Annotated in this window: 56 protein-coding genes, 1 tRNA gene and 3 pseudogenes (2 of these 60 running past the window's edge); 27 read left to right on the top strand and 33 right to left on the bottom strand. The window is 54.7% G+C overall.

Annotated elements, in window-relative coordinates; genetic code table 11:
- From P8H27_RS02230 to P8H27_RS02185, 10 genes are all read right to left on the bottom strand, one after another.
- Positions 1-699 carry the 5' portion of a flagellar basal body P-ring protein FlgI gene (locus tag P8H27_RS02230; protein WP_289634989.1) on the bottom strand. Its footprint begins 399 nt before the window's first position, so only the first 699 of its 1,098 coding nucleotides appear in the window; the start codon lies at positions 697-699; its stop codon lies off the left edge, out of view.
- 77 nt (positions 700-776) lie between these two features.
- Positions 777-1,472 carry a flagellar basal body L-ring protein FlgH gene (gene flgH / locus P8H27_RS02225; RefSeq protein ID WP_289634988.1) on the bottom strand — a complete coding sequence of 232 codons (696 nt, stop codon included), beginning with the start codon at positions 1,470-1,472 and terminating at the stop codon, positions 777-779.
- Positions 1,473-1,532: 60 nt separating this feature from the next.
- Entirely contained in the window at positions 1,533-2,318 is a 786-nt protein-coding gene (gene flgG, locus P8H27_RS02220; protein ID WP_289634987.1) for a flagellar basal-body rod protein FlgG, read from the bottom strand.
- Positions 2,319-2,364: 46 nt separating this feature from the next.
- Complete coding sequence (locus P8H27_RS02215) at positions 2,365-3,105, bottom strand: flagellar basal body rod protein FlgF (RefSeq protein WP_289634986.1); 741 nt, start codon at positions 3,103-3,105, stop codon at positions 2,365-2,367.
- 217 nt (positions 3,106-3,322) lie between these two features.
- Positions 3,323-4,684 carry a flagellar hook protein FlgE gene (gene flgE, locus P8H27_RS02210; RefSeq protein ID WP_289634985.1) on the bottom strand — a complete coding sequence of 454 codons (1,362 nt, stop codon included), beginning with the start codon at positions 4,682-4,684 and terminating at the stop codon, positions 3,323-3,325.
- Between the two features lie 43 nt (positions 4,685-4,727).
- A complete protein-coding gene (gene flgD, locus P8H27_RS02205) occupies positions 4,728-5,393 on the bottom strand; it encodes a flagellar hook assembly protein FlgD (protein WP_289634984.1) in 666 nt (221 codons plus the stop codon).
- Between the two features lie 21 nt (positions 5,394-5,414).
- Complete coding sequence (gene flgC / locus P8H27_RS02200; protein ID WP_289634983.1) at positions 5,415-5,858, bottom strand: flagellar basal body rod protein FlgC; 444 nt, start codon at positions 5,856-5,858, stop codon at positions 5,415-5,417.
- A 14-nt stretch (positions 5,859-5,872) separates the two neighbouring features.
- The gene (flgB, locus tag P8H27_RS02195; RefSeq protein ID WP_289634982.1) at positions 5,873-6,280 is read right to left on the bottom strand and encodes a flagellar basal body rod protein FlgB; all 408 of its coding nucleotides are present in this window, start codon (positions 6,278-6,280) and stop codon (positions 5,873-5,875) included.
- A gap of 396 nt (positions 6,281-6,676) precedes the next feature.
- On the bottom strand, positions 6,677-7,504 hold the full coding sequence (cheR, locus tag P8H27_RS02190) for a protein-glutamate O-methyltransferase CheR (protein ID WP_289634981.1): 828 nt from the start codon (positions 7,502-7,504) through the stop codon (positions 6,677-6,679).
- Positions 7,505-7,697: 193 nt separating this feature from the next.
- Positions 7,698-8,639, bottom strand: a complete 942-nt coding sequence (locus tag P8H27_RS02185) for a chemotaxis protein CheV (protein ID WP_289634980.1) — start codon at positions 8,637-8,639, stop codon at positions 7,698-7,700.
- A 76-nt stretch (positions 8,640-8,715) separates the two neighbouring features.
- Between P8H27_RS02185 and flgA the strand changes: the two genes are divergently transcribed.
- The 4 genes from flgA (at position 8,716) to P8H27_RS02165 (ending at position 11,382) form a co-directional block, all read left to right on the top strand.
- The gene (gene flgA, locus P8H27_RS02180; protein ID WP_374761319.1) at positions 8,716-9,498 is read left to right on the top strand and encodes a flagellar basal body P-ring formation chaperone FlgA; all 783 of its coding nucleotides are present in this window, start codon (positions 8,716-8,718) and stop codon (positions 9,496-9,498) included.
- A 175-nt stretch (positions 9,499-9,673) separates the two neighbouring features.
- Positions 9,674-10,015, top strand: a complete 342-nt coding sequence (flgM, locus tag P8H27_RS02175) for a flagellar biosynthesis anti-sigma factor FlgM (RefSeq protein WP_289634979.1) — start codon at positions 9,674-9,676, stop codon at positions 10,013-10,015.
- A 68-nt stretch (positions 10,016-10,083) separates the two neighbouring features.
- The gene (locus tag P8H27_RS02170; RefSeq protein ID WP_289634978.1) at positions 10,084-10,551 is read left to right on the top strand and encodes a flagella synthesis protein FlgN; all 468 of its coding nucleotides are present in this window, start codon (positions 10,084-10,086) and stop codon (positions 10,549-10,551) included.
- Positions 10,552-10,587: 36 nt separating this feature from the next.
- Positions 10,588-11,382 (top strand): flagellar brake protein, encoded by a 795-nt coding sequence (locus P8H27_RS02165; protein ID WP_289634977.1) that lies wholly within the window; start codon positions 10,588-10,590, stop codon positions 11,380-11,382.
- Positions 11,383-11,581: 199 nt separating this feature from the next.
- Here the strand turns inward: P8H27_RS02165 and P8H27_RS02160 are convergent, their stop codons facing one another.
- From P8H27_RS02160 to P8H27_RS02145, 4 genes are all read right to left on the bottom strand, one after another.
- Positions 11,582-12,199, bottom strand: a complete 618-nt coding sequence (locus tag P8H27_RS02160) for a TIGR04282 family arsenosugar biosynthesis glycosyltransferase (protein WP_289634976.1) — start codon at positions 12,197-12,199, stop codon at positions 11,582-11,584.
- Positions 12,196-12,888: a TIGR04283 family arsenosugar biosynthesis glycosyltransferase gene (locus P8H27_RS02155; RefSeq protein WP_289634975.1), complete on the bottom strand. Its 693-nt coding sequence runs from the start codon at positions 12,886-12,888 to the stop codon at positions 12,196-12,198. The genes P8H27_RS02160 and P8H27_RS02155 overlap by 4 nt, the downstream gene beginning before the upstream one ends.
- On the bottom strand, positions 12,885-14,228 hold the full coding sequence (locus P8H27_RS02150) for an MFS transporter (RefSeq protein WP_289634974.1): 1,344 nt from the start codon (positions 14,226-14,228) through the stop codon (positions 12,885-12,887). The genes P8H27_RS02155 and P8H27_RS02150 overlap by 4 nt, the downstream gene beginning before the upstream one ends.
- A gap of 64 nt (positions 14,229-14,292) precedes the next feature.
- Positions 14,293-15,534 carry a glutamine synthetase family protein gene (locus P8H27_RS02145; RefSeq protein WP_289635207.1) on the bottom strand — a complete coding sequence of 414 codons (1,242 nt, stop codon included), beginning with the start codon at positions 15,532-15,534 and terminating at the stop codon, positions 14,293-14,295.
- Between the two features lie 441 nt (positions 15,535-15,975).
- Between P8H27_RS02145 and P8H27_RS02140 the strand changes: the two genes are divergently transcribed.
- Complete coding sequence (locus P8H27_RS02140) at positions 15,976-16,362, top strand: phage infection protein (RefSeq protein WP_289634973.1); 387 nt, start codon at positions 15,976-15,978, stop codon at positions 16,360-16,362.
- Positions 16,363-16,442: 80 nt separating this feature from the next.
- On the opposite strand, the gene P8H27_RS02135 is transcribed toward P8H27_RS02140, so the two are convergent.
- Positions 16,443-17,090 carry a YceH family protein gene (locus P8H27_RS02135; protein ID WP_289634972.1) on the bottom strand — a complete coding sequence of 216 codons (648 nt, stop codon included), beginning with the start codon at positions 17,088-17,090 and terminating at the stop codon, positions 16,443-16,445.
- A 310-nt stretch (positions 17,091-17,400) separates the two neighbouring features.
- Between P8H27_RS02135 and sstT the strand changes: the two genes are divergently transcribed.
- From sstT to P8H27_RS20585, 3 genes are all read left to right on the top strand, one after another.
- Positions 17,401-18,645 (top strand): serine/threonine transporter SstT, encoded by a 1,245-nt coding sequence (sstT, locus tag P8H27_RS02130; RefSeq protein WP_289634971.1) that lies wholly within the window; start codon positions 17,401-17,403, stop codon positions 18,643-18,645.
- A 412-nt stretch (positions 18,646-19,057) separates the two neighbouring features.
- A complete protein-coding gene (locus P8H27_RS02125; RefSeq protein WP_289634970.1) occupies positions 19,058-20,479 on the top strand; it encodes a hypothetical protein in 1,422 nt (473 codons plus the stop codon).
- 81 nt (positions 20,480-20,560) lie between these two features.
- Entirely contained in the window at positions 20,561-20,743 is a 183-nt protein-coding gene (locus P8H27_RS20585) for a helix-turn-helix transcriptional regulator (RefSeq protein ID WP_374761316.1), read from the top strand.
- A gap of 45 nt (positions 20,744-20,788) precedes the next feature.
- Here P8H27_RS20585 and P8H27_RS02120 read toward each other — a convergent pair whose 3' ends face one another.
- On the bottom strand, positions 20,789-21,217 hold the full coding sequence (locus P8H27_RS02120; RefSeq protein ID WP_289634969.1) for a hypothetical protein: 429 nt from the start codon (positions 21,215-21,217) through the stop codon (positions 20,789-20,791).
- The gene (locus tag P8H27_RS02115; protein WP_289634968.1) at positions 21,201-21,698 is read right to left on the bottom strand and encodes a hypothetical protein; all 498 of its coding nucleotides are present in this window, start codon (positions 21,696-21,698) and stop codon (positions 21,201-21,203) included. Before P8H27_RS02115 ends, P8H27_RS02120 begins: the two co-directional genes overlap by 17 nt.
- 389 nt (positions 21,699-22,087) lie before the next feature.
- Here P8H27_RS02115 and P8H27_RS02110 point away from each other — a divergent pair, with 389 nt between their 5' ends.
- The 5 genes and pseudogenes from P8H27_RS02110 (at position 22,088) to P8H27_RS02090 (ending at position 28,062) form a co-directional block, all read left to right on the top strand.
- The gene (locus tag P8H27_RS02110) at positions 22,088-22,831 is read left to right on the top strand and encodes a metallophosphoesterase (RefSeq protein WP_289634967.1); all 744 of its coding nucleotides are present in this window, start codon (positions 22,088-22,090) and stop codon (positions 22,829-22,831) included.
- An 823-nt stretch (positions 22,832-23,654) separates the two neighbouring features.
- Positions 23,655-24,017, top strand: coding sequence for a hypothetical protein (locus P8H27_RS02105; RefSeq protein WP_289634966.1), 363 nt, complete (start codon positions 23,655-23,657; stop codon positions 24,015-24,017).
- Between the two features lie 33 nt (positions 24,018-24,050).
- Positions 24,051-25,496 (top strand): relaxase/mobilization nuclease domain-containing protein, encoded by a 1,446-nt coding sequence (locus P8H27_RS02100; RefSeq protein ID WP_289634965.1) that lies wholly within the window; start codon positions 24,051-24,053, stop codon positions 25,494-25,496.
- Between the two features lie 524 nt (positions 25,497-26,020).
- A pseudogene (locus P8H27_RS02095) lies at positions 26,021-27,204 on the top strand (transposase); the annotation flags it as partial.
- Positions 27,205-27,765: 561 nt separating this feature from the next.
- Positions 27,766-28,062: a hypothetical protein gene (locus P8H27_RS02090; protein WP_289634964.1), complete on the top strand. Its 297-nt coding sequence runs from the start codon at positions 27,766-27,768 to the stop codon at positions 28,060-28,062.
- Between the two features lie 894 nt (positions 28,063-28,956).
- Here P8H27_RS02090 and P8H27_RS02085 read toward each other — a convergent pair.
- Complete coding sequence (locus P8H27_RS02085; protein WP_289634963.1) at positions 28,957-30,081, bottom strand: hypothetical protein; 1,125 nt, start codon at positions 30,079-30,081, stop codon at positions 28,957-28,959.
- A gap of 160 nt (positions 30,082-30,241) precedes the next feature.
- On the opposite strand from P8H27_RS02085, the pseudogene P8H27_RS02080 reads away from it, so the two are divergent.
- The 4 genes and pseudogenes from P8H27_RS02080 to P8H27_RS02065 all read left to right on the top strand — a co-directional run.
- Positions 30,242-30,784 (top strand): annotated as a pseudogene (locus P8H27_RS02080) (IS5 family transposase); the annotation flags it as partial.
- 79 nt (positions 30,785-30,863) lie between these two features.
- Positions 30,864-31,103, top strand: coding sequence for a hypothetical protein (locus P8H27_RS02075; RefSeq protein WP_374761315.1), 240 nt, complete (start codon positions 30,864-30,866; stop codon positions 31,101-31,103).
- A gap of 2 nt (positions 31,104-31,105) precedes the next feature.
- The gene (locus P8H27_RS02070; protein WP_289634962.1) at positions 31,106-31,717 is read left to right on the top strand and encodes a hypothetical protein; all 612 of its coding nucleotides are present in this window, start codon (positions 31,106-31,108) and stop codon (positions 31,715-31,717) included.
- A gap of 548 nt (positions 31,718-32,265) precedes the next feature.
- Positions 32,266-32,616 carry a hypothetical protein gene (locus tag P8H27_RS02065; RefSeq protein WP_289634961.1) on the top strand — a complete coding sequence of 117 codons (351 nt, stop codon included), beginning with the start codon at positions 32,266-32,268 and terminating at the stop codon, positions 32,614-32,616.
- Between the two features lie 510 nt (positions 32,617-33,126).
- Here the strand turns inward: P8H27_RS02065 and P8H27_RS02060 are convergent.
- Positions 33,127-33,723: a hypothetical protein gene (locus P8H27_RS02060; protein WP_289634960.1), complete on the bottom strand. Its 597-nt coding sequence runs from the start codon at positions 33,721-33,723 to the stop codon at positions 33,127-33,129.
- 625 nt (positions 33,724-34,348) lie between these two features.
- Complete coding sequence (locus tag P8H27_RS02050; protein WP_289634959.1) at positions 34,349-37,360, bottom strand: KAP family NTPase; 3,012 nt, start codon at positions 37,358-37,360, stop codon at positions 34,349-34,351.
- Positions 37,361-37,847: 487 nt separating this feature from the next.
- On the opposite strand from P8H27_RS02050, the gene P8H27_RS02045 reads away from it, so the two are divergent.
- Together P8H27_RS02045 and P8H27_RS20580 are read left to right on the top strand one after the other, a co-directional pair.
- Positions 37,848-38,057, top strand: a complete 210-nt coding sequence (locus tag P8H27_RS02045; RefSeq protein ID WP_289634958.1) for a hypothetical protein — start codon at positions 37,848-37,850, stop codon at positions 38,055-38,057.
- A gap of 116 nt (positions 38,058-38,173) precedes the next feature.
- On the top strand, positions 38,174-38,680 hold the full coding sequence (locus tag P8H27_RS20580) for a Fic family protein (RefSeq protein ID WP_374761318.1): 507 nt from the start codon (positions 38,174-38,176) through the stop codon (positions 38,678-38,680).
- An 88-nt stretch (positions 38,681-38,768) separates the two neighbouring features.
- Here the strand turns inward: P8H27_RS20580 and P8H27_RS02040 are convergent, their stop codons facing one another.
- The 3 genes from P8H27_RS02040 to P8H27_RS02030 form a co-directional block, all read right to left on the bottom strand.
- Complete coding sequence (locus P8H27_RS02040) at positions 38,769-39,413, bottom strand: reverse transcriptase domain-containing protein (protein WP_289634957.1); 645 nt, start codon at positions 39,411-39,413, stop codon at positions 38,769-38,771.
- A gap of 185 nt (positions 39,414-39,598) precedes the next feature.
- Positions 39,599-40,213 (bottom strand): antitoxin Xre/MbcA/ParS toxin-binding domain-containing protein, encoded by a 615-nt coding sequence (locus P8H27_RS02035; protein ID WP_289634956.1) that lies wholly within the window; start codon positions 40,211-40,213, stop codon positions 39,599-39,601.
- A 284-nt stretch (positions 40,214-40,497) separates the two neighbouring features.
- Positions 40,498-40,998: a hypothetical protein gene (locus P8H27_RS02030; RefSeq protein ID WP_289634955.1), complete on the bottom strand. Its 501-nt coding sequence runs from the start codon at positions 40,996-40,998 to the stop codon at positions 40,498-40,500.
- A 1,107-nt stretch (positions 40,999-42,105) separates the two neighbouring features.
- On the opposite strand from P8H27_RS02030, the pseudogene P8H27_RS02025 reads away from it, so the two are divergent.
- A pseudogene (locus P8H27_RS02025) lies at positions 42,106-42,522 on the top strand (transposase); the annotation flags it as partial.
- A gap of 229 nt (positions 42,523-42,751) precedes the next feature.
- Here P8H27_RS02025 and P8H27_RS02020 read toward each other — a convergent pair.
- Both P8H27_RS02020 and P8H27_RS02015 read right to left on the bottom strand, forming a co-directional pair.
- Complete coding sequence (locus P8H27_RS02020) at positions 42,752-43,078, bottom strand: hypothetical protein (protein ID WP_289634954.1); 327 nt, start codon at positions 43,076-43,078, stop codon at positions 42,752-42,754.
- A gap of 282 nt (positions 43,079-43,360) precedes the next feature.
- On the bottom strand, positions 43,361-44,338 hold the full coding sequence (locus P8H27_RS02015; RefSeq protein WP_289634953.1) for an AAA family ATPase: 978 nt from the start codon (positions 44,336-44,338) through the stop codon (positions 43,361-43,363).
- Positions 44,339-44,555: 217 nt separating this feature from the next.
- On the opposite strand from P8H27_RS02015, the gene P8H27_RS02010 reads away from it, so the two are divergent.
- The 5 genes from P8H27_RS02010 (at position 44,556) to P8H27_RS01990 (ending at position 47,884) form a co-directional block, all read left to right on the top strand.
- Positions 44,556-44,999, top strand: a complete 444-nt coding sequence (locus P8H27_RS02010) for a hypothetical protein (RefSeq protein ID WP_289634952.1) — start codon at positions 44,556-44,558, stop codon at positions 44,997-44,999.
- Between the two features lie 678 nt (positions 45,000-45,677).
- Positions 45,678-46,667 (top strand): hypothetical protein, encoded by a 990-nt coding sequence (locus P8H27_RS02005; protein ID WP_289634951.1) that lies wholly within the window; start codon positions 45,678-45,680, stop codon positions 46,665-46,667.
- 14 nt (positions 46,668-46,681) lie between these two features.
- Positions 46,682-47,038, top strand: coding sequence for a histone-like nucleoid-structuring protein, MvaT/MvaU family (locus tag P8H27_RS02000; RefSeq protein WP_289634950.1), 357 nt, complete (start codon positions 46,682-46,684; stop codon positions 47,036-47,038).
- Positions 47,039-47,101: 63 nt separating this feature from the next.
- Positions 47,102-47,446 (top strand): hypothetical protein, encoded by a 345-nt coding sequence (locus tag P8H27_RS01995; RefSeq protein ID WP_289634949.1) that lies wholly within the window; start codon positions 47,102-47,104, stop codon positions 47,444-47,446.
- 12 nt (positions 47,447-47,458) lie between these two features.
- The gene (locus tag P8H27_RS01990) at positions 47,459-47,884 is read left to right on the top strand and encodes a very short patch repair endonuclease (protein WP_289634948.1); all 426 of its coding nucleotides are present in this window, start codon (positions 47,459-47,461) and stop codon (positions 47,882-47,884) included.
- Positions 47,885-47,894: 10 nt separating this feature from the next.
- Here the strand turns inward: P8H27_RS01990 and P8H27_RS01985 are convergent, their stop codons facing one another.
- The 4 genes from P8H27_RS01985 to P8H27_RS01970 all read right to left on the bottom strand — a co-directional run bounded on the left by P8H27_RS01985 (position 47,895) and on the right by P8H27_RS01970 (position 51,545).
- Positions 47,895-48,536: an Eco29kI family restriction endonuclease gene (locus P8H27_RS01985; protein WP_289634947.1), complete on the bottom strand. Its 642-nt coding sequence runs from the start codon at positions 48,534-48,536 to the stop codon at positions 47,895-47,897.
- Entirely contained in the window at positions 48,533-49,747 is a 1,215-nt protein-coding gene (locus P8H27_RS01980; RefSeq protein WP_289634946.1) for a DNA cytosine methyltransferase, read from the bottom strand. The genes P8H27_RS01985 and P8H27_RS01980 overlap by 4 nt, the downstream gene beginning before the upstream one ends.
- Positions 49,748-49,848: 101 nt before the next feature.
- Positions 49,849-51,117, bottom strand: a complete 1,269-nt coding sequence (locus tag P8H27_RS01975) for a Y-family DNA polymerase (protein WP_289634945.1) — start codon at positions 51,115-51,117, stop codon at positions 49,849-49,851.
- Entirely contained in the window at positions 51,114-51,545 is a 432-nt protein-coding gene (locus P8H27_RS01970) for a hypothetical protein (RefSeq protein WP_289634944.1), read from the bottom strand. The genes P8H27_RS01975 and P8H27_RS01970 overlap by 4 nt, the downstream gene beginning before the upstream one ends.
- Before the next feature lie 69 nt (positions 51,546-51,614).
- Between P8H27_RS01970 and P8H27_RS01965 the strand changes: the two genes are divergently transcribed.
- Positions 51,615-52,037 carry a hypothetical protein gene (locus P8H27_RS01965; RefSeq protein ID WP_289634943.1) on the top strand — a complete coding sequence of 141 codons (423 nt, stop codon included), beginning with the start codon at positions 51,615-51,617 and terminating at the stop codon, positions 52,035-52,037.
- Between the two features lie 37 nt (positions 52,038-52,074).
- Here P8H27_RS01965 and P8H27_RS01960 read toward each other — a convergent pair.
- Positions 52,075-52,149: transfer RNA gene (locus tag P8H27_RS01960), tRNA-Arg, on the bottom strand.
- 271 nt (positions 52,150-52,420) lie between these two features.
- On the opposite strand from P8H27_RS01960, the gene P8H27_RS01955 reads away from it, so the two are divergent.
- The gene (locus tag P8H27_RS01955) at positions 52,421-52,882 is read left to right on the top strand and encodes a GNAT family N-acetyltransferase (RefSeq protein WP_289634942.1); all 462 of its coding nucleotides are present in this window, start codon (positions 52,421-52,423) and stop codon (positions 52,880-52,882) included.
- 40 nt (positions 52,883-52,922) lie between these two features.
- Here the strand turns inward: P8H27_RS01955 and P8H27_RS01950 are convergent, their stop codons facing one another.
- The 3 genes from P8H27_RS01950 to P8H27_RS01940 all read right to left on the bottom strand — a co-directional run.
- Positions 52,923-54,317, bottom strand: a complete 1,395-nt coding sequence (locus P8H27_RS01950; RefSeq protein ID WP_289634941.1) for a sodium-dependent transporter — start codon at positions 54,315-54,317, stop codon at positions 52,923-52,925.
- A gap of 117 nt (positions 54,318-54,434) precedes the next feature.
- Entirely contained in the window at positions 54,435-55,493 is a 1,059-nt protein-coding gene (locus P8H27_RS01945) for a Glu/Leu/Phe/Val dehydrogenase dimerization domain-containing protein (protein ID WP_289634940.1), read from the bottom strand.
- A 99-nt stretch (positions 55,494-55,592) separates the two neighbouring features.
- A protein-coding gene (locus P8H27_RS01940) for an indolepyruvate ferredoxin oxidoreductase family protein (RefSeq protein ID WP_289634939.1) crosses the window boundary here: on the bottom strand, positions 55,593-55,909 show its 3' end. Its footprint extends 3,151 nt past the window's final position; the window shows 317 of its 3,468 coding nt (coding positions 3,152-3,468); its start codon lies off the right edge, out of view — the gene reads right to left on this strand; it ends in the stop codon at positions 55,593-55,595.

Here is a 55,909-nt window from a genome sequence, read left to right as displayed (position 1 = left end):
CCGTTGATTCGAATCGAGCGGCGCACTGACCCGGATCGAACCGCCATCGAGCGCCTGGGCGACACCCGGACCGAGCAAGTCGTTGATCTGGTCGACGATGTTTTTCGCCGTGGTGAAGTCCGGACGATTGAGGTTGAGGGTCAGGCTGTTGCCCTGGTTGAAACCGCTGGGTACCGAGCGCTCGACCGTGGCACCGCCGGGAATGCGCCCCGCCGAGGGCACGTTGACGGTAATCCGCGAACCGTCGCCGCCTTCGGCATCGAACCCGCCGACCACCAGATTGCCCTGGGCGATGGCATAGACATTGCCGTCGATGCCCTTGAGCGGCGCCATCAACAGGCTGCCGCCGCGCAGGCTCTTGGCGTTGCCGATGGAAGAGATGGTGATGTCGATGGTCTGCCCCGGCCTGGCGAAGGCGGGCAAGTCGGCATGGATGGACACCGCGGCGACGTTCTTCAGCTGCACATTGCCGCCTGCCGGCACCTTGATGCCGAACTGCGCCATCATGTTGTTGAAGGTCTGCACGGTGAACGGCGTCTGGGTGGTCTGGTCGCCGCTGCCATTGAGACCGACCACCAGGCCGTAGCCAATCAACTGGTTGCTGCGCACGCCCTGGATGCTGGCCAGATCCTTGAGCCGTTCGGCCTGGGCCGGCAGGCACAGCAGAGCGCATAGCAATAAGAGGTAGGAGCGGGCCATGCCCGCGATCCTGCTACCGACCCTGTGAATGCTTTCGCGGGCATGGCCCGCTCCTACGATCATCATCTGCGTCACCCTTAGAACGGCCACAGCGGGCTGATGAAGAAACGATCGAGCCAACCCGGCTGGCTGGCATCGGCGAAGGCGCCGGTGCCCGAGTAGGTGATGCGCGCGTCGGCGATGCGGGTCGAGGCCACGGTGTTGTCCGTGGCGATATCGTCGGCGCGCACCAGGCCGGCAATACGCACCAGCTCGTCGCCGGTATTGAGGGTCATCCACTTCTCGCCGCGCACCGCCAGAATGCCGTTAGGCAGCACCTCGGCCACGGTTACCGTGATCGAGCCATTGAGGCTGTTGCCCTGGGCCGCCTTGCTATCGCCCTTGGTATCGCGGCTGGCGCTGTACTCGGCGCCCAGCGACAGCTGATTGTCGGAAAACGGATTGGCCGCCGACACCGCGCCACCGAACAGCGAGGTCAGGCCGATGTCGGCTTTGCTGTCCTTCTGGATCTGCGAACCGGCATTCTTGCTGGCCTGGGTGCGCTCGTTGAGGGTGATGGTGATGATGTCGCCGACGCGGTAAGCCTTGCGATCATCGAACAGGCTGTTCTCGAAGCCGGCCTGATAAATCGAGCCGTTGTTCTGCTCCGCCGGCAACGGCGTACGTGGCAGTACCGGCGCGTAATAGGGGTCGTTGGGCTTCGCCGGCGGCGCGACGCAGCCGCCCAGCAGCACAAGGCCCAGCATCGAGAGCACTATTACCAGCCGATTCATACCCACTACCTCACGGCGTTTATATCAGGCCAGGGCCGGGCTAACGCCCAGCATCAGGCGTTAAAGATTCTGCGAAACGAAAGCCAACATCTGGTCGGCGGTGGAGATGACTTTCGAGTTCATCTCGTAGGCGCGTTGGGTGGTGATCATGTTCACCAGCTCCTCGACCACGCTGACGTTGGAGTTTTCCAGGGTGTTCTGCAGGGTGGTGCCCAGGCCGTTGAGGCCCGGCGTGCCGACCTGCGGCGCACCGCTGGAGGCGGTCTCCAGGAACAGGTTGTTGCCGACCGCCTCCAGACCCGCCGGGTTGATGAAGTCGGCGATCTGCAGGTTGCCGACGATCTGCGGCTGCGCGTTGCCGGCGGTGGTCACCGACACTGTGCCGTCATCGCCGACGGTGAAGGTACGCACTTCGTTGGGCAGGACGATGGCCGGCTCCAGGGCAAAGCCATTGGAGGTGACGACCTGGCCATCGGAATTCAGATGGAAGCTGCCATCGCGGGTGTAGGACACGGTGCCGTCGGGCATCAGCACCTGGAAGAAACCGCGACCGTTGACCGCCATGTCCAGCGGCTGCTCGGTGGTTTGCAGGCTGCCGGTGGTGAAGATCTTCTGCGTGCCGACCACCCGCACCCCGGTGCCGAGCTGCAAGCCGGACGGCAGCTGGCTGTCCTGACTGGACTGGCCACCCGGCTGACGGCGGATCTGATACAGCAGATCCTCGAACTCGGCGCGGTCGCGCTTGAAGCCGGTGGTCGAGACGTTGGCCAGGTTGTTGGAAATGGTGGTCAGGTTCATGTCCTGGGCGGACAGACCGGTCTTGCTGACCCACAGTGCCGGAAGCATATCGATTCTCCTCGGGCGCCGTTTTCACGGCGCCGCGTGCTGATAGTTAGCTAATCTGCAAAACCCGCGCCACAGCAGCCGCATTGTCTTCGGCGGTGCGCATCATCTTGACTTGCAGCTCGAACTGACGGGACAGGGAGAGGATGGCGGTCATCTCCTCCACCGCATTGACGTTGCTCGATTCGAGAAAACCGGAAGTCACCTGCACCGCGGCATCCGCCTGCACCGGATCCGCGCCCTTGAAGCGAATCAGGCCATCGCTGCCCTTCTCCATCTGCTTGGGATCCGGGTTGACCAGCTTCAGTCGGTCGACCTCGGCGAGCACGCTAGGCCCCTCGCCGAGGGCGCGAATGCTGATGGTGCCGTCCTGGCCGATCTCGACTTTCTGCTCCGGCGGCACGGCGATCGGCCCGCCATTGCCCATCACCGGCAAGCCGTTGCCGGTACGCAACATGCCCTGGGCGTCAATATTCAGGCTGGCGGTGCGCACATAGGCTTCGCTGCCATCCGCCGCCTGCACGGCCAGCCAGCCCTGGCCGCCAATCGCCACGTCCAGGTCGCGGCCGGTCTCCTGCAAGGCGCCCGGAGTGAAGTCGGTGCCGGGGCGCTCGCTCATGGCGTAGACCCGGGCCGGAAGCGTGTCACCGAAAACCGGCATCGAACGCGCCTGCTCGAAATCGCGGCGAAAGCCACTGGTCGAGATGTTCGCCAAGTTGTTGGCGTGGGCGCTCTGGGCCAGAGTGTTGTTATGGGCGCCGGTCATGGCGACGTACAGCATCTTGTCCATGGTTATTCTCCGAGGTGGGCATGCCGCCCGCTGCTCTTTGCAAGCTATCAAGCAAGCACCGCGCCAACCCCGGCAAACAATTCGCAAGGCAATGAAATATAAGTATTTTTAAAAACAAACAGGCTCCCATAGGGAGCCTGTGCAAGAGTAGATCGGCGGAAATTTGCCGCTACCGGCAAGCGCCGACGCAGTAATCAACCAGACCTGCGAGCCACTATCAGCGCAGATTGATAATCGTCTGCGTGATGGTGCTTTCGGTTTCGATGGCCTTGGCGCTGGCCTGATAGTTGCGCTGGGCGACGATCATGTTGACCAGCTGCTCGGACACCTCGACGTTGGAGTCTTCCAGAGCGCCCGACTGCAAGGCGCCGAGGACGCCGCTGCGCGGCGTGCCGATCACCGGCTCACCGGACTGGAAGGATTGCGCCCAGGCGGACTTGCCCACCGGCGTCAGGCCCTGAGGATCGGCAAAACTGGCCAAGATTATCTGCCCCTGCACATTCGACTGACCATTGGTGTAGCGGGCAAAAATCACCCCGGTGTCATCGATCTCCAGCCCCGCCAACTGACCGGTGGTGTAGCCGTCCTGGCTGACGCTGTTGACCGCGAAGGAGCTGGCGTACTGGGTGGAATTACGCAGATCGAGCTGAATGCCGGCGACATTGGCAGTGGCGCCGTTAGCCGACCAAACCGGTGGCACCGACTTGTCTGCCGTCGCCGGCACCCAGCCGTTCAGGGCGAAGCGTCCGCTGGCCGGATCGACGGTGAAATCCTCCACGCTGGGGCCGGCACCGTCATAGTCGCCGGGGATCAGACTGGCGGGATCCAGCTGACCGCTGGGGGTGAAGCTCATCGCCATCGAGTAGGGCACGGTGGAGGCCGGGTCTGCCGGATTGCGCCCGTCGATCAGCACGTTCATCTGCCAGTTACCCCCTGTAGGCGACCCGGGGATTTGTAGCTGCTTGACGAAGTACTGGGTCAGCACATGGGCGTTGCCCTGGGTGTCATACACATTGGTCGAAGTGGAGGAGTTGTAGGTGGTCGGGTCGCTCGGGTCGAACGGCGCGGTAGTCGGCACCGTATTGGTCGAATTCAAGTTGAACGTCTGTTTCAGCTCGCTGGTGGCCCGCGGCGCCTGGCTGGCCGACTGGATACGCAGGTCATCGATCACCCCGTTCTGCAGGTTGCCATTGCCATCGACCGCATAGCCCTGCAGGCGATAGCCGAAGTTGTTCACCATATAGCCTTCGCGGTCGGTACCGAAATAGCCGGCCCGGGTATAGCTGACCTCGCCGTTGTTGCTGGTCTGGAAGAAGCCGTTGCCATTGATGGCCAGATCCAGGGCGTTCTGCGTGTAGTTGATGTTGCCCTGATTGAACGACTGCGACACGTTGGCGAGCTGCACGCCGGCACCCTGGCTGTTCTTGCCGGTACCCTGCACCGAGGCCGCATACAGATCGGCGAACTCGGCACGCGACTGCTTGAAGCCGACCGTGCCGGCGTTGGCGATGTTGTTACCGGTGATATTGAGGTCACTGGTCGCAGCACGCAGGCCACTCAGACCGATATTGAACGACATGCAAGTCTCCTTGGCCGGTCGCGCCGGCGCTTAAATCCGCTGATTACTGACCGATGACCTGTACCTGGGAGAGCGGCACGCTGCCGAGCCCCGCCAGGTTGAGCGTCAGTTCGCTGCCGCCCAGGGTGACGCTGTCGACGTTGGCCGGGAGCAGGGTGTAGAGCCCCTTGGTCTCGCCGTCATAGCTGGCCTGCGCCTCGAACTTGTAGGTGCCGGGCGGCAACAGATTGCCGCTGGCGTTCTTGCCGTCCCAGATAAAGCTGACATTGCCGGCGGCCTGCTCGCCCAGGTTGACCCGACTGACCGCCGTGCCCGCCTTGTCGTAGACATTGACGTAGACGTTGCTGCTGCTGGTTGGCAATACCAGGCTGGCCTTGAAGCTCTCGCTGGTATCGACCACCGCCTTGTCGGTCGGCACTATGACCTTGCGCCCGACCAGGGAAGAGGCCTGCAGCGCCTGGGACGACTGGTAGCCGGACAACAGGGAACTCATGCTGGCGTTGAGCTTTTCGATCCCCTCGACCTGGCTGAACTGGGCCAACTGGGCGATAAACTCGCCGTTGCCCTGGGGCTCCAGCGGGTTCTGATTATTCAACTGAGTCACCAGCAGGTTGAGAAACTCGTTCTTGCCGAGTTCCTTGCTCTGCTTGGGTTCCTGCTTGATCTGGTATTGATCCAGTGCAGAACTGACGCCACTAACGCTGCTCATCCTTCACTCCTCGCGGGTGGCTTACTGGCCCAGGGTCAGTACGCGCTGCATCATTTGCTTGGCGGTATTCATCAACTCGACGTTGGTCTGAAAGGCCCGACTGGCAGAAATCATGTCGGCCATTTCCTCGACCACATTGACGTTGGGGTAATACACATAACCGCCCTCATCGGCTGCCGGATGGTTCGGCTCGTAGCGCGGCACCAGACTGCTCTGATCCTCGACGATACCCAGCACCTGCACGCCGCCGCCGGCCTGATCCTGCTCGGCGAACAGCGAACCACTGCCATCGCCCAAGGACTGCTGGAACACCGTGGCAAACACCGGATGGCGCGCGCGGTAGGTCTGATCGACGCTCGACGACACCGTCTCGGCGTTAGCGATGTTGCTGGAAATGGTGTTCAAGCGAGTGCTCTGGGCACTCATGCCGGTTCCGGCGATATTGAAAACACTGGCGAGTGACATGGCATCAGGCTCCTTTAATCGCCGCGCAGGGCGCTGACCAGCCCTTTGAACTTGCTGTTGAGAAGGGTGAAGCTGGCTTGGAAGTTCATCGCGTTTTCCGCGTAGCTGGACTGCTCGACCTGCGCGTCGACGGTGTTCTGATCGATCGAGGGGTGCGCGGGGATGCGATAGGCCAGAGTGGCACTGCCCACGGCCATGCCCTCGGCGGCGATATGCCGGCTGTTAGTGCGGGCCAGGCCAGCCGAACCCTGCTGGTTCTTGGCACTTTGCTCGGCCAACACCGAGGCGAAATCCAGATCGCGCGCCTTGTAGTTGGGCGTGTCGGCGTTGGCTATGTTGCTGGCCAATACCTCGGCACGCTGGGCGCGAAAGCCGAGGGCCTTTTCATGGATGCCGAGTGCGCTGTCGAAACTGATGCTCATGGTCAGGAACCTTTGCCGTTGGGCTTGCCTGTTTTCCGTAGAAGATATTTAGCAAAGGTCGTGCCATTTTATTTTTATCTTATATTTCAATAAGTTGATAAATATACAGGGCGTTTAGCAAGGCTGAGCGGCAAGGCTTTTCCGCCCCATGGCAAGCAAAGCGGCAAGCAGCTCAGCGTTTTGCCGCTGCGCATAACGCAAAACGGGAGGCCACTGGCCTCCCGCTTGATCCTGCACCCTAGCAGGCTGTTGAAAAACTACCTGCGTTGCCATCGCAGCGTTAAAAACAGGCTCAAAATGCTCATTTACAGCTCGTAAACTGCGCTTTTTCGCCTGTTTTTGCCTTGCGCTGGCTGCCTCGCCAACGTTTTTCAACGGCCTGCTAATGCAACCGGCTCACTTCACCTTGTAGATGATGCCCGGGCTGCATTGCACCATCTGATAGCGATCCGGCAGACCATTGAGCGCCTCCGACGCCCCCAGAAACAGGTAGCCACCCGGTTTCAACATGGCATGAATGCGCGTGAGGATGTCTTTCTTCATTTCGGCGGAAAAATAGATCAACACGTTGCGGCAGAACACGATGTCGAACTTGCCCAGGCTGGCATAACTGTCCATCAGGTTCAGCGGACGAAACTCGACACGACTCTTGATCGCCGGCTTGACCACCCAACGCCCCGGCGCCTTCGGATCGAAATAACGCTGCAAACGCTCTTGCGACAGGCCTCGTCCCATTGCCAGGCTGTCGTACTCGCCGGACTTGCAATTGGCCAGCATCGACGGCGAAAGATCGGTGGCCACGATCTGCACCCCGGCCTTGAGTTGGCCGATATTGGTTTTCTCGAACTCGTCGATACTCATCGACAAGGAGTACGGCTCCTGCCCTGAAGAACAGGCCGCCGACCAGATGCGCAGGCGCTGGCCCGGATTGGCTTTGATCAATTCAGGCAGAACCCGGCTCTTCAGCACTTCGAAGGGGTAGGTATCACGAAACCACAGGGTTTCATTGGTGGTCATGGCATCCACCACCTGCTCGCGCAAACCGCTGCGCGGCTGGCTTTGCATGCGCTGCACCAACTCCCCCAGGGTCTTGATGCCGTGCTGTTCCTGCAACTTGCTCAGGCGACTGGATACCAGGTACTGCTTGTTGCTACCCAACAAAATGCCACAAGCCTTTTCCAGGAAAGTCCGGAACTGCTCAAAATCCAAATTACCTGAAGACACTAGCCAGGCCTCGCCAATAAAAGTATCGCGCGGAAAGATGCACCCGCCGCCCTATCGCCCCGAATCAATACTGCAGCATTCGGAGGGAGGGGATTACACACGGGTTCAACAACTCTCATTTACGGTTGGTAAAACAGACCCCGCCAGGTAAGTGGCAGAGCCTTGGGTTTTTGTTGCACAACGCCACGCCAGCTCACCCGGCCTCGGCCTGATCGACCTCATTGATGCGAGCAGCCACCCGCGCTGCCAGGTCATCAGGACGAAACTTGGGGAGAAAATCATTGGCGCCGACCTTCTTCACCATGGCCTGATTGAACACCCCGGACAGCGAAGTATGCAGGAGGATGTGCAATTTCTGCATGCGCGCGTCGCCGCGAATCTCCGCCGTCAGGGTATAACCGTCCATTTCCGGCATCTCGATGTCGGAAATCAGCATCAGCAGTTCCTGATCGGGACGCCTGCCCTCGTCTGCCATGTTGCGCAGATAATCCAACGCCTGGCGACCATCGTTGAGTGCCGTGACCTCGACCCCCACGGTTTGCAGGCAGCGCATCACCTGTTTGCGGGCCACCGATGAGTCATCGACGATCAATACATGCTTGCTGAGCGCCTTGCCCTGGGTTTCGGCATCGATGACACCGGCAGAAATCACCTCGGAAGTCGGCGCCACCTCGGCGAGGATTTTTTCCACATCGAGGATTTCCACTAATTCCTTGTCCAGACGGGTCACCGCAGTCAGGTAGTGGTCACGCCCGGCGCCCTTGGGTGGTGGATGGATCTCCTCCCAGTTCATGTTGACGATGCGCTCGACCGAATGCACCAGGAAGCCCTGAACCTTGGTGTTGTATTCGGTAATGATGACGAAGCTGTTTTTCAGATCCTGCAACGGTGGCCGCCCGGTCGCCATGGACAGGTCGAGGATGGGAATAGTGCCACCGCGAATGCTCGCGACCCCCCGTACGACCGGGCTGGATCTGGGCATGATGGTGAGTTTGGGGCATTGCAGCACCTCCTTCACCTTGAATACGTTGATGCCATATAGCTGCCCGCCGTCAAGACGGAACAGCAGCAGTTCCAAACGATTCTGTCCAACCAACTGAGTACGTTGGTTAACCGAATCCATTACACCGGCCATGCCCAAACTCCTCTGTTTGAGTAGCGCACATCGTGCTTTGCGTAGCAGGCGGCACGCACCTTGCTTTTCACTCTGCATGAACGCAGAAACGACAACTTTTCGACACTTTTACCGTTGCAGGTACCGAGACCTACCGGCAAAAGGCCGTCACTGGCTGGCAGTTTTACCTGCTTTGCTCGCGCTCGGCTACAGCCCAGTGACACCGGCGGCGGTAACCTTGCCTGAACAGCTTATCGGCGCCTCCCACAGTTTTCTTGAGCTGGCGGTAACCGACTACCTGCAACGCAGTGAAATTCAGGGGCGGTATGAAATTGAAATCAACCGTCTCGATCCACGCTTACGCCTACCGCTGTGCGACAAGGCGTTGACGACCACCCTGGAAAGTCCTGCCCAGCCGATTGGACGTGTCACCCTGCGGGTGCGCTGTGACGGCAGCTCGCCCTGGACGGTTTTCGTTCCCGGACAGGTCAGGCTGTACCGTGAGGTGGTCACCGCCATCCGCCCGCTCAAACGCGAAGCGGTGCTCGGCGAAATGGATGTCAGCCTGATGGAACGCGATGTCGGCCTGCTCAATCAAGGCTACCTGACCACCCTCAAGCAGGCGCTCGGCAAAAAATTGACGCGCCCGCTGCAGCCGGATCAGGTAGTGGCGCCGACGCATGTCGAGCAAGCCGAGGCCATCCGTAAAGGCGATCAGGTGGTGATCAGCGCACGCAGCGGCAACATGAGCGTGCGCATGCCAGGCGAAGCCCTGTCGGACGGGGTCATCGGCAAACAGATTAACGTGCGCAACCAACGCTCGAAGCGAATCGTCAGAGCTCGGGTAATAGGCGCAGGCCAGGTTGAAGTGGCCATGTAGGCACGATTCTCGCCTGATTCCGACGTTCAGGCCGACGCCTGTCGAACGGCCTGGCTGACGATTTTCCCCACTGGGTTTAAACTGTTGCTTGAAACACGTTTTATTTCGCTAAAGTTTTCCCGGACACGGCCGAGAAACCAGGCAAGCGTCCAAATACTGTTCGAGGTTTTGCATCATGGTCATCGACTTCAACCGGCTAAACAATGCCACCACCCCTGCCAACTCAGGGCGTGTAGGCGGTGCTCAGCCTGGTGGCCAGAATCAAGCCATCAGCGACAAACCGACCAGCCCAGCAGCGACTCCGGCCCAGCAGGCAGACGCCAGCAAAAGCGGTGAGTCGGTGCAGTTCAGCCGCGAAGCGCAACAGCTGCAAAAAATCAGCGAAAAACTGGCGGAACAGCCAAGCGTCAATAAAGAGCGCGTTGCCCAGCTCAAACAAGCGATCCTGGACGGCAGTTACCAAGTCGACAGCCAGCGCGTTGCCAACAAACTGCTCGACTTCGAATCCCAGCGCTAGAGCAGCGCCGGGATGTTAGCCACAGCGCAGGAGCGCTGCTACGGCCTGCAAACATCTGAGAGCCTGCGATGCACGAGACAACCCTGCTTGAGCTTTTCACCGACGATATCGGCAGCGCCGAGCAACTGCTCGCACTGATCGATGACGAATTCCAGGCCCTCGGCGAGCGCGACCTGGCTCGCTTGCAAGGCATTCTGGAAAACAAGCAACCGCTGCTGGCGCAACTCGACCAACACGGTCAGGCGCGTAGCCAACTGCTGCTCAGCCTGCAACTGAGCGCCGACCACTCGGGCTTGCAAGCCCTGGCCGAACGCTCCAGCCAAGGCGCTGAACTGCTCGAGCGCAGCGACCAGCTGCACAGGCTGCTGGAGCGCTGCCAAACTGCCAATTTGCGCAACGGTCGCTTGATTCGCTCCAGCCAGGCCTCGACCAGCAACATGCTCGGCATTCTCCGCGGCGGCGAAACCCCCAGCCTCTATGACAGCCGCGGCAGTACCGCTAGAATCGGCCAGCAGCGCCCGCTCAGTCAGGCCTGAACGCTTATAACAAGACACAGGGAAATTACTGGCATAATGCCAGCCCTAGTGGCATCGCATCTGCCTGGAGAGTTCTGGACCGTGTCCAATCCCTTTATCGAGGATGATGGCCCGCAACCACCGAAGGTTCTCAAAGCCCCCGTGGAAATCGTGGCCAATCTACGTCAACTGCAACACCACCATGACCCGCTGATTATCACCTTCCACGAACGCAGCCAACGTTTTCAGAGCTACCTGATCGAAGTCGATCGCGATAAGAACCGCCTGATCCTCGACGAGATGATCCCCAACGATGGCGAGCGCTTTCTGCACAACGGCGAACCCTTTCGCGTCGAGGCCTTCCATGAAGGTGTACGCGTGGCTTGGGAGTGCCTGCAGCCGGTACAGATAGACGAATACCAGGGGGCGCGCTGTTACTTCAGCTCGATGCCTGAGGCTGTGCACTACCACCAGCGCCGCAATGCCTACAGGGCGCAGCTCAAGCAAACCGAACAGGTCAAGATCGAGCTGGTCGGCGCCAAGCTGTGCAGCCCCCTATCGGGACAGCTGCTGGACATTTCCGCCACAGGCTGCAAGTTGCGCTTGCCGGGCAATGTCGCCAGTAGCCTGCACTCTGGCCAGGTTTATGAGCACTTCACCGCTCAATTGCCCTTCGGCGCGATGACCACCGCAGTGGAACTGCGCCATGTGCAGTATGAAGAAAAACTCGACACGACCTTTGCCGGCGTGCGTTTCCACCGCATGAGCGGCCTGGAACAACGCCAGGTCGAGCGTTTCGTCTACCAACTGCAGCGCGAGGCACGGCGCTTCGACAGCGACGGCTTGTTCTAGCAGGCTGTCGGGTTTAACACCGTCCTGCTGCGGAAAAACCGAACGCGAAGAAACGAAGCCCAACAACATCGCCCCGCCGGGCTTGGCGGAGTTCGATTCTGCGCGGCGCGGCCCGCCCCAAGCGACAAAACAGGGTGTCGCTTGAGGGCTCAAGACCAGCGCCAATTGGCGGACCGACCAGCCATCCGCCAGAGACGGCTCAAACATCGACCCGGATACCCAGCGTCGCCAGGCGCGGCAGGTCTTCCGGGCGATCGACATCCCACAGTGCCGGCAACAGCTGATGGCTCCAATCCAGCCGCTGCAGGCGCTCGCAGGTCATGTTAAGAACCTGATCGGTTCCCCAGGGCATGGCGTGAAACAGCATGGGATCGACGCGGCGCAAGCCGAGCAAGACATAACCGCCGTCCTCGGCCGGCCCCAACACAACGGGCTGTCCGTGCAACGCCGCGCAGGCACCGCTGAGGTATTCGCCATCCAACGCCGGGCAATCGTTGCCGATCAACACCACGGCATCGCTTTCCGCCAGCCCCAAGGTCGCTATGCAGCGCATGCGCTCCCCCAGGTCGCCGGCGGGCTGCTCAACCAGCGTCCAGTTCAATTGCTCGGCGAGTGCCTGCAGCTGCGCATCCGGACTGTCATCCAGCCACAAGAACCGCTGACTGAACCCTTGCGCCGGAAGCTGCAAGGCCCGCTCGAGTAATAACCGCTGCAGGTCACACGCGCCCTCTTCGCCCAGCACAGGAATCAGCCGGGTTTTCACCCGTCCAGGCACAGGCGCACGTGCCAGCAGGTGCAAAGAAATAGACAGGCTCATAGCGGAGGCCCTCGATGATACTGTCGCGCCAACTGATCCGGGCTGGCGCCACAATAGTAGGCCAGCCGCAAACGCCACATAAACAACACGGTACGCCAAATACCGTCGCGCTCCCAGCGTCTGCTTGAAGTTGTCAGCGGAGGACGCAAGCAACGCGGGCGCGCGCACTTTTTCAGGCGTCCACTGAGTTCGATATCCTCCATCAACGGGATGTCCGCGTAACCACCCAGCGCTTCAAACGACTCGCGGGCGACAAAGATCCCCTGATCGCCCGTCGCCACACCGGTCAGCCGCGAGCGCAGATTGATCATCGTACCTATCAGGCGCAAAGCCAGGCCACGACCCGACAAACACACATCGAAACGCCCCCATATCGGCCGCCCGGACAACCCAGCAAGCAGATTCTGGATGGACGCGGCACTGACCCGGGTATCGGCATGCACGAACCACAGGTAGTCGCCCCGGGCAACGGCCGCCCCTGCATTCATTTGCCGCGCGCGCCCGGCAGCACTCTCAATCAGCCGATCGACGCGCCCCAGCGCCAGCGCACAGGTGGCGTCGCTGCTGCCGCCGTCGACGACGATCAGCTCGGCGCCGGCCTGGCGCAACAGCGCCAGATCCTCCAGCAACGCCGGCAAGGCGAGGGCCTCGTTGCGCGACGGAATAATGACACTGAGCGAAGGGTTCAAGAACGCGGGGCCTGCTCGGCGGGCGGCTCGCCCGTTTCGCCCGCCATCTGCACCTCAGCCTCAACCTCAGTCTCGGCGACCGCATCGTGCATCTGCTCCTGCACGACCTGCTCGTCGACTCGCGGATCGAGCGCCGCGGTCAGTGGCGAACTGGCCGTGCTGTCGGGCATGGGGATGTGATGCAGGGGCGCATCCTCGACCTGATGCCGGTGGGTGACATTGTCCGGGCGCACGCGCCAGACCAGAATCAAGGCACAGGCGCTGAAGAAGGCATAGAGCATATTGGCCCCCAGGAAACGCATCAGCACGCCCGCCACCAGCGGACCTAAGCTGGCGCCGACGCCGAAGGTGACCAACAGCATGGCGGTCAGCGAGACGCGCATCTCGCCCTCGACGTGGTCGTTGGCGAATGCCACCGCCAACGGATAGAGGCTGAACAGCAACAGGCTCACGACGAAGCCTACGGCAAACAACAAGGGCAACGGCACCTCGGGTTGCAGCGCCAGCGGCAACGCCGCCAACGCCAGCAAGGCGGCGCAGCCGCGGATCAACAGGGCCCGATCATGACGGTCGGACAGCCAACCCAGCGGCCACTGCACCAGCAGGCCGGCCAGAATGCAGCTGCCCATGAACAAACCGACCTGTTCGGTAGGCAAGCCCAGACGAGTGACGTACAGCGGCGCCAGGCCATAGAAGGAACCGATCAGCAAGCCGGCCACGGCAATGGTGGTCAGCGACAGGGGCACGCGCTTGAGGAAAAAGCGCAGTTCCAGCGGCGCCGGGTGCAAGGGCGCCGGGTGCAATCGCCGAGTCAGGGCCAGCGGCACCAGGCACAAGGCAAAACACAGCGCCACCAACATCAGCAACTCCAGCCCCAGATTCGGGTGCACCACCAGCACCAACTGGCCGAGGATCAACCCCAGATAGGAGGCCGCCATGTAACCGGAGAACACCAGGCCGCGCTGGCTGGTAGCGGCCTGCTCATTCAGCCAGCTCTCGATCACCATGTATTGGCACATCATGCCCAAGCCGACCACGAAGCGCAGCACCAGCCAGATCGGCAGCCAATCGGTCAGCCCGTGGACGAGCACCGCCGCGGTGGTCACCCCGGCGCAGGCGACGTAGGCACGGATATGACCGACCCGGGCGATCAGCCGGTGGCCTTTCTTGCCGCCCATGACCAGGCCCAGGTAGTTGGCCGCCATCAAGGCACCGACCCACAGCCCGTCCGCAGTCTCCGCCAGGCGCAAGCCCAGGTAGGTACTCAAGAGCCCCGAACCGAGCAACATCAGCAAGGTGGCAAAATACAACGAACGAAAAGACTTCCAGATAACGCGCATCGGTCTCCTGCGACTCCATGATCGAGTGCGGCGAGCCAGCTTAGCCGGCTCGGTCGCTTAGGCTTTAAGCCTGGGTCGCCAGAACGCGGCGCTCCCAGGGGGTAATCTCGTCGAAGAAACTGGCCAGCTCCATGGTCTTGGTCGCAATGTAACCTTCGATGAACTCGCTGCCGAACAGTTCTACTGCCAGCGAGCTGTGCTTCAGACGCTCCAAGGCGGCATGCATGGTACATGGCAAGGTCAATTCTTTTGGCACCTCGAACTCGCCCTGCAGCGGCGCACTCGGCTGCAGTTGCCGCTCGAGGCCATACAACCCTGCCGCCAGACTAGCAGCGATCGCCAGATAGGGATTGGCATCGGCGCCCGGCAGGCGATTCTCCACCCGTCGCGCCAGCGGCGAACTGGCCGGAATACGCAGCCCCGCCGCGCGGTTATCTTCCGACCAACAGGCATTATTGGGCGAGGCGAAGGGGTGACAGAGGCGCTGGTAGGAGTTCACGTGCGGAGCGAACAGCAGGGTCAAATCCGCCAACGCGGCCTGCTGACCGCCGATGAAGTGATAGAAGGCCGGGGTCGCCTGGCCGTCCGCAGCACTGAAGATATTACTGCCGCTACCCTGCTCGACCAGGCTCTGATGAATATGCATGGAGCTGCCCGGGGTGTGCGCCAGCGGCTTGGCCATGCACACCACCGTGAGCCCGTGCTTGAGCGCGACCTCCTTGAGCAGGTGCTTGAACAGGAAGGTCTGGTCGGCCAACAGGAGGGGATCGCCATGCAGCAGATTGATCTCGAACTGACTGACGCCCATCTCATGCATAAAGGTGTCGCGCGGCAGGCCCAGGGCCGCCATGCACCGATACACCTCGGCGAAGAACGGCCGCAGACCGTTATTCGAACTGACGCTAAAGGCGCTGCCGCCCTCCTCGTGGCGGCCGTCCAGGCCTAGCGGCGGCCGGAACGGCTGCTGCGGGTCGGGGTTCGGCGCGAACACGAAGAACTCCAGCTCGGTCGCCACCACCGGCTGCAGGCCATGTTCGGCATAACGCGCCAGCACCCGCTTGAGCAGTGCGCGGGTGGACAGGCTCGAGCCGCGCCCGTCCAGCTCGTCGGCATCGCAAATCGCCAGGGCGCGCGGGCTGTCGCTCCAGGGCAGGCGGTGGATCTGGCTCGGCGCGGCATTCAGCGCCAGGTCGCCATCATCGCTGCCATAGAAGCGTGGCGGCGGGTAGCCGCCCATGATGCATTGCAACAGCACGCCACGGGCCAGCTGCAAGCGGCGGCCTTCGAGGAAGCCCTCAGCGGTCATCACCTTGCCGCGCGGCACGCCGTTCAGATCCGGCGTCACGCATTCGACTTCAGCGACCCCGCGCAGCAATTCTTCCAGGGCAGTGCGGCTAGCGGTGTTCATCTGTTCTTATCCTTGAGTGACGCAGTGAGGCGGCGAGGCTGCCGATGCGGACAAAATACGCATCAGCCGCCGATGATTTCAAGCAAAGCTTGAGGCTTGTGCCGCGGTGCTGCCTCTCTGGAAACCATCTAATAATTCGATTTAATTAATCGCACGACCACGGCCCGTGAAGCCCCTGATCCAGCCACCCATGCCAAACATAAAGCACCGCTCTAGAGCGCCTAACCCCCACTATCAACGGCATCGATTATTACCATGCCCGACATCCACTTTTTCATCTAATTATTCTGAGTAGGATGGGCTCCGTACTCACTTACCGCCCCCACGAGGAGCCCCAAGATGAAAAAGCAAATTCTCGCCAGCCTGATCCTGGCCAGCCTGTCCGTTAGCGCCTTCGCCCTGCCGCAAGACGCGCAACAACGCCTGCAAGAGCGCAACATTGCCGCAGACGGCGCCGAGCGCACCGGCCTCAATCGGGTCGCCGAAGGCGGCGCCGAACGCACCCCTGGCAACCGCGTCGCCGAGGGCGGAGCCGAACGCCTGCAGGAGCGCTTCCGGGTTGCCGAAGGCGGTGCCGAGCGCACTGGCCTCAACCGCGTCGCCGAAGGCGGAGCCGAACGCACCCCTGGCAACCGTGTCGCCGAGGGCGGAGCCGAACGCCTGCAGGAGCGTTTCCGGGTTGCCGAGGGGGGTGCCGAGCGCACCGGTGCTGGCCGCATCGGTTGATGGGATGCTTGCCCCCCACACCACTATAGAAAGGCGCCAACTCTGGCGCCTTTTTGCGTTGCAACGATCAGCGCAGCACTTTATTCCAAGCGCGCCAGCCGCGCCTCCAGCTCGGCGATGCGTGCCTCCAGGGCGTCCAGACGGCTCTCCTGCTGCGCGGCGACCGGCGCACGCTCGGTTTCGCCCGCACGCGCTTCGAGCAGGGCCTGCAGATCGGCCGGCTCCCCCAACAGGTGCATATAGCGATCCTCGCGCTGGCCGGCCTGACGTGGCAGCAGGCAAGCCAGGCCGCGACTGATCAAGCGCTCCAGGTGGTGCTGCACCTGCTCGGCCTCCTCGAACTCGTGCATGCGGCTGCTGCGGGTAAGCAACTCGTTGACCGTCTGCGGGCCGCGCAACAGCAACAGACCGACCAGCACGACCTGGGCTGCGACCAGCTCCAGGGCCTTGTCGGCACGCTGCTCCCAGCGATCGGCGCGGCTGCCCATCACCAGCCGCGCCAGACCGCGCCCCTCGAGGCTGCGCAAACCTTGGCCGACCTGGCCCGGGTTGAGGTTCATCAGCGGCTCGCGGCTGGTCTTCTGGTTGCAGGCCAGTACCAGGGCATTCAGGGTCAGCGGATACACCTCAGGCGTGGTCGCCTGCTTCTCGATCAGGCAACCGAGGGTACGGGCCTCGACGGCGCTCAAGGGCGCCTCGCTGAAGGCGCTAAGAATTTCATTGGACATGGCAGCTTGCTCTCCGACTCGAACCTGTCGCTAGCCTAGCCTGACTGACGGCGACTTGACATGCCTCACGGGCAAAGCGGGCCATCTGGCGGCTGGCGGAACCCGCCACGCCCGGCCAGCGACGCGTTGTGCTAGAGTCCCGCGCTGTTTTTTCCCGCTTGGACTCTGGCGCCACGCCAAGCTCTGCCAATTCGCTCGACGCCGCCCCGTGCCTGCATCCGCCAGCCCAACCAGAGCAAGGCCTTCAGCGCCGTTTCTGGTTCCTGGCGAAGTGTTCGAGGCGAGCCCTGGACTCTTTGAGATACCGCCCATGACCGCTACCCCACACCCGCTCGTCCATCTGCTCAACCGCACCAGCCTGGTGGTGCAGATCCTGATCGGCCTGATCGCCGGGATTGTCCTGGCCCTGTTCTTGCCCCAGACCGCCCTGTCCATCAGCTTCCTCGGTACGGTATTCGTATCGGCCCTCAAGGCCGTGGCACCGGTGCTGGTATTCGTCCTGGTCGCCGCCTCCATCGCCAACCACCAGCGCGGCCAGCAAACCCATATCCGGCCGATCCTGCGGCTCTATCTGCTGGGCACCTTCAGTGCCGCGCTGATCGCGGTACTCGCCAGCTTCGCCTTCCCCTCCAGCCTGACCCTGGTCAGCAACGGCGCCGAGCTTGCGCCTCCCGGCGGGATCGACGAGGTGCTCAAGACCCTGCTGCTGAACTTGGTCGACAACCCGGTCAACGCCCTGCTCAAGGGCAACTTCATCGGCATCCTGGCCTGGGCCGTCGGCCTGGGACTGGCCCTGCGCCATGCGGCCCCGGGCAGCAAGCAGATGCTGGCCGACCTGTCCGCCGGCGTGACCGCTATCGTCAAGCTGGTGATCCGCCTGGCGCCGCTGGGGATCTTCGGCCTGGTCGCCGCCACCCTGGCCGAATCGGGCATCGGCGCCCTGCTCGACTACCTGCACCTGCTGCTGGTGCTGGTCGGCTGCATGCTGCTGGTCGCCCTGGTGGTCAACCCGCTGATCGTCTTCTGCAAGATTCGCCGCAACCCCTACCCGCTGGTACTGACCTGCCTGCGCGAGAGCGGCCTGACCGCCTTCTTCACCCGCAGTTCGGCGGCCAACATCCCGGTCAACCTGCAGCTGTGCCAGCGCCTGGGCCTGCACGAGGAAACCTATTCGGTGTCCATCCCGCTGGGCGCCACCATCAACATGGCCGGCGCGGCAATCACCATCAGCGTGCTGACCCTGGCGGCCGTGCACACCCTGGGTATCGCCGTGGATCTGCCCAGCGCCCTGCTGCTCAGCCTGCTGGCCTCGGTCAGCGCCTGCGGCGCCTCCGGGGTGGCCGGCGGTTCGCTGCTGCTGATCCCGCTGGCCTGCAGCCTGTTCGGCATTCCCAACGAGGTGGCCATGCAGGTGGTGGCCGTCGGCTTCATCATCGGCATCGTCCAGGACTCGGCGGAAACCGCGTTGAACTCCTCCACCGACGTGCTGTTCACCGCCGCGGCCTGCCTGGCCGAAGATCGGCTAGCGGCCCCGCTGACCGAGCCCGCCCGCTGATCCCCAGCCCAGAGCAGCAACGCAAAGGCTTACCCATCGGGTAAGCCTTTTTTGCAGGGGCAGCCCCCCCTACAGCGGCTGCCAGGCCATGCAGGCCTAGACACGACAGAGCCGCCGCGCCTACTCGCTGGGCTGGTAACGCGCAACGAAAAAAGGCTTACGCATCGCGTAAGCCTTTTTGGTATGGCGTCCCCTGCTGGAGTCGAACCAGCATCTAGCCCTTAGGAGGGGGATACTCATTAAGGACAGTTATAGACAATGGAAGACAAAACCCCGTGAAACGCCCGTAATACCGTTGTTTTATAAGTAGTTTTTAATGAAATGAACGACAGTCAGAGACAATGAAAGACGTTGAACGACACGAGAAGTAGTTGCTAAAGTAGTAACCAGTAGTGACTACATAGGTGGCGAAATGGCTGGGAATACGCAAGACAAGCGAGTCAACGATCAGCAGCTGCGCGGCCTGAAAGATGGCGGGACGCTGACATATAGCCTGGCTGGCAGAGGGAATGGCAGCATCTTATTCAAAAAAACTGGCTCAGTCATAAGCGCTTACTACCGCTGGAATCTGAACAAAAAGCCCGGACAGCTGAAAATAGGTCACTACTCATCAACACCACCAGGCATGAAGCTATCTGACATCCGCACCGAGGCTGGCAAGCTAGCAAAAATCCTAAAGGATCATGGCAATCCCAAAGAGTACCTAGCCAGCCAAGCGTCGGCAGCAGAGTCCAAGCGCATAGCAGAAGCCAAGACTGCTGAAGCAGTATCTCAGCTGGGTACATTCAAAGACCTATTGGATCACTACTCAGCAGACCTGCTAGCGAGGGGCAGGGTCAAAGCGGGACAAATCGCCAGAATGTTCGAAATGCATGTCATTGAGCCCTTTCCTGAGCTTGTTGCGAAGCCAGCTAGATACATTACTGACGAAGACATCAACAGCATTTTGGACAATGTGCGAGCGTCAAAGCCCAGGAACAGGGGCAGAAACAGATCAACAAAAGCACCTGTTACATCAATGGCTTCGACAGAAAACACGCTTCACACGTATCTACGTGCGGCCTTTGAATCCGGAATATCGAGCCGATTCTCTCGCAACCGTAAACGACAGACAGTTGCACCAAAGAGATTTGGAATCACGATCAACGTCGCAGCAGCAGTGGGGAAAATGGATGACGTGTACGAAGGCTCGACAGAGACGCTTAATCAGCACGAGATCGGCGCGCTTCTGAGGCATCTCGATCACCTTCCCGAGCGTAACAGAGCACTAGCGCTGGCACCAATATACCTCGGCGGGCAGAGGCTCAAAATGCTGATGTCGCTGGAGTGGGGGCATATGTATGAAGACGGAATCCTGCTTTTTGATAAAAAAGGCAAGCGTGGCAGCAAGCCGTACCCTCATTTCCTTCCGCTCACGCCCAGGGTTCTAGAGATTCTCCAGCCACTGCTGGTGGTTCGCACGAGTGACAAAGGGCCGTTTGCCTTGTCCAAAAATCTGGTTCGCAGCGACTACGCCGGGAAGTTCTATAGCGAAGCAGGGGCAAAGCTTCACGCAGACGGGCTAACCAGAGATTTCAGCTGGAAGAATGTCCGAGTAGCCTGCGAATCAGTCCTTGCCGGAATGGGTGTAACCGAAGAGATCCGGGCGCACATCCTGTCGCACGGCCGAAAATCCGGCGTTCAGGCAAAGCACTATGATCGGAATCTCTACTACAAAGAGAAATTTGAGACCCTAACGGCCTGGGGCGAGTACCTGGACGAACTGCGCATGGGAAAAATTCGCGAAGAAATTAAGCTGGCAAATCTGCACGAAATGCGCAGTCGAGGGGCGTAAAATTAGAACTTGACACGCCCCCTATTGACTGATCGATTTTTTGTTATTATACTACAAATTAATCAGGCCATAGGGGGCAAAATGAATGCAGTAATTTCTGATCGTTTTTTGAGAATGGACGATGTAGCAAAAATCCTGGGAGTCTCGAAAAAGACTGTCGAGAGAATGGAGAAGCGTGGGTCGCTACCAGCCATGACGCGTCTTAGCTATAAGACAGTTGGGATGTCAGAAAGCCGACTAAAGGCGTTCATGAGCACTCTATGAAGGCAGGAGGATCGAATGATCAGCCTATTATGAAAAGGCACCTACTCAGGTGCCTTTTTTCATTTCAGTGTCATCGCTATCAGCTCCGAACTCTCGCCCCACGGGCTTCATCTGCTCCCATTCAGCAGCCTCCCCTTTCAAAGCTGGCGACACTTTTCCAAACCCGCACAGCTCAGCAATTTCGAAATCATCATCGAATAGCCGACACTGCCTGTAGCTGTCGCGCAAACACAACACAGCATGCTGCAAGCAGCCTTGGCAGATCATCAAGCTGTACCGCTCGCCCTCGACCTCGCCATGGACGTGCCCCGCGATATCTGGGAAGTCGCAAACTTGGCAGCGCTGGCCCTCCCCTTCCTTTGTTGTTGCCAACTCGGACCCAGGATCGCCCTCGGCTTGGCCGAGAGTGTCGCAGTCTTCGGTAAGCTTGCCTGTGACGCTGCCGAAAAGCGGTGGTTTAGGTGGTTGTTTCATCCTGATCGTCCTCTTTCTTTCCGGCAGTTCCCCAGCCAAGGGCTTTCTGGGAGTCAGATTCTTTGATTTTCCAGCCGCTAGCGTTGCTGATGAGCTGGCGGATAGGAGTCCAGGCCCTCCAGATTTCGTATGCCAGTTGCTGGTTCTCTAGCTTTGCGCATTTCGGGTCTGCTTTTACTAACTCAGCAAGAGATTCTTCAATTGCTTGCATTGCTGCTGAAATCTGCTCTTGGTTTAGATATTTCTTTTTCTCAACAAATCTGTTTTTGTGACGATACTCAAATGTTGAAAAATACTTAATCAGCTTGTTCGTATTAGCAACGCTGGTGAAATGCTTGCGGATCTCGTGCTGACTGCTTATGACCTGATCGTACGGAACAGTAATAACTCGCTCTCTCTTTTCACCGTATTTGACTCGATAGAATGAAACAGCGGTCGCGATCTCTCTAATCCACACCCAGCCTTTATCTTGATTATCCATATATGCCTCTTCTTATTATTTTTATTGGCAATAACTATTTACTGCATAGCTTTATTATAGTACTAAAAACGCCTCAGATAACACGACTCAGCATGTAACTCAAATATTTTTTCAGCCTTCGGCTAATTCGACCAGTTGGGGTGATTTGGTGGCCTTTAGAACAAATCCCGTACACATGACGGCAAGTGTAATGGGTTTGTTCCTGAAATCCTGATGATTACTGGATTAAGTCGTGATTGTCGGCATCATATTGAGCGGAATGCCTTACGCCCTAGGGGCGTAACGATTTTGAAAAATTGGACAGCCTGGGCTGTGATATGCATGCTGATGCTCTTCCGGTGTCTGTTGCTACTTTTCTGAAGAATAAACGAAACACTGAGGTAATTGCCATGAAACTACATATTCTTTCTGATTTGCATAATGAGTTCGATGAGTACGTGCCCAGCCCTGCCGCGAGCGAAGCGGATGTAGTGATCCTTGCAGGGGATATAGATATAGGGCTAAAAGGGATCGAGTGGGCTGACAAGGTGTTTAATTGCCCTGTTATTTATGTGCCTGGAAACCACGAGTTCTATCGACATCATTTAGAACACATGCTGGATGACATGAAAAAACTCAACAGCGACAAAGTTAAAGTGCTGGACATGGGTGAGTTAGTTTTAGGCGATGTGCGGTTTCTCGGGGCAACAGCATGGACCGACTTTGCATCTACTGGAGATTCAGCACTTGCCGCGCTGTTCGCTCAGCAGATGCTGAATGACTTCAACTTAATATTCTCCGATAATTATAGAAATATTCGTCCAGCAGATTTAATTAAGATATGTGCAAATGCAAAATCTTGGTTGCGCTCAAAGATCAATGAAGAGTTTTGCGGAAAAACCGTTGTAATCACTCATCATGCACCTGTTATGCAATCACTTGAACACAGTCCTCATGCGCGCTCACACCTGGAGGCTGCCTTTGCAAACGACTGGAAGGATCTCGTAACAGGAGATTTGGTTGATTTGTGGATTCATGGTCACACGCATATTTCTGCTGACTATGATGCAAATGGCACCCGGGTAATATCCAACCAGCGCGGCTACCCAGGCGAAACTACTGGGTTCGAACCAGACTTAATTATTGAGCCGTAGAACGCTTCTCATCGCACGCACCACAAAGCTTCCAGATCCAGTCCTTTTCTACGCGCTCTACTGCATTCGTAGATCCGCAGAACTGACAAATACCATCCGTTGCCCGCTCTACCGCATCTGCAAGCACAACCAGGTGCCATGGAGCCCCTCCGATATCTATTCTCAGATAGCCATGTGAGGGTTTCACTCCCAAAGGTTTCACGCCAGCATCCCTGCATGCTTGCTGAAAAGCATCAGAATATTGCTGCCAGCCTTCGTAAGACTCACCTCAGCTTCCTGCTTCTCGATCTTCCTTTATCACTCAAACCTCCAAGAATAGTACCACTGGCTAGATTCAGCGTAGAGGGTTTAACTATACAGCACATGACATATATGTTCTAGATCACATAAATTTCATGAGCAGCATGTTCTAGATTACACGCCAATCACACTCACCATGTTCCAGATTACATACTGGTCGATGATGGCATGTTCTGCGTTACACACAACACAGAAACACTTGTTACTGATAACATGATTTAACATTCAGCATGTTAATTAGCACATACCTTCACCAAAAACTCTGTGCTAGGCAACACAACAACACGTGTGACTAAAAATATTAATCAAATTTAATACAATTAGCAAAATACCCTATTAACTATTGATATAATCATTATATAAGAAGAAATTCTTTGCAAGCTATGTCTCACAACCCCGTGTATCCCTTCGTACCTCGGCCCACGGTGTTTTCGACGGCTTCTGCTCAAACCCTCTGGGTTCTGCGCGAATAAAGATGTCAATGACAAAAGCCAAATAATAATAAAAATAAACGGTGTGAAAAATGGAAAGAGTAAAGGGAAAGGGCGGAGCCCCAAGGAAAGAAATAAGGCAATCAAAGGCGTTCAAAGTATATCTGACACATGATGAGTTTCTTTTAATAAAGAGCATTGCTGAGGAACTTGGATATCCAACAATTTCAGGCCTTATTCGAGAAAAGTCTCTTGAATTCTGCAACAAAGGCCGAATTAGCACTGCTAACAATCCGATGATTCAAGCGGCCTCTGCATACCTGGGCGATATAGCATTTGCGTGTTCTGTACTTGAACAATACGTTGATGAATATAACGTGCCAGAAGATGTTTATGAGGCGTCTGTTGGCTTGCGCATAAAAATACAAAATGTAGAAAGTTTTCTAACCCAATAAAAACAATAAAAACAATAAAAGGAGCAACAAAAAATGGTTAATGAGCAACTAGAAAATTCAGTGGGATTTGTCACTCGCGTAGATTATGTCTGCGCAGCGCTTGAAAATGATATTGGCAAGAGGCCATTTGTTGGGTTCCTCGGTGGCAACATTGTTGCTGGAGACCCGTTCATAAGAACAGAAAATGGCATTGATGTAGATACGTCAGAATTGATCGCAGAGCTTGATGCCCATGCAGCAAAATATAAAGGCCCTTCAAAAGACCTATGCGCTCACTTTGTTCTTTCACTTGCGACAGGAGAGAACTTGCCCAGAAAAGATCTTCTGGAGTCAGCAAGGCACTACATGAGTGTTATGGGCTACGGCAAGGGGTCCAAATGGTTCGCTACAGTTCATTACGACACTGACAACGTACACGTACACATTGTTGCTTGTCGCGCTCAGATGAAGCATAGCGACATCTCTCCTGATGGTCGACCAAGACCACCACAATTCTCAATCGTTAAGGACAGCAACTCATATGAGAAGGGGTGGCTAGCCTGCCGTGAGCTTGAGAAAAAATTCAATCTCCAAGTAGTTGCAAATCCCGACCAGTGCTTCGCGAAAAATGGAGACATTTTCAGAAATGGTAAAGACCAAGCAAAAATTATAAGAGGAATTATGAGTGACGTGTGGAAACAAGGCATCCCTAAAACGTTCTCTGATTTGGTTGTTCGCTTAGATGAAAAGGGCGTGAGCATAAAGATTGTGACAGATAAAAGAGATCCAAATTTGATTCAGGGCATAGCATTTAAACTAAATAGACCAGATGGAAAATGGATCAGTGGATCAAAATTAAAAGGCACCAGATTCACCTTCGATCAACTGATCTTGAAAGAAGGAATTGACTATAACCCATCTCGTGATAACGGCCCCCTGGGACTATCTCCAGGCGCTTACACTCTCGTTAAGAAAGCGCCATCCGCACCCAAGGTTTATGCATCAACAGGCGATCACAGTGCGTTAATGCGCGTATACGTAAAGATTCCGGACAATAACAATCGCATAGCATCATACATAAAGAATAAAGGAAGGATGTACGGTAAATATGTTGATCATTCCGGCACGTACCTAGGCTTCAATGCGAGAGTTAATGTGAATCTTCGAAAGAAATCTAAAGCTGAAGTAGAGGCTGAGATTGAGGCTGAACGTGTAGCTAAGCTAATGTCTTTAATCATGAAAATGATGAGAAATGCGCTGAATGACTTGTTCTACGACATGCTTCTGAAAGTCGAAATGGCTGATTCAGAGAACGGAGTTACAGATACTGCCTGTCGGCTAAATGTACCAGTCATTCTAGATGCAGACACTTTGTTCGAGCAGCGCTCTGCGATGGAAGACGCAATTGACACTCAAGTAGAGAAGCAAATGTCTTACTTGTATTCTGTTCTGTCTAATGCAGTAGAGCCAAAACTAGAACTGGCATTGTCATTGTCATAAAAAATAAAGCCAATGCAGCCAATGCAGCCAATGCAGCCAATGCAGCCAATGCAGCGATAACTCAAGCATGTAGGGGCTCATGCGCTCAAGTGTATTCGAGCAAAAGTTTGCATCCAAAACAAGCAATGGAACAGAGCAAAGAGACTGTTCCCTTTATAGCATCCATGCAGGTGTTGCTCCCGTAAACAGGTTGAAGAGAAGCTCGGTCGCTGAACTATTCCCAGCAGTCAGAAACATGAATTGTGTTGACCGAACTCCTTCTCTCCATTTGTATTTTAACATGACACTCCGAGCCATTCAATATTCGTTCATTTGTAATTTCATATATCATTGTTTGGTGATTAGATCGTCCCGCATAAGAGAGTTAGTAACCTTTGTTATGGGAATTTAGTTGAGCCATGAACGCTTTGCCTCCCTCGCTTGCTGAGTATAGCCCTGTAGGTTTGAGTGAGCTTACAAACGAATCAAAAGGCGAAGCGATCATCTTCGGTCTCCACGCGTTGGATGGACCCAGCTTGCTGCACGATCGGTGTCTCGATCTGAGCGACCTGCGCCATTACCTTACCGACTTCTATGGCCCGATAGGGCGTCCGTCGATCGATCCTGAACTGATGATCCGCATGCTGATCGTGGGCTATTGCTACGGCATTCGCTCAGAGCGGCGATTGTGCAAAGAGCCCATTTGAACCTGGCGTATCGCTGGTTGTTCAATGAAGTACTGCGTTGTTGCATGGACGCAGGCCTTGTCAAAGGTGAAGGGTTTGCTGTGGACGCCAGCATCATCAAAGCGGATGCGAGCCGGCAGCGCGGCGTACCGGGTGAAGAACAGGTCAACTGGAGCGATCCGTCCCTGAGCACTCGTGCCGTGCGTGAGTACCTTGAGGCACTTGATGAGGAGGCCCTGGCGGAAACACTTCCGAAGCGCCTATCGCTGACTGATCCGCAAGCTCGCTGGACAGCGGCTCCAGGTGGCCCAGCGTTCTTCGCCTATTCCACGAACTATCTGATCGATACCGAGCACGGCGTAATCGTGGATGTGGAACCCACACCTGCTATTCGAACGGCCGAGGTCGAGAGCACCAGGACAATGATCGAGCGTGTCGAAGAGCTGTTCGACATCAAGCCGGCACGCCTCATCGGCGATACCGCATATGGCACCGCGCCGATGCTAGCTTGGATGGTCGAGGAAAAAGATATCGAGCCGCATGTGCCGGTATGGGACAAAACCGCGCGCAAGAACGACAGTTTCTCGAGCAACGATTTTCACTGGAATGAAGAGGCGGAGGAATACCGCTGCCCAGCCGGCAACGTACTGCGCAGCGAATGGCGAGCCTTCAAGAACCTGCGTTCGCATGTCACCAAAGCCAACACCATCATTTTCCGATCTAGGCAGACGGACTGCGCGGCGTGTCCGATGAAAGCAAGGTGCTGCCCGAACACTTCGTTTCGTAAGATCGCTCGCAGCGTCCATGAAGCCGCTCGTGACGTAGCTCGGCACATCGCAACGACGCCGGAGTATCGGCGTTCTCGCCACTAACGTAAGGAGGTCGAAATGTTGTTTGCCCACCTCAAGCGCATCCTGAAATTGGATCACTTGCGGCTACGAGGTATGAGTGGCGCTACTGATGAGTTCACGCTGGCGGCAGCGGTACAGAACCTGCGGAGATTGGCAAAACTCACATCTCAAGGGCCGACAGTTATGGGGTAGATGCGTCCGCACCAAGCAAAAAACCTCAAATCAACCCAATAACAGAGCAGCAAAGGTCATCGAAGGGCCGAGAAACCACGCAACGTGGTGAGTAGGTTCTCCGGTGGTGATCGTGGCTGAGTTCAGACGAGCTGAAAAACCGACTTTTTCAACAGAATCGGCCAGAAGCGGACAATGAGAAATTCAAGCGCCCAGCATGGCTGTCTGGATACCTGGACTACCCCCGCTCCGGTAGACATCCCCGGCCTATGCTTTGAGCATAGGAGAAAGTCTATGAGCACCCAATGATTGAGTCTGCCGTTTTGACCAGATATCGACTCCTCAATAAATTTACAGCATCTACCAAATGGTAGATGCAAGTTCTCAGAAAGCCGAGTAAATATTAGGCAAGGACACATATATCTTCATCTTATTTTGGTGACTATGCTGAGAGGGCTGTGCGTGACAAATTTATACATTCTGTGTTTTACATGCATAGATAGGTATCGTATAGCTCGAATTACGTTATTAAATTTATTAATTTCCACAACAAACTAGACTAAAATTATCGAGAGAACTCAAATGAAAATAATATGTTTCTTTGTGGCGGCACTAACCGCAACAGCAGTCGCAACCTCGGCTGTAGCACTGGGCGAATTTACTGGGTCAGAACAATCAGTGGGATCATCAAAAGTGGATGCTTGTTCTTCAGCTAAAAATAAGGCTGCGTCCGAAGCGCAATACGAAGTAAAATCTTCAAACTATATGGGGCAGCTTGACTCTAAAAAATATAACATAAAAGTGGAAGGATGCATGTGCGAAAAAACTAGCACAGGAGCCATATGCAGTGCAACCTGGAGTATTAATTTTGAAAATTAACCAATTCTTCAAAGTTTAAGTTGAACTTTTTGCGTAGATTACTGTTTTCTGCTGTCTTAATAGGCGAGCTAATGAGAAATTAACACTATACTTAAATTGCACTGCACAGCATCAAACTCAAACCTGCACTTATAGCTTGTGTACTTTGAACTGCCTTTACATTTATCGGATGGATTTATTTAAAGTTGACGACAGAACCTAATAAATTTTTAAACTAAGAATAGTACACCATAGTAGATATGGCTTACTTGACCTGCACAAATCATCGGATGAATGCTCTTTATTAACTTGGATCGAATGCTATAAAGATTAATATCATGACAACCAGCTATTACTGTAGCACTGTAAGAACTGCTGACATTTAAGAGTTCTTAGCTGTTAAACTGCTTGTGATAGATAGTTTTACTAGTAGAGTTTTTATTAAAAACCAAAAATCGGATCAGTCGGCGCTTTAAGCCAAATCGATTCTGCTCTGGATAAAACCATTGCTAATGGAGATAATATGTGTAAATTACAGTTATTACTTTGCTCTGGAATTTTGGCGACTTCAATTACTGTAAATGCGTTCGCTGATTGCAGTGGGCAATGTGTAGAAATGTCGAGCGAGTGCAATACAGAATGCCCTATGGATGCGGAAGGCGCAGCTGGTTGTCATTTTGCGTGTCAGGCACTTTATAGCTCTTGTGAGAAAAAATGCTCATCAAATAGCAAGGAAATATTAGTTGATAAGGACGCACCATCAGAGGATTAGGCCAAGACTTATTTTTCTGCTTTTTCCGCTGTGCCTGCAAACCGCTTAGATCTAAAGCGACCTCTACTAATCATTGACTTGGCTAACATCTAGCCCCTATAAAATATTGACACCGATTTGATCTAGATCACCTGGTTAAACCCCTATAAGAAACTTGCGATTAGTCGCACCAACTCCGCTTGACGCCTACAATAACTTTTACCCAACATCGATTTGATTTGCATGCGCACGGTGCTGACCTTCACAGAGAATCGTTCGGCCATTTCTTCAGGTGTCAAATCTTCCATAAGCGCTTGGCTTATACGATTTTCCGCCGTAGTGAATCCGAACAGTAAAGTTAATATCTGATGAATACCTGTAGTAGGCAGAGGTCCACCTTGCAATTTAACCAAGGCGAATGGCGACTCAGTGCTTTCGGCTGTCACCATGTGGGGTGGTAACGGCAATACATGAAGTGCATAGCGATGATTGAAAGTGTCACTTAGAGGCATTAGGCCTGCGGAAGGTATCAATCCGCAGGCAGCGGATAGAAGTAGCATGTAATTGCCTTGAAAAGCAATTTCTCTCGGTCGCAGCCGTTGTTGATCGACACGCATTAGATTATGCACCCAGTCCTCGTCGCAAGCCCGATTAGCAAAATGAATACGACCAGAAGGGTCTATGATCCAAACAGGTTGTTTCACTAAATCAAGTGAGCCTAGATTCACTGTAGCGAATTGACGAAGTTCTGCGTTTTGATCACGTAATTTTAGCGCTTGATTTAGGTGAGGCATTACCAATTTGAGAGCGCCAAGCAAGTCATCGGAAATCTCTCTTTCTCCACGAGTCTGTTGTATAGCCAGCCTGTACTGAACCGGCCCGTCTCCTATTCGGAGAGACATCCAATGTGAAAAACCATTTGGCAGACAAAACTCTTGAAGATAGGTGCTTCTAGCCTGTTCGGATTTTGTCAGCATGCGTGAGCTTAGATAGATGTAATTCTTAGTACTACTTTCAGCAAAAGCTATGGTTGGATCAAACTGATGATAATGAGCAGCGTAATCTCTAAGCCAATTGTGGAAATGCGGTAAGTCATTGGAAAAGGCGGCTATATTCTGCGGCGCTGGTCCATGATTGCGGTCTCTGCGGAGCAAAGCGCCATGTGATTCGCCCAGCAATCCGGCCACTCTACCTAGTGCAGGCCCGAATGCTGCTTGATCCAGGATTCCAGCATAGAGCTGCTCCACAATCGTGAGTATTTCTGACTCTGTTGCTTTGGTGAGGTGCATAAACTCTCCAACAATCACAGCATCTACCAGATGGTAGATGAAAAACCTTAGAAACCAGGTATAAATTTAAAAGGAAGTACTACCCATGTCGCTAAGGAATCTCTGAAGAAGACTTCCTGATTTTGGCAAAATAGCCGGTTTCCACTCGCAGAGCTTTCCAATGAAGCAGATGACCTTCGCCGACTCCGGGTACGCCGGCAAGCGCAAGCAGACCTGCAAAGAGTTGTTCCTGATCGAGATGGAGCGGGTAGTACCGTGGAAGGGCTTGATCTCCTTGATTGAGCCGCATTTCCCCAAGGGTGAAGGCGGTCGTCCGTCCTACCCGCTGATGGCTATGCCGCGGGCTCATCTGATGCAGAACTGGTTCGGCTACATCGATCCGACGATGGTAGAGGCTCCGTACAAGACCACTATCCTGCGGCAGTTCGCGGGGCTGAGCCTGGAGCGCATTCCCGACGAAACCACAATCCACAACTTCCGCCGCTTGCTGGAGAAACACGAACTGGCTGCTGGCATCCTGGCTGTGATCAATGGCTCTCTGGGCGACCGAGGTCTGTCGCTGCGCCAAGGAACCATCGTCGATGCCACGCTGATCAATGCGCCGAGTTCGACCAAGAACAAGGACGGTAAGCGCGACCCGGAGATGCACCAGACCAAGAAAGGCAACCAGTATTACTTCGGAATGAAGGCCCATGCCGGCGTAGCCCTACATGTTAAGGACACACTGAAAAAAAATTCCTGATTTTAGCAAAATACGCAGATTCCACCCGCCGAGTTTCACGATGAAACAGATGACCTTCGCTGACGCCGAGTACGCCGGCAAGCGCAAGCTGGCCCGAAAGGAGTTGCTCCTGATCGAGATGAATAAGGTTGTGCCATGGATGGGTTTGATTGCCTTGATCGATCCTTATTATCCCAAGGACGAAGGTGGCAGGCCCACCTACGTTTATAGAGCGGTCGGCGAACAGAAATATCGGCGAATCCGTACATTTTTTCGAAAAGATATTTATGGGATTCTTTAATCATGAAAATTTTTAAAAACTTGCTATTGATTGGCACATTTTTGCCACTACCTGTAATGGCTGAAATATTGCACAGCAAGATAACAATTGGTGGCCAGACTGTAGAGATTCAAAAACTTACAATAGAGTGCCCTGTGTATCTTGTATTGAACAGTGGCTGGCAGCATGTGAATAGAGAGTACACTCTTCACATATTAAATCCCAAATTAATAAACTCTAATCAATGGAATTCAGTAAAGGTTGAAAATTATGGATATTACGCATGGTCAAACAACACATGGAATAGGTTTTCTTCGGTAGAAGGCAACGTATTCTGGCTTACAGACAAGGAGCATATTTATATAGGCACCAATTCTGACTCATGTATTAGCAATACGTGCACGACAACCTATGATGCTGATGTATTTATTAGGTTTGCGCGAAGGGGAATTGCAAGGAACTCTCTAGAGATGGTTTATGAGCATGATGGTTACTCCTGTAAATATCTAAAGGGTCCTGGCATGTCTCTGTATTGCGCAGAATACAATGATTTAAAAAAGTGGGAAATCCCACAGGATCGCACCCAATGCAAGCTCACCAAATACAAGCGACCGCCTGAAAAAATTGGGTTCTAATCAACGAATGCGGCGTCAGCTCACCAACTCACTCTTGGGCTTGGGGGTGATCTGTTTGGGGCACCGCCTTGAATGCGCATCGGAAGTAACGGGGCTCCCCAGTCGCGCAAAGTCAGCAATACGAGCCTTTCCAGACGGATCCCCAATGGTTCACTTTCTGAAAACTACGGATAACCATTCTTGAGCAGCTGCTCTGTTCAGCTTCAAGAAGAAGCTCTACGGAGCAATCCGTATCGCGATCAGCGCGCATCCTGCCAGGCCGATAAGAAGCGTGGCATTTACGGCCTCTATATCCATAGTAAGGCCGAAAGCTGCGCTGCTTATATCGCCTCTGTAGGTTCTGGCGGTTGAGATCAGTCCCGTTGCCACTCCAGTATCCTGAGGTGGCGTGATGATCTGGAAGAACGGTAATTGACTCAGATTGAGAGCCCCTTCCGAGCCAGCAGGTGATAGATTGAGTGCTCGGCTCAGGGATAGATAGCTCCGATGTACCTTGCACGCAGCAATAACGGTAGACGCATACCCGCAACGCGCGATGAGGGCGGAAATTGTCCCAGCTGCACGAGCAGCTGCCCCCAAAGCTGGGCGATATCTACGAATGGCATTGGAGCCATAAGCCTGGCCTGGCTTGCAGCCATCGAAAGACAGCCACCTTCTGGCAGTACGGCTGGATACGCCACTATCACGCTTCGGGTGAATGGGAGATGGAGACCAGCTTGAGCGGGGTCGACTTCGATGGAATCCATCCCGAAATGCGCCTCTCCCTGATGCTGGCTCACAAGCTGGACTTGATTGGACTCAAGACCTTCATCGAGGCATCAGCACAGCGCGACCTCAAGCCGGTGGTGATCTTCAACGCAAAGCCTTTGAGCGATTTCAGTTCCAGGACTACCGCCTGAAGCACGCCAAGCGCTCGGACAATAGCTGGATCTTCTTCTTCGCTCACGCGTTCCCAGGACACAAGCGCACGGCTTCGCTCTGGCTGGACATCGAACAAGACAAGCCTCCGCACTTCTGCCTGAAAAGAGGGATTTACAACCTCGGCTACTCGCCTGAATGCCATGGTGCCATTACTGTGAGCCGCACCTCGAAGCCTAAATCGGTGCCCCGGCCTGCTGGCCCACCACCCGAATTCTTCGGGCAAGAGGAGTAGCCGGGCATGGCATCGATGCAGACCGGGGCAATCAAATGATCGGCCTCAATTGTCACCTACCTACCCGACGTCCTCTCTCGCCAGCCAACCCTGCAAAGGCCTGGCCTCTTCACGGGCGACCGACTAGCTGCGCCCTGCCTGCCAGCTCGCTGTCGGGTTGCTGTCGTGTTAGCTCCACCACGTACTCCCCATACTCGCTGCATCGTTTTAAGTGATGGAGCAGAAAATGAAAAGGAAGGTTTTGCGCAAGCCGCGCTCACATGCCATCAGTTCGCTTTTTATCCTTCAAGTAATCTGCGTACATATCTTCAAGCTCTGCCTCTCGGTCGCGATCCTGATCTGTCTCAATCTTGGTTAATACTACCCAGTCCTCTTCGAATAACCACTCACCAGAACGTCGCGCCAACGTAACTTCAACATCCAGATAAAACTCACAACCAGCGTATGGACGATCTTGATCTTGCTCACCCGAGTAAGTGAACGAAACCTCCAGTGCCAGCAGGCCCTTGGTTTCGTCATACGACGAGGCCGTCACTTCAAAATCTTCACACGAATAGTCGTAGGCATTGGTGTCTGCCGTTTCACCCGAAAGCAGGTTATCAATCTCCTCGCAAAATCGCTCGTACACCGGGCTATCGTAAATAACATCAGCAGTATTCGATGAACCTAGCGCAGCCCCAATCAGACGGGCATCGTCGGGATTGCGGGAAGCAACTGTCGTTAGTTCGTGGAAGTCCTTGAATTTCAAGGAAGTGGCCAGCTGCTCTTGAGCTACCGACAGCTTGAAACCTTGCTCTTGAGCAAGTGTTTTTGCCTTAGATTTGATCAGATTGAAATAGCTGTATTTCGACATGGCTTTCTCCACGCGACGCTATTTGCCAGGATGCTTGCTTCGCCGGGCTGCGCGTCGGTAGATGCGTGCCATAAGGTGAGGGTAACGAACACAATGGTGCAGAACTTCGCCGCTGCAAGCTGGCAGGCGCCCATCTGCGCCTGCCAAAATACTGCACTTTTGGTCGCCTCAGAGCAAGCGCAATGAATCTCCCCTGATTTTGTAGGCACTCAATTGCCGCTTCTGGTCGACTCCGGCCGCTTACGAATGGCAGCTGTCGACCGATTCTGTTGAAAAAGTCGGTTTTTCAGCTCGTCTGAACTCAGCCACGATCACCACCGGAGAAGGTGATTGGCTGGGATGTGATCTCCAAGGCTGAACGAGTAAAACAGTCGCTCCTGCCCACTCGATAACTGCTGTGAGATCCCCCTCCGTCCAATGAAGAGATTTTGCCGCAGGCCAGACAGGGGATCTACTTTTTCAACAGAATCGACCCATTGCAGTCATTCAAGGAACTCCGGCCGATGACCGGTCAGCAGCAGTTTCGGCCAGTGATGGCCAAGCCATCACCTCACTGTTTCGGGCGTGTTGCGGCTAGGTAGGCTCCCTGTGAGATTGAGGCCTCCATAACGCCACCTGCACCTCATCATTGAGCGGGCTCAGCCGAGTTCAGCGGAAGACTGTCGTTTTCCGGCAAACTCGCTGTAACTTCGTTAGCTAATTCATCAAGTACAGCGAAGACCCCAACCAGATCCTCGCTATACGAAGCTGTGTAGTTGGATGTGACTACATACCGCTCTTTGAGGTGCAATTCTCTTTGGAGAATGTGTTCCCGATGCTGAGCCCAGTAGCGTCCCATTTCCTTCGGATCAAAACCGCTCGAAATTTCAGCTTTTGAAGCAAAGTAACCTTCTTCATCTCCGCCCGAAAAGAAAGGATTACTCAAATGCGACAGGCAGTGGTCGAGAAAATGATAGACATTGTCCTCGTGGATATCGGGGTGGAAGCAGAAGTCAAACGCATATTCGTTCATCAGCCTAGCTATACCAGCACCATCGCCAGCACCATGCTCGTTGTAATGCCCACAGCCAACACCTGACCCATTTGGGGGCAGTGGATTACTCAACTGGTAGATCACAAAGGATTTGACGAGGGAGCGTGCCGGGGAAATACGTCGAGTAAGCGAAGCGGCATCATGCTCGGATTGAGTATCACTGGAAGCATGCTGGCCAAGTTGAGACGAAACTTCACCGAGAAAGTCTGCAACTGGGGCATCACTGACTTCCGCAAAAAAGTTTCGCTGCCGATCAATGTAGGTTCGCTTGAACAGCGCGAAGACCTCTTGAGACAGTTTTCTCATCCCCATCAATGCGAGATTACTGGTGAATCCAGTTGTCGCCGCATTTTCATCCTGATGGACGATGAGAGCTGAATGAAGATTGAACAATTGCCCCTGACGATCTGCGGAGCATTGAAGCCTGAAGATCATGAGATCGTTCCAGCCGAGAACGCCGCGATCACTGCCTGCAAGACGTTGAAGTAGGCCTTTGCCTGCGTAGGCGCGTTCACCGAAAATCCGCCATGCGATCTCTATGACATTCTCCGCAGTATTCGAGCGACGACGGCCTGATGTCCTTCCCCAGCCGGCACTATCCAAGAGTCGTAGCAGGGAGTAGATCGACCTCTGCCGCAACCCTCGATCATCATTCGCAATCGCCGAGTAGTGCGGTAGATAGTCTACGAGCGTGTTGATGGCATCTTCGGCAGCAGCGCTAGTGAAGTCATGAGACTGATTGACGAGCAACCTCCAGAACTGGTCATGCGCGCGCTCCCCTAGCTCCAATTGGAAGTCACCTGACGTCAGAACTGAACCAATGGACGCACCCTTTTGAACTCGCTCCACGGCTTCCTGGTACAGAACAAATGTCTCCTGCGGCTCGGGCGTGGCGAACCGCACAATGAGCTTGAGGTATCCCTCCAGATTCCTAAAGGAATTCTGGTTGAAGCAAGCACGCGACACCAGGACCGCCTCATCTACCTCACTTCGATCACCAAACTTCAGCGTTGTTAAGTCGAAGAGTTGTGTCAAAAGGAACCCTGCGGCCCCTTGATGCTCCGCCACCAGCTTTGAAAAATCAGCCGAGTTCTTGAACTTGTAATCGCGCCCATCATATTCGCGACGTACAGAGAAGGTTCCACAACGTCCCTCCGTCTCTTCGGCGTAGATGCGCCTGAACAACCCAGGGTAGTGCAGATGCAAAAGCATTAGGTTTATGAGGTCTCGCTTGTTGAAGTCCATCCGGCCTAAGTTGCTCTTCTCGATTTGCATGAGCAGCATGGCGTTGACGAAGCGCTTTACCTTCCGCAAGTCGCCTACAAGGGGCAAGTAATTCGCCGCCAACTCACCGTCGAGAATTTCCGCCAACTCGTTGAGCACGGTGCCCAGCTTCACCATTGTGTCGGAGGGAATCGAGCCCAGTTGGTTTTCTAAGCGATGCCAGTCCCTTCGTAAGAAGTCCCGAATGCTAGAGCTGTCAACGAACAAGCTCAGCTTGACTGTCACAAACTTCTCAAGGAACTCCCGCGCCCTCGAGCCCTCATCCTTGCTTCCAGCAAGTATCTCGGTGTCGTAACAGAGGACATACGTGGCCTGAGATAGCTTGAACGTCCGTCGCGTTGCGAACAGAACGTTGTTGGTGGTTTTCGCGTCCAATCGATCCAGGTCGTCGATGACAATGATTACGCGACGGCCGATCCGCCTAAGGACCTCGTCGATGTCATCGAGCAGCTCATCAACGGTCTCCTGCGATGGTTCCAAGGAAAGCTTGAAGCCAAGGAACGAAACGTCGGCCTTTCCTTTTATCAACCGGGAGTATCGCGATGCCGCTGGCCGAAACTCCGGAGCAAAGACCTTTCGCTGAATAGAGGCAGATAGGTCACGAATCAAGCGGTCCGCAAGGTCGGGCTCTGATGCGTACCGAAGGGGTTCGAATCGACAAACAATGACCCCGTCTTCTTCTTTTGCCCAGTAACGCTCAGCAAGGTTGATGAAGCTGGTCTTGCCGACCCCCCATGGTCCATCAACCCCAAAGACAAGCCCAGGGTGGGCAGCGCTTGCGATAACTGTCTCTGCGAACGACTTGGCTTGCACCTTGCTCGCAAGCAGATCTTCTGTCTCTTCTCCGATTTCCTCATCTGCAATGAAGTACAACTGCGGAGTCGTTCTTTTGGGGCTTGGCCAGCATTGCTGAACCAGTGGCGACAACAGTACTGCGCAGAGCAGAATGAAGACCGCTGGTGCCCAATGAGGATCCGCATTCATTAATGCTGCGTGAACCTCGGCTAGCCAGGGCGAGGCTAACTCGTTTATCCAGATACCGCTACCGATCGCGACCAGCAGATCGAAGCGAAGACTGCGGCCCATTCGTGCAGCAGCGACGTGCGCTCCCCGCTTGAATGCGTAGGTCAGACATAGCAGCGCTCCGCTCAGTATCCCGCCGATCTTTACCCAGAGGGCTACGTCAGACAATGTCGGAGCGAAGTTCGCTCCGAGGTAGAAGGCTACCCGCCAAACCTCCGCCCCTACTAATCCAGTGACAAGCGGCCTGGCGAATACCAGCAACTCGGGCATCTTCATCGCTGGTTTGGTAGCAGTCATCGATTTCTCCTTCATGATTCAGTGCTATCTCCTAGCGTAATAGCCGACATTAACACTCCGCTGGGGTCGATACCGGCTCGTCGTGACCGGCAGAAGCCGACCCAAACCAGCCGGTCGCGACAGGCAACAACCGGCCAATAGTGGACGGTGGACAGTCGAGGGGCGAATGGGTGGAGTCGACCCGGCTAAAGCCTGCCCCTTGTATGCAAAGGGTTGTCCGTGGCCGATCGCCAAGGAAACGATGCAGGCTCTTGTCGTTTCTCATCGGGGTTACAGATTCGACGGTAGGTAATGAACGCACAGATGGAAAGCGTGAGAACAGGCTACAATCAGGGGCACCGACTATTCGATCCCCCCAGCGTCGGTGTCTGGAGCCGGGAACGTAAATTTTCTTGCGCTCTTCGTCAGCGGGATCGATAAATAAAGAGGACACATGGCGTGCGCCGGTGTCGAAGTTACAGGGCCAAGCAGTGAAAAGGAGGTAAACATGGCTAAGAATTTCTTGGATTTGAAGACAGATCCGGGTCTGTTGTGTGCGCTCCAAGGGGCCTCGCAACACAAGCAGACTGCCGCCGAGATGCTGGAACAGCGAGTATCGTTCGTCTATGGATCTGTAAGCTCGAAGAACGGCGTCACGCGCGAACAGGTTCGCAAGTTGATTCTTGAGCAGGAAGGAGTCGAAGGGGCGAAACGTTGATCCTCTTCGAATTGTGCGGTAACACCGAGCAAAATCCAGTCTACCAAGAACTGGAAGTCTCCAATGGCAATCGGCAGTACGACTTCTTAAGGTCCATAGTAGGCGCTGCATTGGCTGTGGACCGCGCGTTCTTGTCGAACCACATCATCAAGGCTTTGAATTTTCATGCCATTACTTGCCTGCATACGAATGCCGGCGAGTACCGTCCTTGCCAAGTCGTCGTGGGCAACCATATGCCTCCCGAGCACTACCGGGTCGAGGCGCTCATGGACGACTTTGTGAATATAGTGAATAGGAGCTGGGAGCAATCCGACCCAGTGACGCTCACGGCATACGTGCTCTGGCGGCTAAACCACATTCACCCGTTTATCAATGGCAATGGTAGAACGGCTAGAGCTGCCTGCTATTTCGTGCTGTGTGTGAAGTCCGGTAGCTGGCTACCAGGAACTACGATCCTTCCTGAGCTTATTTGTCGCGACCGAGATGAATACGTAGTTGCACTCCAGCGTGTAGACGAGTCTTTGACCCAAGGTCCGTTTGACCTTAGCCCACTGCATGAGCTGTTGTCCAAGCTCATCACAGAGCAGCTCAGTACACAACAGCCCCCCGCTGAGAACCCTTAGTATTACCTCCAAATGCCTTTGTCGTTTCGGTCGCGGTAGGGATGGCAGTTACCTGCCCCCCCCCCCGCACAGATCCGTACGTGCGGAACTACCGCATACGGCTCCTGCCTCGGGTATGTGACGCGAAGCGATCCTCAGGGTACGGGTGTGCATTCTTTGGGCTGGGTATGTAGTGATCTGTGAGCAGTCCGAAACGAGACCATTGCAGCCGATTTCTCTGGCTGCGTCGCCCGAGAGCCTGACGCCAGTACCGACAGATAGCCTTCCTGAAGCCACTGAGACGCTTCAGGTTTCCTGGCACCGCGTGGTAATTGAAATATCCACTCACCACCCGATTGAGCCACTGCCCTTGAGCCCGGACAGGCTCATGACGTCGGCGTTGCAGTTCATCCCGGATAGCCAGCAGCGTCGCACGCATCCGCTTCTTCACCGTCAGTCGCAGCACTTGGAAGTCGCCGTTTCTTTTGGTGCTACAGCAGTGCGTGAGCCCCAGGAAGTCAAAAGTCTCCGGTTTGCCCAGTCCTCGCCGCCGGCGTTTGCCTATGGCAAAACGACCAAATTCAATCAGCCGTGTTTTCGCCGCATTGAGGGATAGGCCAAACCTGGCCAGGCGCTCCTGCAACTGTGCCAGGAACTGCTGAGCCTGCGATTGCTTCCTGAAACCCACCACGCTGTCGTCTGCATAGCGCACAACAACCATATCGCCACGGGCATGCCGGTATCGAACTTTCATCGACTATCCTCCGCCAGCTTTAACTGGCGCACTAAGCGTCCAGCCAAGTCACCTTCCGAACTCCAGCATTAAGGGCGATGGTGTCCGCGTATTTTAAGCGGACGCGATAGCCCTTATCGCCGGGATTTCCATGCGCCAACGAAGACGTCGTAAAGAATTACGACGGTCGCAGATTCGATTCGACCTCACGAGGAGACGCCGTGCTCAAGACGCCCGATTAGTGTCAACACCTGACGCTGACCTTCGGCAGATACTGCCAGATGCAACGGAACAGCATGTCCTAACGCCATCGCTGGCTGAGTTAGCCAGCGAGCAGCAGATTGACTATCAAGCGCGAAGAATGCCAAGGAGGCCTCCATCACATCGGCAATCGAGGGAGACTGGAGGATGTTCTCCCTGGAGGCTTTCATGATTCGTTCATCATAAGCCGTGGTGCTTTCATGCTCTGGACAGCGCGTCCGCATCCAGCCCGAGCGAGAGACCGTCCTACCGGGGGCACCACACACCTCACAAACGTGCAGCGATAGCGACTCGGAGAGATCCACCACCGAAGTTGCGTAGTCGCTTGCGTGTCGACAGTAGAAGCGAAGCCCGCCAAATTTTTCTTTCACCTGCGAAGCCATCAGTTGCTCGGTGCCAGTGGCGTTTATGTGATGTTGAATTAATCTACAGGCGGCCTCGATGAGCGTGAACCAGCCGTCCCCGCATTCGAAGCCGAACAACCGTTGATTACCCGGTTCGCAAGCTGAAAAAATGGCCGGGTAACGCGTACACAGCAAAGCGTCAAGTTGTTCATGCATGATTTCGACAATCTCCTTAGCAAGTCACAAGTGATCTACATCCGATTCGATCGTCACATCATCAATGTACGCAGTACCGCGACCCGGCCATGGCAGAACTGGCGAACAACTCCAGCAAGAACATCAGCGATTGTCGCCCACCTCATGAATGAAATTTCACAAGCAGAAGCCGATTGCCATCAACAGTCTCGATCATGTACCGGTGATCGATCTCGATGACCTGGCACATAGCAGAGCGTCAAATTCTTCACACATAGTAAAAATCCTCAGCTTGCAGGTCATCCCTAGCTACATGTAGATCCAGCATCAATGACCTCTTTAAGCGCTACTATTGAAATAGTCCACCCCCCTGCTAAGTGCTCTAGCCTTTTAAAGCCAAACTGTTTAATCAGTGGCACCTCATGCTTTCCGGGGAACTCAAACCCCAAATTAAAGTACCCTACTTCTTCTTGAGCCATGATTATAAAATCAAATAACTCCAACAACGGGCCCTTACTCTCAATGCCGTACACATTGTAAACATTGGCTATTACTAAAGTATCTTCTGGCCAGCTTGCACCGCGTGCTTGCACACGAAAATATACATCCAATGCTTTATTGCAGTGAAAACGAATGTTTTCACGATTCGGGACACCAAAAGTAACTTCGCACCCTGGATAGCGTTGCTCATAAAACTCTTGAGCTAGTTTAGAAAATTTGTCCTTGGCACCTTGCACCCGAACCCAATCGGGATGGATTGCTTTACGTGCTCGCAAAGCGGCAAATGTCTGATCATCGTCCGACATAAGATTTAAGCCCTCGGTCTAATCCTATTTTTATTACGCAACCAATGCTTCGCCATATATCTATTCCACCTCGAATTTCAACAGGCATCACTCTTGGAGTAGTGCATTTTTAAATTCGAGTGCACATGCAAGTCAAGAAATTTATTATTTTTTTATTGACTATTTAACTTTCACGTGATAATTGCTACCTTGGCTCGGCTTTATAGATTTATTATATTTCCGATAATTCCTGTTATCGGAAACTTCCCATGGATGAATTTGGCCGTCCGGCACAAAGACTTGTGGCAGCCTCAACAAAAGCCATTACAGAAGGCAAATTTTATGATGTCGGGATCAACTAAAAGCCGGACGTATGTCAGGTAATCCAGGAACCGGCATAGATTCAGTGCCTTACGCCGCAACCTCACCACCTTTGGAGATTTTGCAAATGATCCACCCAGAATAAAATATAGGGTGCCTCACTTTGCCCTCACCGCTATACGCCTCGTGCTAGAGGGTTCACCGCAATTGGTAATCCGCATTTGTCAGTTAAAACCCGGACTACCAGGGGCTCGGTTGATGAGAAGACGCTCTCCAGCCACCAAATGAGGTCGATTGGGGCTCTAGACCGTTCCAGATCGCTCGAATTTTCTGCCACCTCTGTGGCAACTAAAAGCCGGACAATCCTCAATTTTCGACCTGGCCCGCATCACAATTAAACCCTTCAATGCCTGGAATTGCTGTTCTAGAGCCCTCCGAGCAAGTCAGTTAAAACCCGGACAAAGCATCGGAATGTCAGCTAATTCCCGGACCGGTTCTCGCGATTGCGGTGATCACCCACCATGAATGGCTCCGATACGGTTGCCGGTGTCCGACTCAGTGCTCGACGCGGACAGCGTTTCTCTGGAAGGTCGTGGCCTGCTGGGTAGTGCTTACAAACACTTGAGCACACGTGACGCCCTGCCCAAGATCGAAAAGTCGATATGCAGGTGGGCTCTTCGGTCGCCTTTCCAAACGCAATTTAGCAAAGCGAATGCGCGCCTCCAGGGCAGGCTGGGGTAACGAATCTATGTCAGTTAAAACTGCTATAAGTCAATCACTTACGTAGTGTCCGGAAATTAACTGCTCCCGACAGATGAACTGGATTACTTAGGCTCTATAAGAAATAGTGGTGGTGGCCTGACTACCAAGATCCACATGGTCTGCGATGCTAACGGTGTGCTGTGGCGCTTTTTGTTGTCGCCGGGTCAGGCCAGCGATATCTCCTTGGCACAGTCGCATCTACGCCTGTACTGCGACCGCTACCGGATGCAGCCTGTAATTCCGCTGTGTACCTTGAAGCGCAAGAACAAGCCAGAACTGCCACGGCTGTTCGACCGTCCTAAATACCGGCAGCGCAACATCATCGAAAGGAAGTTCGGCTGGTTGAAGTAAAGTCGGAGGATCGGCACTTGCTACGACAAGCTGGCCAGAAGTTCTTCCCCAATGGTCACGCTGGCTTGCACGCTGCGGCGACTACGGCAGTACTTTTCGCACAGAACCTAGGTGCTGACTTCAAGAAATTTCTCACCTCGCTCCGCGAGAACCGATCCAGTGGCTAATTGGCAATAATCATAGCTGTCACTCATAACACCACCGCACCTGAGCCCTATTTCCAGCAGGGCTTGAGTGCGGCCTTCTACATCACCACAGCTAGGCTGCTGGTAAACCACGCATGCTTCCTTGAGCAGCACACAGCGTAACGACAGCATATATAGTTATGTTAGCCGGCTTGCTAACTAACTTTCGCTCTACCATCGCCCACTAGCTGACTAAATCCATCAACACCATATAGGCTAATCAATATGGCAATTTTTCTATTGGCTGGGATGCCATTTGTCCACCGCCTCAATCCCAGACGATATTCATCATATACAGCATCCATCGACTCAGAATTAAAAAATGAACTTATCCCCATCAAGGCACTATCTATCATAGCCTTTTCAAACTCACTCCTTTCATCCTGACTCAGAAACTGACCGACTCTGTCATAGTCGCCACCTTCCTCCATAGAACATGCCCTAAAAAACACCTTATCCATCTCTGCAATATTAAAATCCATATTAAACCCCCATAAATTAATCCACACCCACAACATTAACAACAGAAACAATTATGTCAACCAATATTTAATCACTGGATAACTTCCGATGCCCCGCATCGGGTATATTGATTTCAAAAAAAATTAAGCGTCAATCTGATTGACGCATAAATCAATCAATATAACTAGAGTATTGTGAGGGGGATTAAAAGGGGGAGAGCACAGGTATTCAATCGAAATCACCTACTTACAATCACCTTCGTCATTCTCTATACATAGAAACGACTACAATGAAGACAATTGTTATAGACCCGACCTGAATACAACTTCCCTTCCCTTTTTCTCCTTAATAAGCTTACCAACCCTAACAAGGGCATCCAGTTTTCGGTCCGTCGCAGACTCTTCAAGCCCCATATGCTCTTTCACGAACGCAAGCATCTCCTTACGACTCCGATGTTTCACGTCTTTGAAGGCCAAACCGATATCGACACCCTCCTTTTTTACTTCGGAGTTTGCAGCATTAGCAAGTCTAAATGAGACTCCATCTGCCTCAAGGCTAAGCTCATCTAGACACGGAACGGCTCTAACTGAAAACTTCAGAGTGTGCTTATTACCTATTTTCGCAATCGAAATCACACCGTCCACTTCAGCGTGAATTGCTGAAGCGCCTCTAATCCCTCTAGCGCCAGCATTTCGATCAAAAAGCTCTTTCTTTGAGTGATGTACGACGATGTGGGTACGCTGCGAATTTATCTCTCGAATCGAACGCATGACCTTACTCATTTCTACGTTGTTATTTTCGTCTGCATTCGTCATTCGTCTCAGCACATCCCAAATCACAAGATCTGGATCAGCGAATTCAATAAGCCCCTTCAAATAATTAATCCACTGCGGATCATTGACATCGACTGCACTCCAAAGGCTGTTTACTGCAAGCCTCTCCTCACAACGTAGAACAGCCTCCTCACTACCAAAAAACTCCAATGTTCGACGTCCTATTACCGCAGGTGCTAGCTCAAAATTAAAGTAGAGAACCTTATTTTTTCTAGTTGACTTAAAACCGAGGAAGTCCCCCCCTGCCGCCGCCGCCATAGCGAGCTGCATTACTAGCCTAGACTTTCCTGATTTTGGCTCCCCTGTGATCAACCATTGATGTCCCTTGTCACGATCATTTTCAATAAGACCCTCGAACATCCAGTTAATCGGAGCCTTTGCGCACTCAACAAGCGACCTCATGTTTGATTTCGACATCACCTCAGCGTAACTCACATTAAAATCCATAATTACTCCAAAATTATAATCATCCGTAGCCTAGGCTTATCGCCTGACTTCCGACCACATATATGCATTGAAATCACCACAATGGCTTACTTGGAAAGATACAAACAGTTTTAAACCTGTCAAGCACATCAGGAACAACATAAATAACTTACACCAACTATTGACAATTCAATTTCTGTTTTTAAGATTGGAATGGCAAACCACTAAGGAGCTACAAATGCTTAAATCGCAAATTTATAATTTCAACGAAAGTTTCAAATCCATAAACGAGATCGCCATGACATCTCTAGGAGATAATGACTGGGACATAACAACTGACATAACAAAGCTTATTTACCACGGAGACGATGATGTAATTGAATTTATGGAGGCAACCATTCTAACTAAAATTGAGCACAACAAGACCTGCCTCATTATTGAAACCAAAGGGACACGTGAAGTATTTGGCTCAGACCTAGGGCATTACGAGTTTAACGAGACAAATGCCAATATATACAGCACAAGCCCTAACACTGACTTTTCATCTCACAAACCTTTTAATCGGGAGCTTACCCCTCACATCAAAGATAGCGACATTAATGCTTCCAACCTAACACTCTTCATAGCACTTCCCTCACCCCATGATAGAGCCAAAAAATTCAAAGGAACAATTAGTATCTAGTAACTACAACAACCCTCATACAGGTTCCACTGTGTTCCTGTATAGAGGGCCTTCCCCCTCTTTACGCATATACACCACGCCATATTCTATATATTAAAATTTTTCTTATGCACAGCATGCAATAAATTATAAAATTAGCAACCATCTAAGCAAACCCCATCTACCTGCATTACTTCATTTTGCAGATGGCACACAGAGAAACCTACGAACCGGTTCGGGAAATTGAGTTCATCACGCACAAATGGGCGACTGGAGAGTTTCTTTTATAAGAAGAGCGATGCTTTCGCGCATCGAGACAAGCAGAAGAAGTTCAGGCTTGAGAATATGCACCCACGTATACGATTTCTTTTCAACGGCACTCCTATCACCGATCTTGATCTATTAATGAAATACAATTATTGAAGCGTCATGCGGATTCAGTATCTCGAAAGCCATTCTACAGTTTGTGCACTCTAATTATTTCTTCCATTAGGTCATGCCATCCCAAGACAATTGCCGGGACCTCGTCGCAGATCTAGCTGCCATTAAGCTTGAATGGCATCAGGAACTGGTTAGCTCGATACTTCGAGCTATCGCTACCGCATCCCCGAGATCCGCGAGATCCCCGAGATCCTTGACTACCATCTGAATTTTCTAATATTATGCCATATATTAATTATCCTTGTCAAGGCATTCCACATGAAAGAAAAACAGTCAAGGACTAAATCTCAAGGCCGCCCTTCACTCAGCCCAGTGGAGAAGCAACGCCGCCTAGTCGCCCGCCTCTTCGAGAGCTGCGCGGACCTTGAACTCCGGATCACTGAAGAGTCTGGCCATGATGCCGCTACTGAGACTGAGGCTCCTTTACTGCTGAGCACGTTCAACCAGCGCCTTTCTTTTGCTCGGGACGTAGCTATTCACGAGCATGCTGGACGCTCAGCAGAAGCGAAATCCATTCGTCAAAAGCTGAACCTCTTTCGCCCTCAAGGCTTCACAGAGGAAGCCTGGAACACCCTCCCTGATGCAGAAAAACGCATGGCTCCAGGCAAGCCGAAGATGCCCAAGGAGCTAGAGCTGGCTCGTATTGAAATCAAGCGAGAAGATGAGCTTGAAAAGCTAAAAGCAATGGAAGCCGAATTCGGAGATAAGTCCTCCGACATCGACTCTCTACGCGCCTTGCATGGAAAAAATCAGATCGGACGCCCCGGAAAAGACATCCTCGGCACCCTCGACAGACAGATGCATACAGCTTTCTACAAGCGACGCGATCTCGCCCGCTACACAGATCAGGACGAAGATCAAGACCAAAGCATGGGTCGACCCAAGAAGTCCTACGAAGAGCGCTATGCGTACTTCACCAGCATCATCGATCACTGCCGCGACCAGATCCATCAGGGCGAAAGCAAGCTAGACCTCATTCATCTCCAGCTTCGCTACCTTAAGCGTCTGCGGGATCGCGCCACCCGCCTCCGACTCCAGGTCAAGACCGCACTCGGCCCGGCACTAGTGTCACTCAAAAAAGACCTAGCTGTCGTCGAAGCTCAGATTGAGGTTGAAGCAAGCCAGCTCAGTGACTTTCAGAATATCTACATTACAATGTCGAACAGTCAGATCGAGACACGACGAAACTCAGTAGTAAAGAAAATCAAGTCATTCGACTCAATCGAATTTACCAACACCAACACATAAAAATTGGGAACAAAATGAGCAAACTCGCAGAGTTCAAAGCACTCGAAGCCCAGCTAGCTGAACAACTAGCTCAACTCGACGCCCTGAAAAACGACGACGGTCTGAAGAAAGAAATTGAGTTTGAAAGCAAGCTGCGCGCTCTGCTTGCTGAGTACGGCTTCTCGCTGCGTGAAGTGAAGCTAATCCTCGACCCGCACGCTCGTGCAGATCGTGCCACAGGCGCTGTTGGTCAGCGTAAAGAACGACAACTCAAGGTCTACATCAACCCGAACAATGGCGAGCGTGTTGAGACCAAAGGCGGTAACCACAAGGTGCTCAAGGCTTGGAAAGAACAGTTTGGTGCTAAAGAGGTCGAAAGTTGGCTCCAATAGGCTTACTCTATCGCAGAGGTGCTTTGGACTGTAATGGCCTCAAGAACAACGGACTTTTAAAATATGCTTGCTCGAATTTTTCTAATGCTTTCAATCACTGCTTTTTTGGGCTGTTCGAAACAAGAAGAAACGACTCCGCCCAATATTGGGAGTAGGTTTGTCGGCGAATGGCAAAAAGAAGGTGCTCAAATCTATGTAAAAATAGATGACGACGGGGGACATTACCTGATCAGGCAGATCTATAACGGTAAAGTTATCGCAACGAATATTGGTGAAGTGGTCGAGGATCACTTGCGCACGTCTCAAACCGGGCTTGGCGACAAGATTTTCTACTCAAAAACAGAGGACGCCATAATTTTTGATGGCTCATTTGATGGATCGATAGTTCTTCATCGCAAGTCCCCGTAAGTATCATAAAGCATGGATACCCTAAGCCCACACGAACGCAGCAAGCGTATGGGCAAGGTTCGCTCTACAAATACGAAGCCTGAATTGCTAGTCCGGCAGCTCGTCTTCAGCATGGGTTATCGCTACAGACTCCACAGGAAAGACCTTCCAGGAAAGCCGGATCTAGTTTTTTCATCACGCAAAAAGATCATTCTCGTGCATGGCTGCTTTTGGCACAGACACGATGATCCTAGCTGCCGCCTTGCAAGGCTTCCAAAGTCGCGATTGGATTTCTGGCTTCCAAAATTCGACGCAAACCTGAGGCGAGACGCTCTCGTTGCTGACCAGTTGGACACCCTCGGCTGGGATGTGTTGATTATCTGGGAGTGTCAGCTACGAGATGTGTCTGCTCTCGAAAATAAAATCCGCGAGTTTATAGAACACAAGGCCTCCAGTTAGGCGGCTCGGTTTAGTCGCCTTCTGCTTCGATAAATTGGTTCGAAAGCACGGACGGTATGCTCCTCAGATAGACCTCGGCTTCCCGTCCAATCTCCTCTGCCGTTTCTTCACGAACAGGAAGTTTCTCAGCCCACTTTCTCCCTGGATGCAGCGTATCCCACCTCGGCCGCATGCCCTCCTTTCGTCCTTTACCTGGCGGATGGTTTCCGAAACCATCAATCAAGACATTCCAAACAGGCGTGAATCTATTAATTATTAACGACTCGCCCAAGGGAATCCAAATGTCATCTACCACCAAAAATCTACAATAGAAATCTTCTATATTTAATTCTGTTTTCTTAATACTATTCGCATGCTCGCGCAAGCGGCTAACAAGTGCCGGTCCAGTCTCCTTCTCAGTCTCCATTCCCGTTCTAGAGCCTGGAGGGACGGCCTTGCCTACATAGATTGGCCACAGGAAGGATGCATTCTTATTCATCCTCGCCAAATTAGCGTAGATCGGAAGATCGCCAGTATAGTAAATAGCATAAACTCCAGCGCCATCGAACCTTGGTAGCTTTCCAAGAGGATGCACCTCCTTTGTAAGAAGAGCTTCTGCCACGCTGGCTCCGAGATTCTTCTTATCTAAAGGATTGAACGGGACTACGCTCATGCTACGAACTTCCCTTTATTCTTACTTTCTCGTTGAAGGATTTCTAACTCAGCCAGAATCAATTTCTCTGCAACGCTAGAAGCGACTTGTTGTGCAAGCAACACAGGTACTGCGTTGCCCAACTGTCTCATTGTCTCTGTCCAGCTTCCGTGGAATTTGAAGCCGTCAGGGAACGTTTGGATACGAGCACTCTCACGGACGGTGAAATAGCGAACATCTCCATTCTCTTTGACGAGCATGTTCTCACCACCAGGAACGCCGTGATCCCCTGCCTTCAGGGTCTTCGCAGGAAGATCAAGCGGACTGCCGGTGTGACCGGGATACGAACGAGCACCGCCTTGGAAGACGTGATTCGAAATCTTAAATGCTGCCCTTGTTTCCGGATCAGGCAAGCCACTGATCGCATCACGGACCGTGCGCCAAGGCTGCGCATCAATCGGCATGTCACTTTTTTTCATCTTCTTGACACGAGCAGCCAGCTTATCCGGAACTGGCGGCATCTTCATTCCGTGCCGTGCCCAATATTTTCCAGTAACCCATTGCGAATGCAGCAAGGCTTCGTGACTGTGGGTAGCCTTGGGAAACGACCACTCAATGCCAAGATCATCACGGAATCCGACGATGAATACCCGTTCACGCTTTTGCGGAACACCGTAATCGGCTGCATTCACCAGCGTTGGAACAACGTTATAAGTTAGTCCCCTCCCCTTCTTCTTGCCGCTCGTGTGCTCGGCCTGAAGGCGCATGAAATGCTCATCCCATGCCTCGTTTTTGCGATGAGGTAGTTCCGGAAATTCAAGCTGAAGAAGGATGTACTGGTAGTAGTTGGCAAATGCGGCCCGCGTCAAACCTTTCACGTTCTCTACGATGAACGCTTTGGGCTTCAATCTCCGGATGATATCGACTGTGGCCGGGAACATGTCTCGGCTGTCGTCGTAGGCTTGGTGCTTGCCACCGATGGAAAACGGCTGACAAGGAGGCCCACCAGCAAGCAAGTCAATACCCTCGGGGATGGATGACCAGTCGAACGTACGGACATCTCCTTCATGAAGGGTCCAGTCAGCAACGAGCGGGTATCCACGCTTGCGGTTCTCACGAACCGTGTCACACGCCCATTTGTCCCACTCGACGACGGCCAGGTGCTCAAACCCAGCTATCTCGCATCCCATCGCCAGTCCGCCGGCTCCCGCAAAAAGCTCTACCGATCTCATGGACATCCCCTCAAAAACCCCTTACAAAAAACCGCCACATACTATCAGTCGATGTGAACGGCGTCGTTAATTCAGATGCTATTTCTGTCAAGCACACCACCCTAACCAGCCCGAGGCAAGGCACCCCAGTTGCTTGTATAAGCGGGCGAAAGCAGCTCCCTCTTCACCTCCCAAGCCCGCCCTCCTGGCCAGATCGTCCCTACACGCACTACTCCCCTGCCGAACCGCTGGTTGAGCACATCAATCGTCTCCATCAGCCTCTCCACGTTCTTGCGCGGCGGTTCAGCAAACAGATCAGGCGTGTACCCATCCGCTTGCACAAGATTTGTCAGCAAAATCCCAACTTTCGAGTACGCATAGCCTTTTCGGAAAATCCGGCTGAGGGCCTGGTTCGCAGCCTGCGTCATCAACATGGTGTCGTTAGTCGGATGCGGTAGCACGCAGCGGACGCTGTTGAAGTAGCGTTGACGATCTTCGACGAAGCCGGATGTTTGCAGGTTGATGATCATTTCCTCGGCCAGACTCCCCTGCTCTCTCAATTTCTCAGCTGCTCGTGCTACGTAGCTCGCCAAGGCTTCGCGGATCGGCTCAATCTGCTTCAGCTTCGTGCCGAACGACTTCGCGCTACAGATTTCTTTTTTGAGATCAGGGGACTGGTGCATACGTATCCATTCTTCACCACGAAGCTCGCGGGCGGTGCGCTCAAGGACACGGCCAAATGTCTTCCGAATCATTGTTAGATCAGCATTAGCGAGATCCCAAGCGGTCCTGATCCCTAGTGCTTCTAGACTTTGATTCAACCGGCGACCGACGCCCCAGACCTCCTCGACTGGAGCAATCCGCAGCAGCTTGTCTCGCCTAACAGGATCGGTCAGGTCAACAACTCCGCCAGTCTTCTGCCATTTTTTGGCCGCGTAATTTGCGAGTTTTGCGAGGGTCTTGGTATGACCTATACCCACTCCTACTGGCATCGCGCATTCGCTCCAAACGCGGTCTTTGATGTCTTTACCGATGGCTGTCAGGTCACCCTGCATCCCCGTGAGGTCTGCCCAGGATTCGTCGATTGAATAGACTTCAATGTCGGGCAAACAGCTGTGGATACAGCGCATGACTTTGTTCGATACGTCAGCGTAAAGGGCGTAGTTGCTCGAAAAGGCCATCACGCCCGACTTACGAAGTTGTTCACGGATTTCGAAGAATGCTGCGCCCATGGCAATGCCTAGGGCCTTCGCTTCGCGTGTACGAGCGATGACGCAGCCGTCGTTATTCGACAGCACGACAATGGGGGTTGTGGCCAGTTCAGGACGGAAGATGCGCTCACACGAGCAGTAGAAGCTGTTGCAGTCGATTAGCGCGTAGACCCTCCTCATGGCCGGAGGTCTCTGAAGAGGAAATCGATGATACCCCAAAGCACCACATCATCTTGTCCGGCCAGGTGCTGGCACTCGCCCTGGCGGTCTATGGTGACGAGAGAGCGCTTTTTCTCTGTGTCCGTGAGTATCGAGCAGAGTTTGAACTCGTTGTCGATGATGACGATTGCTGCGCGGCCAGGGTTGGCCTTGCCTGTCCGGTTCACGACTAGAACATCGTGTTGGTAGATGCCAAGGCCCGCCAGCACGTCGCTGTCAGCGATCCAAAGCCAGATATGAGGCGCACCAAGGCCTACGTATTCGTCGATGCTGAGAGGGCCTTGCTCGTGATCGCCGGCAGGAGATTGGAAGCCGGTGATTTTCAGTTTTTCTGGAGATAGACACAGGCGCTCGATGCGTCGGCCCGGAGTCAAAAATGCGGTGTTCATCGGGCTGCTCTAAAATACTGGACATGCGTACAGTATAGTCAGATTTTTCCGAACCCAAAGGGGGCGACGATGTGTGGCGGCGTTGAAATTTCCGGGCGATACACACGATCTGGCGAGCAGCTGAAGATTTACTTCCCAAATCCGCGTGCGGCCCTGCCCGTCCTCGGCAGCGAGGAACAGGTCGTGTGGATTCCGTGGGGCAGACGGAGGGAGCAGGCCGGCAAGGGGCCTGCTGGCGGATGGGCGCGACTCAGCTCAGTCGAGGAGGGGCGGTGGGAAAAGTACGGGCCGACTCCTGTCCGCATCCCAGCTGCAAAATTCATGGAGAAAGATGAAGCGAAGGTCAGCCACTGGTTCGACTTGGCCGAGGGCGCGATGATTGAGGGGCTTGTGATCGGGGATGGTGAACAGCAGCGGGTCTACGTGATCACTACAGATGCACCTGGCGAACACCAGTGGGTGCATGATCGATGGCCACTGATCAGTTTTTAGCCGAAATAGAAGTAGTTACTGAAGTAGTGACTAAAGATGGCGTCCCCGGCTGGAATCGAACCAGCACCGACCCCTTAGGAGGGGGCCGTTCTATCCATTAAACTACAGGGACGGATAGCTTAAAACCCTTTATCTATAAGGCTTTCATAGAAAACCAAGTCTTACATGTCATGCCTAGCCTCTGCATGATACCAGCTTCAAGAGAAGTAGTTATGACTAGCCCTTAGGAGGGGCTTATTCTATCCATTGAACTAAGGGGACTCAGTCGAACTGGCCGAGCAATCGCGACGACCGGGCGGCATGTTACCCAGCATGAACGGATTTGTCATGCCGCTGCCAGCATAAGGCGGCCATACTGCCTGCAGCCCCGCGAGGAGATCAGCATGTCCCGGCCCGCCTCATCCGTCACCCATTACAGCGTGCGCGCCGCCTGCGCCGGCGATGCCCAGGCCCTGGCCGCGTTGCTGCAGCAGCTGGGCGCCGACGAGCCGTGCGCCGACCCGCAGCTTCTGGCCCTGCGCCTGAGTCAGTTGCCGCACGGTCGCGCGGTGCTGGTGGCCGAGCGCGACGGCAAGTTGCTCGGCAGCTGCACGCTGCATCTGATCGAGCACCTGGCGCACAATTTCGCCCGCTCGGCGATCCTCGAGGACGTGGTGGTGGCTGCCGACGCCCGTGGTTTGGGCATCGGCCGGGCCTTGCTGGCCAAGGCCGCCGAGCATGCCCGCGCCTGGGGTTGCTACAAGCTGGCGTTGTCGAGCAACCACAGCCGCGAAGACGCGCACCGTTTCTATGCAAACCTGGGCTTCAAGCCCCACGGCATCAGCCTGGCGCTGAGCCTCGACTGAGGCTCGAGGGTGGACAAGCTGCGCGTCATCCACCCACCGCTCAGAACAGCCCGAGGGTGTGCACAAACACCAGCAGAATACCCAGCGGCGTGACCCAGCGCAGCACCTGCCACCACAGCTTGAACAGCTGTGGATGGCCGATGCCCAGCGCCTCCTGCACGACCGTACGGTTCAGCACCCAGCCGCCGAACAGCACCGTACCCAGGCCACCGAGCGGCATCAGCAAACTGGTGGTGAGGTAGTCGAGGCTGTCGAAGAAGGTTTTGCCGAACAGGGTGAGTTCGCTCCAGACGTTGAACGACAACGCCGTGCCCAGGCTCAACAGCCACAGGACAATGCCGCTCAACACTACCGCCTTGATCCGGCCGATGGCGAACTTCTCGCCGAGCCAGGCCACGGTCGGCTCCAGCAGGGAAATCGCCGAGGTCAGCGCGGCGATGGCCAGCATGATGAAGAACAAGCCGCCGACCAGCTGACCGAACGGCATCTGGCCGAAGGCGATCGGCAGGGTAACGAAGATCAACCCGGGACCGGCGCCCGGCTCCAGGCCGTTGGCGAACACCAGCGGAAAAATCGCCAGGCCGGCCAGCAGCGCCACCGCGGTATCGGCCAGGGCGACCATGATTGCGGTCTTGGCGATCGAGGTGCCGGCCGGCAGGTAGGAGCCGTAGGCCATCATCGCGCCTGTCGCCAGGCTGAGGGTGAAGAAGGCATGCCCCAACGCCACCAGCACGCTCTGGCCGCTGAGCTTGCTGAAATCGGCCGCGAACAGGAAATGCACGGCCTCGCCGAAATGATCGGTAGTGGCGGCGTAGCCGACCAGCACCAGCAGCAGCGCGAACAGCCCCGGCATCATGAAGCGCAGCGAACGCTCCAGGCCCTCGCGCACGCCCAGGGCGACGATGCCCAGGGTCAGCAGCAGCACCACAGTGCCGAAGCCGACGAGCTTCCAGGGATCGCCGAGCATGGCGCCGAACAACGCGCCACTGGCCTCGCCATTCAGTCCGGAAAAACTGCCCATGATGGCCGCTGGCGTATAGGCCAGCGCCCAGCCGGCAATCACCGCGTAGAAGCTGAGGATCAGAAAACCGGTGAGAATCGCCACACTGCCGAGCAGGCGCCAATGGCGGCTGGCTCCGGCGGTCTTGGCCAGCACCGCCATGGCCCCCTCGGGATTGGCCCGGCCACGCCGGCCGATCATCACCTCGGTCATCAGCAGCGGAATGCCGATCACCAGGATGCACGCCAGGTAGACCAGGACGAAGGCGCCGCCGCCGTTCTCGCCGGTGATATAGGGGAATTTCCAGATATTGCCCAGGCCCACCGCCGAACCGGTGGCGGCGAGGAAGAATGCCCAGCGCGACGACCACAGGCCACGGCCAGTGCTGCTGGAGGCGCCGGCCATGCTGGCGGCGGCGATACTGTCTTGACTCATTGGGGCTTGCCCTCTTGTTGTTGTGGAAAAAGTCATTGCCGGTTGCTGGGCGGCGCTGCGGACTGCAGCGGAACCAGGGCCGAGCCCTGGCATCCGCTGCGTGCGGCGCGCCCTCCGTCAGATACCGGCGTGCAGGCGCTCCCGGGCCATGCGATCGGCCACCGCCGTGGTGGTGCTGCCCTCGCGCTCGGCGCGCTGGAAAATCTCCTCCAGGGTGGCGCCTATGCCTTCGATATGCGCCTTGAGTTCGGCCGTGCTGCCACCGCTGCGCTCGTAGCAGACATCGATGATGCCGCCGGCATTGATCGCGTAATCCGGCGCGTACAGGCAACCACGCCGACGCAGCTCCTCGGCCAGTCCGGCATCGGCCAACTGGTTATTGGCCGCCCCGGCGATCACCGGGGCGCGCAACGCTTCGAGGGTCTGCGGGTTGATGATGGCGCCCATGGCGCAGGGGGCGAACACGTCCACCTCCAGGCCGTAGATGTCGTTCTGGCCGACGGCCGTGGCGCCCAGCTGCTCCACCGCGCGCTGCACATTGGCCTCGACTATGTCGGTCACCCACAGCTCGGCGCCGGCTTCCTTGAGCTGCCGGGCCAGGCCGAAGCCGACTTGGCCGACGCCCTGCACCGCCACCCGCAGACCCTTGAGGTCATCGCGACCGAGACGATGCTTGACCGCCGCCTGCAGGCCGATAAACACGCCATACGCCGTCGAGGGCGACGGATCGCCATTGCGCATGCCGCCGCCGAAGGCCTCGCGCTGGCCGGCACCGGCCACGTGGCGGGTACGCTCGGCCATGATCTGCATTTCCGCCACGCCGGTGCCGGAGTCGGCGGCGGTGATATAGCGTCCGCCCAGGCTGTCGACGAAATCGCCCATGGCCTGGAACAGCGCCGCGCTCTTGCCGGTGTGCGGGTTGCCGATGATCACTGCCTTGCCGCCACCCAGCGGCAATCTGGCCAGCGCCGACTTGTAGCTCATGCCCCGCGACAGGCGCAGCACATCGCGCAGCGCTTCCTCGTCGCTGGCGTAGGGCCACATGCGGCAACCGCCGAGAGCCGGGCCGAGGTTGCGGTTGTGGATGGCGATGATGGCCTTCAGACCGCTGGCCTGATCGTGGCCGTAGACCACTTGCTCGTGGTGATCGAAGTCGATATGGGAAAACACGGACATGGGGGTTCCTCGAAAGGTTCTTGTTGTGGAATTTGGGGTAGCCAAGATCGCACTAGCAGGCCCGCCCCGGGGCGGGCCTGCTGCATTACAAAGCGCTCGTCAGGCGGCAGGCTCGAACAACTGCACGGCCTGGATCTGGTTGACCAGCAGACGCGCCTTGAGCTGCTGCTCCTGCTCGCGCACCTTGACCAGGCTCTGCTCCTTGACGTGGCCGTAACCGCGGATCTGTTCCGGCAGTTCGGCCAGCGCCACGGCCGTACGGTAGTTGCCGGCATTCAGCTGCTTGAGCAGGTAGTCGATGCTCTGCTCGTAGCCCTCGATCAGCTCGCGTTCCAGCTTGCGCTCGGCGCTGTAGCCGAACAGATCGAGTGGCGTGCCACGCAGGAACTTGAACCTGGCCAGCCCAGCAAACGCCT

The organism is Pseudomonas sp. sp1636 (assembly GCF_030376615.1).
GTDB lineage: Bacteria > Pseudomonadota > Gammaproteobacteria > Pseudomonadales > Pseudomonadaceae > Aquipseudomonas.
The sequence above is the reverse complement of the archived record's forward strand: the minus strand, read 5'-3'. Positions and strand labels throughout refer to the sequence as shown.

What these genes read in the sequence shown, in the direction of transcription:
- flgA (WP_374761319.1), top strand. Translation starts at nt 8,716, where the DNA reads ATGAACGCAGAAACGACAACTTTTCGACACTTTTACCGTTGCAGGTAC.
- P8H27_RS01970 (WP_289634944.1), bottom strand. Translation starts at nt 51,545, where the DNA reads ATGAACACCGCATTTTTGACTCCGGGCCGACGCATCGAGCGCCTGTGT.
- P8H27_RS01950 (WP_289634941.1), bottom strand. Translation starts at nt 54,317, where the DNA reads ATGAGTCAAGACAGTATCGCCGCCGCCAGCATGGCCGGCGCCTCCAGC.
- P8H27_RS02150 (WP_289634974.1), bottom strand. Translation starts at nt 14,228, where the DNA reads ATGCGCGTTATCTGGAAGTCTTTTCGTTCGTTGTATTTTGCCACCTTG.
- P8H27_RS02170 (WP_289634978.1), top strand. Translation starts at nt 10,084, where the DNA reads ATGCACGAGACAACCCTGCTTGAGCTTTTCACCGACGATATCGGCAGC.
- P8H27_RS02125 (WP_289634970.1), top strand. Translation starts at nt 19,058, where the DNA reads ATGGCTGGGAATACGCAAGACAAGCGAGTCAACGATCAGCAGCTGCGC.
- P8H27_RS02215 (WP_289634986.1), bottom strand. Translation starts at nt 3,105, where the DNA reads ATGGACAAGATGCTGTACGTCGCCATGACCGGCGCCCATAACAACACT.
- P8H27_RS02060 (WP_289634960.1), bottom strand. Translation starts at nt 33,723, where the DNA reads ATGTCGAAATACAGCTATTTCAATCTGATCAAATCTAAGGCAAAAACA.
- P8H27_RS02040 (WP_289634957.1), bottom strand. Translation starts at nt 39,413, where the DNA reads ATGAAAGTTCGATACCGGCATGCCCGTGGCGATATGGTTGTTGTGCGC.
- P8H27_RS02015 (WP_289634953.1), bottom strand. Translation starts at nt 44,338, where the DNA reads ATGGATTTTAATGTGAGTTACGCTGAGGTGATGTCGAAATCAAACATG.
- P8H27_RS01965 (WP_289634943.1), top strand. Translation starts at nt 51,615, where the DNA reads ATGTGTGGCGGCGTTGAAATTTCCGGGCGATACACACGATCTGGCGAG.
- P8H27_RS02085 (WP_289634963.1), bottom strand. Translation starts at nt 30,081, where the DNA reads ATGCACCTCACCAAAGCAACAGAGTCAGAAATACTCACGATTGTGGAG.
- flgG (WP_289634987.1), bottom strand. Translation starts at nt 2,318, where the DNA reads ATGCTTCCGGCACTGTGGGTCAGCAAGACCGGTCTGTCCGCCCAGGAC.
- P8H27_RS02050 (WP_289634959.1), bottom strand. Translation starts at nt 37,360, where the DNA reads ATGACTGCTACCAAACCAGCGATGAAGATGCCCGAGTTGCTGGTATTC.
- flgC (WP_289634983.1), bottom strand. Translation starts at nt 5,858, where the DNA reads ATGTCACTCGCCAGTGTTTTCAATATCGCCGGAACCGGCATGAGTGCC.
- P8H27_RS01975 (WP_289634945.1), bottom strand. Translation starts at nt 51,117, where the DNA reads ATGAGGAGGGTCTACGCGCTAATCGACTGCAACAGCTTCTACTGCTCG.
- P8H27_RS02035 (WP_289634956.1), bottom strand. Translation starts at nt 40,213, where the DNA reads ATGCATGAACAACTTGACGCTTTGCTGTGTACGCGTTACCCGGCCATT.
- P8H27_RS02105 (WP_289634966.1), top strand. Translation starts at nt 23,655, where the DNA reads ATGGAAAGAGTAAAGGGAAAGGGCGGAGCCCCAAGGAAAGAAATAAGG.
- P8H27_RS02020 (WP_289634954.1), bottom strand. Translation starts at nt 43,078, where the DNA reads ATGGATTTTAATATTGCAGAGATGGATAAGGTGTTTTTTAGGGCATGT.
- P8H27_RS02120 (WP_289634969.1), bottom strand. Translation starts at nt 21,217, where the DNA reads ATGAAACAACCACCTAAACCACCGCTTTTCGGCAGCGTCACAGGCAAG.
- P8H27_RS02070 (WP_289634962.1), top strand. Translation starts at nt 31,106, where the DNA reads ATGAAAATTTTTAAAAACTTGCTATTGATTGGCACATTTTTGCCACTA.
- P8H27_RS01945 (WP_289634940.1), bottom strand. Translation starts at nt 55,493, where the DNA reads ATGTCCGTGTTTTCCCATATCGACTTCGATCACCACGAGCAAGTGGTC.
- flgM (WP_289634979.1), top strand. Translation starts at nt 9,674, where the DNA reads ATGGTCATCGACTTCAACCGGCTAAACAATGCCACCACCCCTGCCAAC.
- P8H27_RS02160 (WP_289634976.1), bottom strand. Translation starts at nt 12,199, where the DNA reads ATGAGCCTGTCTATTTCTTTGCACCTGCTGGCACGTGCGCCTGTGCCT.
- P8H27_RS02145 (WP_289635207.1), bottom strand. Translation starts at nt 15,534, where the DNA reads ATGACCGCTGAGGGCTTCCTCGAAGGCCGCCGCTTGCAGCTGGCCCGT.
- P8H27_RS02075 (WP_374761315.1), top strand. Translation starts at nt 30,864, where the DNA reads ATGAAACAGATGACCTTCGCTGACGCCGAGTACGCCGGCAAGCGCAAG.
- P8H27_RS02165 (WP_289634977.1), top strand. Translation starts at nt 10,588, where the DNA reads ATGCCAGCCCTAGTGGCATCGCATCTGCCTGGAGAGTTCTGGACCGTG.
- P8H27_RS02100 (WP_289634965.1), top strand. Translation starts at nt 24,051, where the DNA reads ATGGTTAATGAGCAACTAGAAAATTCAGTGGGATTTGTCACTCGCGTA.
- P8H27_RS01980 (WP_289634946.1), bottom strand. Translation starts at nt 49,747, where the DNA reads ATGAGATCGGTAGAGCTTTTTGCGGGAGCCGGCGGACTGGCGATGGGA.
- P8H27_RS02005 (WP_289634951.1), top strand. Translation starts at nt 45,678, where the DNA reads ATGAAAGAAAAACAGTCAAGGACTAAATCTCAAGGCCGCCCTTCACTC.
- flgB (WP_289634982.1), bottom strand. Translation starts at nt 6,280, where the DNA reads ATGAGCATCAGTTTCGACAGCGCACTCGGCATCCATGAAAAGGCCCTC.
- P8H27_RS02140 (WP_289634973.1), top strand. Translation starts at nt 15,976, where the DNA reads ATGAAAAAGCAAATTCTCGCCAGCCTGATCCTGGCCAGCCTGTCCGTT.
- P8H27_RS02115 (WP_289634968.1), bottom strand. Translation starts at nt 21,698, where the DNA reads ATGGATAATCAAGATAAAGGCTGGGTGTGGATTAGAGAGATCGCGACC.
- P8H27_RS01995 (WP_289634949.1), top strand. Translation starts at nt 47,102, where the DNA reads ATGCTTGCTCGAATTTTTCTAATGCTTTCAATCACTGCTTTTTTGGGC.
- flgE (WP_289634985.1), bottom strand. Translation starts at nt 4,684, where the DNA reads ATGTCGTTCAATATCGGTCTGAGTGGCCTGCGTGCTGCGACCAGTGAC.
- P8H27_RS02090 (WP_289634964.1), top strand. Translation starts at nt 27,766, where the DNA reads ATGAAAATAATATGTTTCTTTGTGGCGGCACTAACCGCAACAGCAGTC.
- P8H27_RS20585 (WP_374761316.1), top strand. Translation starts at nt 20,561, where the DNA reads ATGAATGCAGTAATTTCTGATCGTTTTTTGAGAATGGACGATGTAGCA.
- P8H27_RS02000 (WP_289634950.1), top strand. Translation starts at nt 46,682, where the DNA reads ATGAGCAAACTCGCAGAGTTCAAAGCACTCGAAGCCCAGCTAGCTGAA.
- P8H27_RS02110 (WP_289634967.1), top strand. Translation starts at nt 22,088, where the DNA reads ATGAAACTACATATTCTTTCTGATTTGCATAATGAGTTCGATGAGTAC.
- P8H27_RS02045 (WP_289634958.1), top strand. Translation starts at nt 37,848, where the DNA reads ATGGCTAAGAATTTCTTGGATTTGAAGACAGATCCGGGTCTGTTGTGT.
- P8H27_RS02030 (WP_289634955.1), bottom strand. Translation starts at nt 40,998, where the DNA reads ATGTCGGACGATGATCAGACATTTGCCGCTTTGCGAGCACGTAAAGCA.
- P8H27_RS02135 (WP_289634972.1), bottom strand. Translation starts at nt 17,090, where the DNA reads ATGTCCAATGAAATTCTTAGCGCCTTCAGCGAGGCGCCCTTGAGCGCC.
- sstT (WP_289634971.1), top strand. Translation starts at nt 17,401, where the DNA reads ATGACCGCTACCCCACACCCGCTCGTCCATCTGCTCAACCGCACCAGC.
- P8H27_RS01990 (WP_289634948.1), top strand. Translation starts at nt 47,459, where the DNA reads ATGGATACCCTAAGCCCACACGAACGCAGCAAGCGTATGGGCAAGGTT.
- P8H27_RS02010 (WP_289634952.1), top strand. Translation starts at nt 44,556, where the DNA reads ATGCTTAAATCGCAAATTTATAATTTCAACGAAAGTTTCAAATCCATA.
- flgD (WP_289634984.1), bottom strand. Translation starts at nt 5,393, where the DNA reads ATGAGCAGCGTTAGTGGCGTCAGTTCTGCACTGGATCAATACCAGATC.
- flgH (WP_289634988.1), bottom strand. Translation starts at nt 1,472, where the DNA reads ATGAATCGGCTGGTAATAGTGCTCTCGATGCTGGGCCTTGTGCTGCTG.
- P8H27_RS01955 (WP_289634942.1), top strand. Translation starts at nt 52,421, where the DNA reads ATGTCCCGGCCCGCCTCATCCGTCACCCATTACAGCGTGCGCGCCGCC.
- P8H27_RS01985 (WP_289634947.1), bottom strand. Translation starts at nt 48,536, where the DNA reads ATGAGCGTAGTCCCGTTCAATCCTTTAGATAAGAAGAATCTCGGAGCC.
- P8H27_RS02185 (WP_289634980.1), bottom strand. Translation starts at nt 8,639, where the DNA reads ATGGCCGGTGTAATGGATTCGGTTAACCAACGTACTCAGTTGGTTGGA.